General features: G+C 47.7%; 43 protein-coding genes, 1 tRNA gene and 1 pseudogene. 26 read left to right on the forward strand and 19 right to left on the reverse strand.

The features are described 5' to 3' along the window. Window positions 1-137: 137 nt before the first annotated feature. From FDW98_RS00040 to fadE, 3 genes are all read right to left on the reverse strand, one after another. Complete coding sequence (locus tag FDW98_RS00040; protein ID WP_096758202.1) at window positions 138-548, reverse strand: Spy/CpxP family protein refolding chaperone; 411 nt, start codon at window positions 546-548, stop codon at window positions 138-140. 155 nt (window positions 549-703) lie between these two features. Then, a complete protein-coding gene (locus FDW98_RS00045) occupies window positions 704-1,471 on the reverse strand; it encodes an amidohydrolase (protein ID WP_096758201.1) in 768 nt (255 codons plus the stop codon). A 109-nt stretch (window positions 1,472-1,580) separates the two neighbouring features. Next, a complete protein-coding gene (gene fadE / locus FDW98_RS00050) occupies window positions 1,581-4,025 on the reverse strand; it encodes an acyl-CoA dehydrogenase FadE (RefSeq protein WP_096758200.1) in 2,445 nt (814 codons plus the stop codon). Window positions 4,026-4,264: 239 nt separating this feature from the next. On the opposite strand from fadE, the gene lpcA reads away from it, so the two are divergent. Both lpcA and FDW98_RS00060 read left to right on the forward strand, forming a co-directional pair. Further along, window positions 4,265-4,843 (forward strand): D-sedoheptulose 7-phosphate isomerase, encoded by a 579-nt coding sequence (gene lpcA / locus FDW98_RS00055; protein WP_096758199.1) that lies wholly within the window; start codon window positions 4,265-4,267, stop codon window positions 4,841-4,843. 163 nt (window positions 4,844-5,006) lie between these two features. Beyond that, window positions 5,007-5,774: a class II glutamine amidotransferase gene (locus FDW98_RS00060; RefSeq protein WP_096758198.1), complete on the forward strand. Its 768-nt coding sequence runs from the start codon at window positions 5,007-5,009 to the stop codon at window positions 5,772-5,774. Here the strand turns inward: FDW98_RS00060 and dpaA are convergent. Next, a complete protein-coding gene (dpaA, locus tag FDW98_RS00065; RefSeq protein WP_096758197.1) occupies window positions 5,745-6,485 on the reverse strand; it encodes a peptidoglycan meso-diaminopimelic acid protein amidase in 741 nt (246 codons plus the stop codon). The two genes, FDW98_RS00060 and dpaA, sit on opposite strands and share 30 nt — an antisense overlap. 348 nt (window positions 6,486-6,833) lie before the next feature. Here dpaA and FDW98_RS00070 point away from each other — a divergent pair, with 348 nt between their 5' ends. Beyond that, the gene (locus tag FDW98_RS00070; protein WP_096758196.1) at window positions 6,834-7,595 is read left to right on the forward strand and encodes a C40 family peptidase; all 762 of its coding nucleotides are present in this window, start codon (window positions 6,834-6,836) and stop codon (window positions 7,593-7,595) included. 37 nt (window positions 7,596-7,632) lie between these two features. Here the strand turns inward: FDW98_RS00070 and FDW98_RS00075 are convergent. After that, window positions 7,633-9,351 (reverse strand): annotated as a pseudogene (locus tag FDW98_RS00075) (flagellar biosynthesis protein FlhA); the annotation flags it as partial. On the opposite strand from FDW98_RS00075, the gene FDW98_RS23550 reads away from it, so the two are divergent. Both FDW98_RS23550 and dinB read left to right on the forward strand, forming a co-directional pair. Next, a complete protein-coding gene (locus tag FDW98_RS23550) occupies window positions 9,317-9,919 on the forward strand; it encodes a putative lateral flagellar export/assembly protein LafU (RefSeq protein WP_096759468.1) in 603 nt (200 codons plus the stop codon). The pseudogene FDW98_RS00075 and the gene FDW98_RS23550 sit on opposite strands and share 35 nt — an antisense overlap. A 159-nt stretch (window positions 9,920-10,078) precedes the next feature. Beyond that, window positions 10,079-11,134, forward strand: coding sequence for a DNA polymerase IV (gene dinB / locus FDW98_RS00085; RefSeq protein ID WP_096758194.1), 1,056 nt, complete (start codon window positions 10,079-10,081; stop codon window positions 11,132-11,134). Between the two features lie 103 nt (window positions 11,135-11,237). Here the strand turns inward: dinB and pepD are convergent, their stop codons facing one another. Then, entirely contained in the window at window positions 11,238-12,695 is a 1,458-nt protein-coding gene (gene pepD / locus FDW98_RS00090; protein WP_096758193.1) for a cytosol nonspecific dipeptidase, read from the reverse strand. 262 nt (window positions 12,696-12,957) lie between these two features. Here pepD and gpt point away from each other — a divergent pair, with 262 nt between their 5' ends. From gpt to crl, 3 genes are all read left to right on the forward strand, one after another. After that, a complete protein-coding gene (gpt, locus tag FDW98_RS00095) occupies window positions 12,958-13,416 on the forward strand; it encodes a xanthine phosphoribosyltransferase (RefSeq protein WP_096758192.1) in 459 nt (152 codons plus the stop codon). Window positions 13,417-13,515: 99 nt separating this feature from the next. Then, the gene (gene frsA / locus FDW98_RS00100) at window positions 13,516-14,760 is read left to right on the forward strand and encodes an esterase FrsA (protein WP_096758191.1); all 1,245 of its coding nucleotides are present in this window, start codon (window positions 13,516-13,518) and stop codon (window positions 14,758-14,760) included. 57 nt (window positions 14,761-14,817) lie between these two features. Next, complete coding sequence (gene crl / locus FDW98_RS00105) at window positions 14,818-15,219, forward strand: sigma factor-binding protein Crl (RefSeq protein WP_096758190.1); 402 nt, start codon at window positions 14,818-14,820, stop codon at window positions 15,217-15,219. Window positions 15,220-15,275: 56 nt separating this feature from the next. On the opposite strand, the gene phoE is transcribed toward crl, so the two are convergent. Continuing rightward, window positions 15,276-16,331 carry a phosphoporin PhoE gene (gene phoE / locus FDW98_RS00110; RefSeq protein WP_096758189.1) on the reverse strand — a complete coding sequence of 352 codons (1,056 nt, stop codon included), beginning with the start codon at window positions 16,329-16,331 and terminating at the stop codon, window positions 15,276-15,278. Window positions 16,332-16,619: 288 nt separating this feature from the next. Between phoE and proB the strand changes: the two genes are divergently transcribed. The 9 genes from proB (at window position 16,620) to FDW98_RS00155 (ending at window position 23,727) form a co-directional block, all read left to right on the forward strand. Continuing rightward, complete coding sequence (gene proB / locus FDW98_RS00115; RefSeq protein WP_096758188.1) at window positions 16,620-17,723, forward strand: glutamate 5-kinase; 1,104 nt, start codon at window positions 16,620-16,622, stop codon at window positions 17,721-17,723. Between the two features lie 11 nt (window positions 17,724-17,734). After that, window positions 17,735-18,988 carry a glutamate-5-semialdehyde dehydrogenase gene (gene proA / locus FDW98_RS00120; RefSeq protein ID WP_096758187.1) on the forward strand — a complete coding sequence of 418 codons (1,254 nt, stop codon included), beginning with the start codon at window positions 17,735-17,737 and terminating at the stop codon, window positions 18,986-18,988. A gap of 114 nt (window positions 18,989-19,102) precedes the next feature. Continuing rightward, a tRNA-Thr gene (locus FDW98_RS00125) sits at window positions 19,103-19,178 on the forward strand. A gap of 175 nt (window positions 19,179-19,353) precedes the next feature. Continuing rightward, on the forward strand, window positions 19,354-20,568 hold the full coding sequence (locus tag FDW98_RS00130; RefSeq protein ID WP_137398707.1) for an integrase arm-type DNA-binding domain-containing protein: 1,215 nt from the start codon (window positions 19,354-19,356) through the stop codon (window positions 20,566-20,568). 326 nt (window positions 20,569-20,894) lie between these two features. Then, window positions 20,895-21,095 (forward strand): AlpA family transcriptional regulator, encoded by a 201-nt coding sequence (locus FDW98_RS00135; protein WP_049594956.1) that lies wholly within the window; start codon window positions 20,895-20,897, stop codon window positions 21,093-21,095. 149 nt (window positions 21,096-21,244) lie between these two features. After that, on the forward strand, window positions 21,245-21,529 hold the full coding sequence (locus FDW98_RS00140; RefSeq protein WP_019105355.1) for a hypothetical protein: 285 nt from the start codon (window positions 21,245-21,247) through the stop codon (window positions 21,527-21,529). A gap of 72 nt (window positions 21,530-21,601) precedes the next feature. Continuing rightward, window positions 21,602-21,904 carry a hypothetical protein gene (locus tag FDW98_RS00145; protein WP_137398708.1) on the forward strand — a complete coding sequence of 101 codons (303 nt, stop codon included), beginning with the start codon at window positions 21,602-21,604 and terminating at the stop codon, window positions 21,902-21,904. 68 nt (window positions 21,905-21,972) lie between these two features. Beyond that, a complete protein-coding gene (locus tag FDW98_RS00150) occupies window positions 21,973-22,212 on the forward strand; it encodes a DNA-binding protein (protein ID WP_137398709.1) in 240 nt (79 codons plus the stop codon). Window positions 22,213-22,956: 744 nt separating this feature from the next. After that, complete coding sequence (locus tag FDW98_RS00155) at window positions 22,957-23,727, forward strand: hypothetical protein (RefSeq protein WP_137398710.1); 771 nt, start codon at window positions 22,957-22,959, stop codon at window positions 23,725-23,727. A gap of 148 nt (window positions 23,728-23,875) precedes the next feature. Here the strand turns inward: FDW98_RS00155 and FDW98_RS00160 are convergent, their stop codons facing one another. Then, complete coding sequence (locus tag FDW98_RS00160; RefSeq protein ID WP_137398711.1) at window positions 23,876-24,253, reverse strand: hypothetical protein; 378 nt, start codon at window positions 24,251-24,253, stop codon at window positions 23,876-23,878. 635 nt (window positions 24,254-24,888) lie between these two features. Between FDW98_RS00160 and FDW98_RS00170 the strand changes: the two genes are divergently transcribed. Continuing rightward, window positions 24,889-25,443: a membrane lipoprotein lipid attachment site-containing protein gene (locus tag FDW98_RS00170; RefSeq protein ID WP_137398712.1), complete on the forward strand. Its 555-nt coding sequence runs from the start codon at window positions 24,889-24,891 to the stop codon at window positions 25,441-25,443. A 17-nt stretch (window positions 25,444-25,460) separates the two neighbouring features. Further along, complete coding sequence (locus tag FDW98_RS00175; protein WP_137398713.1) at window positions 25,461-26,117, forward strand: hypothetical protein; 657 nt, start codon at window positions 25,461-25,463, stop codon at window positions 26,115-26,117. A 93-nt stretch (window positions 26,118-26,210) separates the two neighbouring features. Here FDW98_RS00175 and FDW98_RS00180 read toward each other — a convergent pair whose 3' ends face one another. Then, the gene (locus FDW98_RS00180; protein WP_137398714.1) at window positions 26,211-26,972 is read right to left on the reverse strand and encodes an abortive infection system antitoxin AbiGi family protein; all 762 of its coding nucleotides are present in this window, start codon (window positions 26,970-26,972) and stop codon (window positions 26,211-26,213) included. Window positions 26,973-27,116: 144 nt separating this feature from the next. Continuing rightward, window positions 27,117-28,538 carry a MobQ family relaxase gene (gene mobQ, locus FDW98_RS00185; protein WP_137398715.1) on the reverse strand — a complete coding sequence of 474 codons (1,422 nt, stop codon included), beginning with the start codon at window positions 28,536-28,538 and terminating at the stop codon, window positions 27,117-27,119. Between the two features lie 759 nt (window positions 28,539-29,297). Here mobQ and FDW98_RS00190 point away from each other — a divergent pair. From FDW98_RS00190 to FDW98_RS00200, 3 genes are all read left to right on the forward strand, one after another. Then, window positions 29,298-30,515 (forward strand): hypothetical protein, encoded by a 1,218-nt coding sequence (locus FDW98_RS00190; protein WP_137398716.1) that lies wholly within the window; start codon window positions 29,298-29,300, stop codon window positions 30,513-30,515. Between the two features lie 271 nt (window positions 30,516-30,786). Next, on the forward strand, window positions 30,787-31,041 hold the full coding sequence (locus tag FDW98_RS00195) for a hypothetical protein (protein WP_137398717.1): 255 nt from the start codon (window positions 30,787-30,789) through the stop codon (window positions 31,039-31,041). After that, window positions 31,041-31,325, forward strand: coding sequence for a conjugal transfer protein TraD (locus FDW98_RS00200; protein ID WP_137398721.1), 285 nt, complete (start codon window positions 31,041-31,043; stop codon window positions 31,323-31,325). The genes FDW98_RS00195 and FDW98_RS00200 overlap by 1 nt, the downstream gene beginning before the upstream one ends. 360 nt (window positions 31,326-31,685) lie before the next feature. Here the strand turns inward: FDW98_RS00200 and FDW98_RS00205 are convergent, their stop codons facing one another. Both FDW98_RS00205 and FDW98_RS00210 read right to left on the reverse strand, forming a co-directional pair. After that, window positions 31,686-33,443: a hypothetical protein gene (locus FDW98_RS00205; RefSeq protein ID WP_137398718.1), complete on the reverse strand. Its 1,758-nt coding sequence runs from the start codon at window positions 33,441-33,443 to the stop codon at window positions 31,686-31,688. Beyond that, window positions 33,436-34,524, reverse strand: coding sequence for a hypothetical protein (locus FDW98_RS00210; RefSeq protein WP_137398719.1), 1,089 nt, complete (start codon window positions 34,522-34,524; stop codon window positions 33,436-33,438). Before FDW98_RS00210 ends, FDW98_RS00205 begins: the two co-directional genes overlap by 8 nt. Window positions 34,525-34,780: 256 nt before the next feature. Here FDW98_RS00210 and yafN point away from each other — a divergent pair, with 256 nt between their 5' ends. Then, on the forward strand, window positions 34,781-35,074 hold the full coding sequence (yafN, locus tag FDW98_RS00215; protein ID WP_137398720.1) for a type I toxin-antitoxin system antitoxin YafN: 294 nt from the start codon (window positions 34,781-34,783) through the stop codon (window positions 35,072-35,074). Between the two features lie 328 nt (window positions 35,075-35,402). Here the strand turns inward: yafN and FDW98_RS00220 are convergent, their stop codons facing one another. Both FDW98_RS00220 and FDW98_RS00225 read right to left on the reverse strand, forming a co-directional pair. Beyond that, window positions 35,403-35,939, reverse strand: a complete 537-nt coding sequence (locus tag FDW98_RS00220) for a M48 family metallopeptidase (RefSeq protein WP_096758175.1) — start codon at window positions 35,937-35,939, stop codon at window positions 35,403-35,405. 241 nt (window positions 35,940-36,180) lie between these two features. After that, the gene (locus tag FDW98_RS00225) at window positions 36,181-37,293 is read right to left on the reverse strand and encodes an agmatine/peptidylarginine deiminase (RefSeq protein ID WP_096758174.1); all 1,113 of its coding nucleotides are present in this window, start codon (window positions 37,291-37,293) and stop codon (window positions 36,181-36,183) included. 399 nt (window positions 37,294-37,692) lie between these two features. Between FDW98_RS00225 and FDW98_RS00230 the strand changes: the two genes are divergently transcribed. The 3 genes from FDW98_RS00230 (at window position 37,693) to foxA (ending at window position 41,679) form a co-directional block, all read left to right on the forward strand. Continuing rightward, window positions 37,693-38,256, forward strand: a complete 564-nt coding sequence (locus FDW98_RS00230; protein WP_170975185.1) for a DJ-1/PfpI family protein — start codon at window positions 37,693-37,695, stop codon at window positions 38,254-38,256. 209 nt (window positions 38,257-38,465) lie between these two features. Next, the gene (locus FDW98_RS00235) at window positions 38,466-39,449 is read left to right on the forward strand and encodes a helix-turn-helix transcriptional regulator (protein WP_096758172.1); all 984 of its coding nucleotides are present in this window, start codon (window positions 38,466-38,468) and stop codon (window positions 39,447-39,449) included. Window positions 39,450-39,570: 121 nt separating this feature from the next. Then, on the forward strand, window positions 39,571-41,679 hold the full coding sequence (gene foxA / locus FDW98_RS00240; RefSeq protein WP_096758171.1) for a ferrioxamine B receptor FoxA: 2,109 nt from the start codon (window positions 39,571-39,573) through the stop codon (window positions 41,677-41,679). A gap of 127 nt (window positions 41,680-41,806) precedes the next feature. Here the strand turns inward: foxA and FDW98_RS00245 are convergent, their stop codons facing one another. From FDW98_RS00245 to FDW98_RS00265, 5 genes are all read right to left on the reverse strand, one after another. After that, a complete protein-coding gene (locus tag FDW98_RS00245) occupies window positions 41,807-42,316 on the reverse strand; it encodes a hypothetical protein (RefSeq protein WP_096759466.1) in 510 nt (169 codons plus the stop codon). A 211-nt stretch (window positions 42,317-42,527) separates the two neighbouring features. Further along, window positions 42,528-43,892: an HlyD family type I secretion periplasmic adaptor subunit gene (locus tag FDW98_RS00250; protein WP_096758170.1), complete on the reverse strand. Its 1,365-nt coding sequence runs from the start codon at window positions 43,890-43,892 to the stop codon at window positions 42,528-42,530. After that, the gene (locus FDW98_RS00255) at window positions 43,879-46,065 is read right to left on the reverse strand and encodes a type I secretion system permease/ATPase (RefSeq protein WP_096758169.1); all 2,187 of its coding nucleotides are present in this window, start codon (window positions 46,063-46,065) and stop codon (window positions 43,879-43,881) included. The genes FDW98_RS00250 and FDW98_RS00255 overlap by 14 nt, the downstream gene beginning before the upstream one ends. Window positions 46,066-46,165: 100 nt before the next feature. Then, window positions 46,166-47,518, reverse strand: a complete 1,353-nt coding sequence (locus tag FDW98_RS00260) for a TolC family outer membrane protein (RefSeq protein WP_096758168.1) — start codon at window positions 47,516-47,518, stop codon at window positions 46,166-46,168. 145 nt (window positions 47,519-47,663) lie between these two features. Then, the coding region (locus tag FDW98_RS00265; RefSeq protein ID WP_212726256.1) for a hypothetical protein at window positions 47,664-49,376 on the reverse strand (1,713 nt) is incomplete at its 5' end.

Genomic DNA, 49,376 nt, shown 5'->3' on the forward strand with positions numbered 1-49,376 from the left:
GCAGGGGGTCGCGGGTTCGAGTCCCGTCCATTCCGCCACTATTCAGAAAGCCTGAATCAGCAATGATTCAGGCTTTCGTCGTTTTAGCACGCCAAAAAAATAACCCGCTCGCTACCAAGGGTAACGAGCTGTCAGCATTACTCGCCCAGCGTCTGTGCAATATCTTTTTGCACCAGCTTACGCTGCTCTGGTGTGAGGACTTTGCTCAGGTCAAAGTAGTATTTCACGCGGTAGTAACGTGCCTGCTGTTCGATGTTGCTGAACGCGGCAAGCTGTTTCTTAACAGCGGCATCATCCCATTTTCCGGACTTGATCACGTCAATCAGCACGCCGTCTTTAACGTCGTTCACCGAAATCTGGCTGACATTGGTTTCCAGTTGTTGGTGCAGCTTTTTAATCTGCGCCACCTGGTCATTGCTCAGTTTTAGGTGCTGTACCACTGGATCCTGGGCCGGAGCCGGAACGTTGGATACGTTTGCTGCAAGTGTGCTAAAGGAGGCGCCCGCCAGGGTAGCAGCCAGCAACGTCATGCGTACGAATTTCTTCATTTTGATATCCTGATAAGGGAATTTACGTGTGAGTATCCTTGTCAGAATACGTTGCCTGAAGCATGTCGCCACGCGAATTTGTTTTGCGGTGCGTTACGGAGTGAAACAATCCCGCCACGGGGAAACCATTCCGTAACGGGCGAGAAGAGATATCTCTATAGCGTAAACGGGTCGGCATCCTGCCAGGCTGGAAACTTCTCGCGATACTCCCGCAATGCTGTAAGCGACAGCTCAGCATCAATCCGCGTGGCCTGGTGCGCCTCGGCGGTGGCAATAATTTCCCCTTGCGGGTTAATTACCCGGCTGTCCCCGCGATAATGATGGCCATTGCCATCGCTACCAACCCGGTTACATCCTGCTACATAAGCCTGGTTCTCAATTGCCCGGGCGACCAGCAGTGCCTGCCAGTGCAGTGAGCGTGGTGCAGGCCAGTTTGCGACATATAATGCCAGGTCATAATCCTCGCGATTGCGTGACCATACCGGAAACCGCAGGTCATAACAGACCAGCGGTAAAATACGCCAGCCGCGCCATTGAACAATGACGCGTTCTTCTCCAGCCTGATAATACTGGTGCTCGTTCGCCATGCGGAACAGGTGGCGTTTATCATAAAAATGAACGCATCCTTCGGGGTCTACCAGTAAAAAACGATTTACCGGGCCACGTTCTGACTGTAACGCAGCGCTGCCGGCGATTAGCGCATTTGTCTGCTGCGCTTTGGCGTGCATCCAGCGAACAACCTCTTCCTGCGTAAGCGACGAGCTGGCCGCTTCCATCGCAAAGCCGCTGGTAAACATCTCGGGCAATACAATGACGTCTCGTCCGGTGATGGTTTCAAGCTGTCGGTCGAAATGGCGCAGGTTAGCCGGGCCATCCATCCAGATCAGTGGTTGTTGCAGTAGGGTAATTTTCAAACCAGGCACGATCGAGGCTCCTCGTTGAACAGCATTTTGACACTGTAGCATGAGCATTACCGAAAATGTGGCAATAAAAAGCCCCGCGTTAAGCGGGGCTGGAAGTCGTGCGCGATCGCTATGCCGCTTCGACTTTACGCACTTTCTCTGGCAACTTTACCGGCTGGGTCGCCAGCTCCTCAGGGGCAAAATCATCCACGTTGATGCTGCGCAGACGGCTCTCTTCCGCTTTCACCAGAATCGCGGCTTCGTCTTTATCAATCAACCCTTTTGCCAGCGCGTTACGCGCCAGTTCATCCAGGCGGGTAAACGGCAGGTTTTTACCCAGCTCTTTGCAGATACGCTGGTGGATAGGGTCGGCGGCAATCACGTCCAGCAACGCTTCTTCCAACAAGCCGACCGGATTGTATTGGCTTGGCGTCAGGTACTGACCGCGACCGATGCGTGAACGGGTTGCGCTCGGTACCTGCAAAATCTTCGCAACTTTATGATCCAGTTTGTCAGAAGGCGCATGGTAGTGGCGACCAGTCGGGAAGATAACCACATTCAGCAGCCCGGCAACGAAACGATTCGGGAAGTTTTGCAGCAGATCGTCCATCGCCTGTTCCGCTTTATACAACGCATCCTGTACGCCCCAGTGAACCAGCGGCAGGTCGGCTTCATGGCGGCCTTCGTCGTCATAACGCTTCAGCACGGCGGAAGCCAGATACAGCTGACTTAACACATCGCCCAGACGCGCGGAGATACGCTCGCGACGCTTCAGACTACCGCCCAGCACGGCCATGGAGACATCTGAGAGTAATGCCAGGTTGGCGCTCAGACGGTTCAGGTGCTGGTAGTAACGTTTGGTGGCATCACCGGTTGGCGTGCTGCTGGTAAGCCCGCGCGTCAGACCGAGCCAGAAACTGCGTACCTTATTGCTGCCGACGTGACCAATGTGCTTAAACAGCAGCTTATCGAACGCATTCACATCGTTGTTCTGCGCCGCCGCCATCTCTTCCAGCACGTACGGATGGCAACGAATTGCCCCCTGGCCGAAGATCATCATGCTACGGGTCAGAATATTGGCACCTTCAACGGTGATGGCGATCGGGGCGCCCTGGTAAGCACGCGCCAGGAAGTTGCTTTCGCCCAGCATAATGCCTTTACCGCCAGTGATATCCATCGCATCGATGATTGACTGCTGCCCGCGGTGGGTACAGTGATATTTCACGATGGCGGAAAGTACCGCTGGTTTTTCGCCGAGCATAATACCGTAGGTAATCAGCGACGCCGCGGCGTCCATCACGTAGGCGTTACCGGCAATACGCGCCAGCGGTTCTTCAATACCTTCCATCTTGCCGATAGAGATTTTGAACTGGCGACGAATATGCGCATAGGCACCTGTTGCCATGGCAACCGATTTCACGCCACCTGTCGAGTTAGATGGCAGCGTAATGCCGCGCCCCACAGACAGACATTCCACCAGCATACGCCAGCCCTGACCGGCCATCTTCGGGCCACCGATAATGTAATCAATCGGTACAAAAACATCTTTACCCAGCGTCGGACCGTTCTGGAACGGGACGTTCAGCGGGAAGTGGCGACGACCAATTTCTACACCCGGTGTTGAGGTGGGGATCAGCGCGCAGGTAATGCCCAGATCTTCTTCACCGCCCAGCAGTTTTTCCGGGTCGGAGAGTTTAAACGCCAGGCCTAGCACGGTGGCGATAGGGGCCAGCGTGATATAGCGTTTGTTCCAGGTCAGGCGCATACCCAGCACCTGCTGACCCTGCCATTCACCCATGCAAACTACGCCGGTATCCGGAATCGCCCCTGCGTCGGAACCCGCTTCCGGGCTGGTCAGCGCAAAGCAAGGGATTTCCTGACCACGCGCCAGACGCGGCAAATAATGGTTTTTCTGTTCTTCGGTGCCGTAATGTTGCAGCAGTTCGCCCGGGCCTAATGAGTTAGGTACGCCAACGGTGATCGCCAGGATCCCGGAGACGCCGGAGAGTTTTTGCAGTACGCGAGCCTGTGCATAAGCAGAGAATTCCAGACCGCCGTACTCTTTCTTGATGATCATCGCGAAGAAGCGGTGCTCTTTCAGATACGCCCACAGTTCTGGCGGCAGATCCGCTAATTCATGGGTGATCTGGAAGTCGTTTGCCATGCGGCACGCTTCTTCGACCGGACCGTCAATAAAGGCCTGCTCTTCTGCCGTCAGGCGTGGCTGCGGATAGCTGTGCAATTTCTTCCAGTCCGGTTTGCCCTGGAACAGATCGCCTTCCCACCAGGTGGTACCGGCATCAATCGCTTCTTTCTCAGTGCGCGACATCGGCGGCATAACCTTGCGGAAGCCGCGGAACACTGGCGCAGAGATCATGGATTTACGCATCGGCGTAACGTTAAACGGCACCAGAATAATGGCCAGAGGAACCAGCAGCCAGACCGACCACAGGCCAGCTACGCCGAGCGCAGCCGTCCATGCGAGCAAAATTACGCTGCTGAGAAACAAGCTCACGCGGTGATAAAATAATACGCCGAGCAGAACAATCGTTGCGAGAATACTCAAAATCATCATATCGAAAAGCTCCCTTGCTTGTAGGAGGTCTGACCACTTGTGATGATATGGTTGTAGTGGATGTAAATTCTTTTATCAATGTGTTTACAAAATAATTACAACAAAGCTCACATTGTTGTTGTTTTCACCGGCACAAAAAATCAAAAGCCACAGCCATTCCTGTGGCTTATGCTTCTCGCCTGTAGTGCTATCCGGTACACTGCATCTTGTCATTTACATTCATACTGAAGGATATCCTCATGTACCAGGATCTTATTCGTAACGAACTGAGCGAAGCGGCGGAAACGCTGGCTAATTTTTTAAAAGATGACGCCAATATTCACGCTATTCAGCGCGCGGCGGTCCTGCTGGCAGACAGTTTTAAAGCGGGTGGCAAGGTACTTTCCTGCGGTAACGGCGGCTCCCATTGCGACGCAATGCACTTTGCTGAAGAGCTGACCGGGCGCTACCGTGAAAACCGTCCGGGCTATCCGGCGATCGCTATCTCTGATGTCAGCCATATCTCCTGCGTCAGCAATGATTTCGGTTACGATTATATTTTCTCTCGCTATGTTGAAGCGGTAGGGCGTGAAGGGGATGTCCTGTTAGGCATTTCGACCTCCGGTAACTCGGCAAACGTGATTAAAGCCATTGCCGCTGCGCGTGAGAAAGGAATGAAAGTCATCACCCTGACCGGGAAAGATGGCGGTAAAATGGCCGGCAGCGCCGACATTGAAATTCGCGTCCCGCACTTTGGCTATGCTGACCGTATTCAGGAAATTCACATTAAAGTGATTCATATTCTGATTCAGCTGATTGAAAAAGAGATGGTTAAATAAGCCGATAATTTTTGCCGGTCTTATCGGGCCAGGAACTTGTAGGCCCGATAAGCGAAGCGCCATCGGGCATTGTGCCGGATGGCGACGCAAGCGTCTTATCCGGCCTACGAGCAGTGCTTTGCTAGTCTTATCAGGCAATTAACCGTTTTAAGGTAGGTGATATATGTGCGAACTGCTCGGGATGAGCGCCAACGTGCCAACCGATATTTGCTTTAGCTTCACCGGGCTGGTTCAGCGCGGGGGAGGTACCGGGCCGCACAAAGACGGCTGGGGGATTACGTTTTATGAAGGTAAGGGTTGCCGTACATTTAAAGATCCGCAACCCAGCTTTAACTCGCCTATCGCCAAACTGGTACAAGACTATCCCATCAAATCCTGTTCCGTGATTGCTCATATTCGTCAGGCGAATCGGGGAGAAGTGGCGCTGGAAAATACCCATCCGTTCACGCGTGAACTGTGGGGGCGCAACTGGACCTATGCCCATAACGGGCAGCTAAGCGGTTATAAATCGCTGGAAACCGGTAATTTCCGTCCGGTCGGAGAAACCGACAGCGAAAAAGCATTCTGCTGGCTGCTACATAAGCTGGTTGAACGTTATCCGCGTACGCCGGGCAACATGACAGCGGTGTTTAAATATATTGCCGTCCTGGCCGGGGAACTGCGTGAGAAGGGCATCTTCAACATGTTGTTGTCTGACGGGCGCTACGTGATGGCGTTCTGTTCGACCAATCTGTTCTGGATCACCCGCCGCGCACCCTTCGGCGTGGCGACGTTATTGGATCAGGATGTAGAAATCGACTTTAGCTCCGAGACCACACCCAATGATGTGGTCACCGTGATCGCGACGCAGCCGCTGACGGGCAATGAAACCTGGCAAAAGATTATGCCAGGTGAATGGGCGCTATTTTGTCTCGGGGAGCGTGTAGTTTGACGCCAGCTGTGGCTGTATCACTTCATGACTCAACGGTTTGCTAACGACGTAACGACCATCGACCACGGAAACAGTCGGTGGCTTACGCGTCTGTTCAAAATAGTCGTATCCCGGTTTTAGCTGTGACCAGAACTCTTTGTAATACGAGTTCTGGTGGCGCTTCATGTTGGTATCGGTCATGCGGAACGGATAAATGCTGACCTGCACGCTGGACTGGCCAAATACTAACGCCCCAGTGACAAACTGGAAAATCTCATCAATGCCGTTGTCGGTCATGGCATAGCAGCCGACAGAAACGCAGGCGCCGTGGATCATCAGGTATTTACCTTCGTACCCGTGCGCGCGGTCATAGGCGTTGGGAAAGCCAATATTAATCGCTTTATAGAAGCGGCTATCCGGTTTGAGCTGACCGCGTTGTACGCTGTAAAACCCTTCCGGGCTTTTAAAATCGCCCTGACGTTGCTTGGGTCCTAACCCGCCGGAATAGTTACAGATCTTGTAGCTGTCGAGCAATTGATACTGTTCGCCCATCTTGACGTACAGATCCAGCGTGCGTTCTTCTTTAAAGATCTGAATATAGACAGGAGATCCCATCAATTGCTGCTTATATTCTTTGCTGACAGGTGCAGTTGGACTGCTACTGCTCAGCAAACCGGCAAATGAAACGCACGGTAATAAAAGCATCGCAAGAAAAAATGCGATTTTACGCATACTGCTTATTCCTTGATAAAACGGTTACACACGCCAGGACGGCAAATAGAGTCGCCAAATCGGATAAATCTGGATTTGGAGCGCTCACATTAGCACCAAGAAAGTTTTTCGCAAGTCTCTCGTGCTGCGTTTACACTTTAGTTTCTCTTTATACGCAAAATTGGACTTAAAGGCAGTCAGACAGCGGCGTAATTTGTCGCTGCTATCCGTCCATTGCATAAGATTAATACTGACTTTCTAATCTATTGAATTTAAAAAATTAATCTATTAATAATCAAATATTAAAAAAGATATCCCGCCAATAGCAGTACACTGCGCCGAACGTGTTTGACCAGGTATTCTTTTTTCATGTCTTTTGCCACTGCACCCCGACGCCTTTTGCCGGGCCTGCTGTCTTTGTGTGTCGTGTTGTCATTACCGTGTATCGCCAAAGTTCAGCCTGTCTTATCAAATACCCCCTTAAACTATGCGGCGCAGTTGCGTATGCGTAATCGTGCCCGGTTACTAAAGCAGTATCATGTGCAGGTAAAAAAGCAGGCCAGCTACGTGGTAGAAGGTAATGCGGAAAGTAAAAAGGCACTGCGCCAGCAGAATCGCGTGCAGATTAAACAGCACCCGGAGTGGTTCCCAGGTCCGCTTAAAGCCAGCGATCATCGCTGGCAGGAACTCGCCGAAAATCCTCATTTTCTCAGTAGCGATCACCTGCACAACATCACCGAAGTGGCGATTCATCGCCTTGAGCAACAGTTAGGTAAACCGTATCTGTGGGGGGGAACCCGTCCGGATGAAGGCTTTGACTGCAGCGGGCTCGTTTTCTATGCCTACAATAAAATTCTGGCGGCGAAACTGCCCCGTACTGCCAATGAAATGTATCACTATCGGCGGGCGACAATTGTCTCTAATCGCGATTTACGTCGTGGTGATTTACTGTTTTTCCATATTCACAGCCGGGATATTGCCGATCATATGGGCGTCTATTTGGGGCAGGGGCAATTTATTGAGTCGCCACGTACCGGCGAAACGATCCGGGTCAGCACCTTGTCCGAACCTTTCTGGCAGGATCATTATCTCGGTGCCCGACGAATTCTGACGGAAAATACAATTCTGTAATAGTCAGGCGGTACTTTCAGCACCGCCTCATCACGCGTTAGCTCAACGCGCCCATAATTTTTAATTCCAGCTCATCCGGCACTTCATTATAAGACAGCACCTGTAGCCCCGGCGCGAACAGACGAGCATAGCGAGCGAGCAGCGGACGTAACTGTGGAGCGACCAACAATATCGGTTCTTTCCCCGCGGCTTTCATTTGTTCTTTTATCTGCGGCACATTGCTCTGGAACTGATTAAGCATATTCGGATCGACCGGTACGCTGTCGAGCATCACTTTGCCACTTTGCTGTGCCTGATTAACCACGTTTGCCAGTAAATTCTCCAGTTCACTATTGAGCGTGTAGACCGCCAGCTCATCTTTGCGTACAAACGGGTGAGTAATACTGCGACGCAGCGCAAGACGGACATCTGCCGTCAGCAGAATGGGATCTTTGGTGGTCGCGCTGCTGGCAACCAGCACGGTGGCAATGGTAACGATATCGCGTAATGAAACGCCTTCGATAAGCAGCGTCCGGTAAACCTTCAATAACTGGCTGTAATTCAGCGCCGCACTGAGATCTTCCGCCAGACGCGGTGCCATGGACGACAGGCGGTTATGTAACTGCGTAATATCATCGTAATTAAACAGATCGGGAATATAGCGACGAATAATCTTATTCACGTGCGTGGCAATGACGCTGGCGTTGTCAATCACCTGATACCCCATATTTAACGCCTTGGCTTTTTGCGCCGGCACAATCCAGGTAACGGGCATCCCGTAGGCCGGGTCGTTCCCTAATACGCCATCTATTTCGCCGTAAGTTTCGCTGGAGGGTAGCGCCATCAGCTTATCTGAGGGGATATCCGCCTCATCCGCTTTAATCCCATTGATGAAAATGGCGTACTGCGTGGGTTTCAGTCTGAAGTTTTCGCGGATACGAATTTCAGGCAGCAACACGCCGTTGCCGTCAGAAATCACCTGCCGCACGCCACGAATACGCTGGGTCAGCGGATTACCTTTCGATTTATCGACCAGCGCCACCCGCTTATAGCCCAGACTCAGGCTAATGGGCTCAATTAACGGAATGGTTTCCCAACTGACCTGCTGCTCGGTGGTTTCGGTGATGGTTTTGGTCAGCGTTTCGAGATTTTTCTCTTCAGTCTCGGCGACTTTCGGACGCTTGCTCATGCGCCAGGCGGTGAACCCTAACAGCGCCGTAAATGCCAGGAAAGGGAAATGTGGCATGCCCGGCACAACGGCCAGCATGAACATAATGCTGGTGGCGGTATAGAGCACCGAAGGGCTGGCCAGCAGCTGGCTACGTACGTCGGTAGCAATATCGCCGCTGTCGCTGACGCGCGTGACGATAATCGCCGCCGCCGTCGACAGCAGCAAAGACGGGATTTGCGCGACCAGGCCGTCACCGATGGTCATCAGCATGTATTGCTGGAACGCGGCCTCAGCGCTTAAATCGTATTTAAAGATCCCAATACAGACGCCGCCGATCAGGTTGATGGCCAGGATCATCATCCCGGCGATGGCGTCCCCACGCACGAACTTTGAAGCACCATCCATCGCACCGTAGAAATCTGCCTCACCTGCCACGTCTTTGCGTCGTGTTTGCGCCTGCGCCTGGTTGATCAACCCGGCATTCAGATCGGCATCAATCGCCATCTGTTTACCGGGCATCGCGTCCAGCGTAAAGCGGGAGGACACCTCGGAGATACGTTCAGCACCTTTATTGACCACGATAAAGTTGATTGTCAACAACGTCAGTAAATCCGATCGTGAAAATATCGTTGCGGCGCTGCACGGCCAGTCCATCTTCAACGGGGGAGGGCTTACGCCATTAAACAAAATAGGCAAAAAGCCGATTACGCCGAGCGTGAGCAATAAAAATGTTGCCCGCAATACGCTGGATAAAAAATCGACGCCACAGGAAACGGCGCAGCTGACGGAAGAGACAGCCAAAAAGGTCATGGATGTGAATGAAAAGACCGCGCTGCTGAAGAAGAGATCCGCCACTGAGCTCGGGGAGCTGGTGACTGATATCAACACCATCGCTCACAATGCGCATATGGAAACTAACCTGGAGATGGAGATCGTCCCCCAGGGGTTACGCGTGCTGGAAGAAGCGGGGATGCCTCAGGATAAAGTCATGCAGGTCAGCGCCATGGCAGACCAGATGCTGCTGGATGCGAATAATCCAGAGAGCGCGGGCAATCGCCGCATCGAGATCATGGTGTTGACGCAAAGTGCCTCCGACACGCTGTATCAATACTTTGGTCAGCACGGCGAGAAGGTTGTGCAGCCGTTGGTGGATAAGCTGGATAAACAAAAGTAGGTGACTTCTTTACGTCACCCCCCCGTTGTTGTGCCTCATTAATTCTGTTCTCTCGCCCCGCGCAACGTGGGGATTGGGAGGCGTGTTCAATGTCTACCTGTTCGGACTTCTCACACTATAAAGAATACTGTATATTTAAACAGTTTTGTGGGAGGGGTGATGCGTAAAATCATACATGTCGATATGGACTGCTTTTTCGCGGCGGTGGAAATGCGTGATAACCCCGCGCTGCGTGATATCCCGATCGCTATCGGTGGCAGCCGTGAACGCCGGGGGGTGATCAGCACCGCCAATTACCCGGCGCGGAAATTTGGCGTACGCAGCGCGATGCCCACGGGGATGGCGTTAAAACTGTGCCCGCATCTCACCTTATTACCCGGTCGTTATGAGGCGTATAAAGAAGCGTCTCGCCAGATTCAGGCGATCTTCGCACGCTACACCTCGCTTATCGAACCCCTTTCGCTGGATGAAGCCTATCTGGACGTCACTGACAGCACGCACTGTCACGGATCGGCCACACTGATTGCCCAGCAAATTCGCCAGACGATTTTTGACGAGCTACAGCTCACCGCCTCCGTGGGGATTGCACCGGTCAAGTTTCTGGCCAAGATCGCCTCCGATCTCAATAAGCCCAACGGGCAATATGTGATCACACCGGATGATGTGCCGGAATTTATCAGAACGCTCCCGCTGGGGAAAATCCCCGGCGTCGGCAAAGTTTCCGCCGCCAGGCTGGAATCCATGGGATTACGTACCTGTGAAGATGTACAACAGTGCGACCTGGCGATATTGCTTAAGCGTTTTGGTAAATTTGGTCGCGTGCTGTGGGAGCGCAGCCAGGGCATTGACGAGCGGGATGTGAATAACGACAGAATGCGCAAATCCGTCGGTGTTGAACGCACGCTGGCAGAGGATATTCATGAGTGGTCAGAATGTGAGGCGATTATCGAGCGGCTTTATCCGGAGCTGGAGCGGCGTCTGGCAAAGGTAAAACCGGATTTATGTATTGCTCGCCAGGGCATTAAATTAAAGTTTAATGACTTTCAGCAGACCACTCAGGAGCACGTCTGGCCGCGCTTAAGTAAAGATGATTTGATTACCACGGCGCGCAAAACCTGGGATGAGCGTCGGGGAGGACGTGGGGTCAGGCTGGTAGGATTACACGTCACGCTGCTGGATCCACAGCTGGAAAGGCAACTACTGCTGGGAATTTGACTCTGATGTATTGCCGGATGGCGGCGTAAACGCCTTATCCGGCCTACAAATCAGCGTGCAGGCCGGATAAGCAGCAGCGCCATCCGGCATTTATTGCAGGGACTTACTTCGCCGGAATAGACTTCAGCAGTTCAGTCAGCAGCGTCCAGTAATGGCCAACGCTTTCGATATGAACCTGCTCATCCGGGGAGTGCGGACCCGTGATGGTTGGCCCGATGGAAACCATGTCCATTTCCGGATACGGCTTCTTAAACAGACCACATTCCAGACCCGCGTGGATAATCTGGATGTTTGGCGTCTTGTTGAACAGACGCTGATAGGTTTCGCGCACCAGATGCATGACCGGCGAGTTCGCGTCCGGCTGCCAGCCAGGATACGCGCCTTTGGCTTCGGTCTTCGCGCCAGCCAGCTTGCCCAGAGAATCCAGCATGCTCACCACATAGTCTTTACCGCTGTCGATCAGCGAGCGAACCAGGCAGTGAATCTGCACGTTGTCGTCAGTCATGGTGACAACACCGACGTTCAGGGAGGTTTCCACCACGCCTTTTGCCACGTCTGAATTACGGATCACGCCGTTTGGTGTCGCGTTCAGCAGACGAACAAAGGTATCGCGGGACTGAGCGGTCAGTGCGGCTTTGTCGTTAGAGACGGTATCCAGCAGCAGTGCCAGATTTTTCTCTTTTGCTGCCAGCTCGTTTTTCAGGATTTCCTGATAAGTGCTGACCAGCGCTTTTAACGCATCGACGTTGTCTGCGGCAACAGCAAGGGTAGCAAAGGCTTCACGTGGGATCGCGTTACGCAGCGTACCACCGTTGAAATCAACCAGACGCAGATCCAGTTCTTCAGCGTGGCCAGCCAGGAAGCGTACCAGCAGCTTGTTGGCATTACCGAGGCCAACATGGATTTCGCCGCCGGAGTGACCGCCTTTCAGGCCTTTCAGCGTCAGCTTAAAGGTCTGGAAACCTGCAGGAATGGCTTCACGGGACAGCGGCAGATTGGCGGTGAAGTCGATCCCCCCCGCGCAACCCATGTAGATCTCACCTTCTTCTTCGGAGTCGGTGTTGATCAGAATATCTGCCTGCAGCCAGTTAGCCTGCAGACCAAACGCACCGTCCATGCCCGCTTCTTCGGTCATGGTCAGCAGAACTTCCAGCGGGCCGTGAACCACGCTGTCATCGGCCAGAACGGCCAGCGCAGAGGCCATACCGATACCGTTATCCGCACCCAGCGTGGTGCCACGGGCTTTCACCCATTCGCCATCAATATAAGGCTGGATCGGATCTTTGGTGAAGTCGTGAACGGTATCGTTGTTTTTTTGCGGCACCATATCCAGGTGCGCCTGCAGAACAACCGGCTTGCGGTTTTCCATTCCTGCGGTAGCGGGTTTGCGAATCAGGATATTACCTACCTGATCGCGCTCGACGTGGAAACCTTTCTCTTGGGCCCAACTCAGAATATGTTCAGCGAGTTGCTCTTCATGGTAGGACGGATGAGGAATAGAACAGATTTTGGCAAAAATATCCCACAGCGGCTGCGGGGATAATTGAGACAGTTCAGACACGTTGAGTCTCCTTGGCGATGCCCTGCAAAATTGACTTACAGGCCACGGGGTTAGCAGAATTAAAAACACCACAAGTCAGGCTTGCGCGATGCAATTGAGAATACCACTTTCTCTGCTCACGGCTAGCAAAAAGCATGCAAAAAGAGGCCTGGATTTCGCTTAACACTGGTTTTTAGCACGTCAGATCTCTATAATCTCGCGCAACCTATTTCCCCCTCGAACACTTTTTAAGCCGTAGATAAACAGGCTGGGACAACTTCACATGAGCGAAAAATACGTCGTCACCTGGGACATGTTGCAGATCCATGCACGTAAACTGGCAAGCCGCTTGATGCCTTCTGAACAATGGAAAGGCATTATTGCCGTTAGCCGTGGTGGTCTGGTGCCAGGCGCGCTGCTGGCGCGTGAATTGGGTATTCGTCATGTCGATACCGTATGCATCTCCAGCTACGATCACGACAATCAGCGCGAACTGAAAGTGCTGAAGCGTGCTGAAGGTGACGGTGAAGGTTTCATCGTAATCGATGACCTGGTTGACACCGGGGGTACCGCGGTTGCGATTCGCGAAATGTACCCTAAAGCGCATTTCGTCACCATCTTCGCTAAACCGGCAGGCCGTCCGCTGGTGAATGATTATGTTGTTGATATCCCTCAGGATACCTGGATCGAGCAGCCGTGGGATATGGGCGTCGTGTTCATCCCGCCGATTTCAGGCCGCTAATCTAAATCGTTTTCAACGCCTGGCTATGCCGGGCGTTGTTCTTTTTGTGCCGTGTCAGGTTACACTATGCCTTAGTGAGTACTCATGGAGGCCGTAATTATGTCACAGGCTAACCTCAGCGAAGTCCTGTTTAAACCCCGCTTCAAACACCCTGAAACGTCAACGCTGGTTCGTCGATTTAATCACGGCGCGCAGCCGTCTGTGCAATCTGCCCTGGATGGCACAACCATCCCGCACTGGTACCGCATGGTGAATCGCCTGATGTGGATCTGGCGCGGCGTCGATCCGCGCGAAATCCTTGAGGTGCAGGCGCGTATCGTCATGAGCGAAGCAGAGCGCACGGATAAAGAGCTCTATGACACGGTCATTGGCTATCGTGGCGGGAACTGGATCTACGAGTGGGCGAAGCAGGCAATGGACTGGCAGCAGAAGGCCATGGCAGAACAGGACCCGCAAATTAGCGGACGCCACTGGCTGCACGCCTCTACGCTGTACAACATTGCGGCGTATCCGCATCTGAAAGGCGACGAGCTGGCTGAACAGGCGCAGGCTCTGGCGAATCGCGCGTATGAAGAGGCGGCTCAGCGCTTGCCCGGTAAGCTGCGCGAACTGGAATTCACGGTTCCCGGCGGTGCGCCGATCACCGGTTTTTTGCATATGCCAAAAGGTGATGGCCCGTTCCCGACGGTGCTGATGTGCGGGGGGCTGGATTCCATGCAAACGGATTACTACACCCTGTATGAACGCTATTTTGCCCCGCGTGGTATTGCCATGCTGACGCTGGACATGCCCTCGGTCGGGTTTTCGTCGAAATGGAAACTGACCCAGGATTCCAGCCTGCTGCATCAGCACGTATTAAAAGCACTGCCCAACATTCCCTGGGTCGATCACACCCGCGTCGCGGCATTTGGTTTTCGCTTTGGCGCCAACGTGGCGGTACGGTTGGCGTATCTCGAATCTTCGCGCCTGAAAGCGGTGGCGTGTCTGGGGCCGGTAGTGCATGCGCTGCTCAGCGACCCGCAGCGGCAGGCAAGCGTCCCGGAAATGTATCTTGATGTACTGGCCAGCCGTCTGGGTATGCACGACGCCTCCGATGACGCGCTGCGTGTCGAACTCAATCGCTATTCATTAAAGGTACAAGGCCTGTTGGGCCGACGTTGTCCAACGCCGATGCTGTCGGGCTTCTGGAAAAACGATCCGTTTAGTCCGGAAGAGGAGTCTCGCTTAATCACATCGTCATCTTCTGACGGTAAGCTGATGGAGATTCCGTTCAACCCGGTGTATCGCAATTTTGATAAAGCGCTGCAAGAAATAACCGGATGGATCAATCATAGATTGTGTTAATAGATTGCTAAATTTTATTGATTTGGTAAAACAGTTGCTTCACCTAAGGAGATCGCAATGACGTTACCGAGTGGACACCCGAAAAGCAGATTGATCAAGAAATTCACCGCGCTTGGCCCCTACATCCGGGAAGGGCAGTGCGAAGATAATCGATTTTTTTTCGATTGTCTGGCTGTTTGCGTCAACGTGAAACCCGCGCCGGAGAAGCGTGAATTCTGGGGCTGGTGGATGGAGTTAGAAGCACAGGAAAAACGCTTCACGTACAGCTACCAGTTTGGTTTGTTTGATCAAGACGGCAACTGGACTGCCGTGCCCATCAAAGAGACTGAAGTGGTAGATCGACTGGAGTACACCTTACGTGAGTTCCATGAAAAATTGCGTGGGTTGCTAACGTCGCTGAATCTGGCGCTGGAACCTGCGGACGACTTTAAAGATCAGCCGGTTAAATTAACGGCATAGTGAACAGCAAAATGCCGGATGGCGGCGCAACCCCATCCGGCATTTTTTATGTTAGATCAGAACTGGTAGGTCATCCCCACTGCGACGATATCATCATTGTTGATGGCCAGCTTATTATCGCTATCCAACTGGTTGATTTTATAATCAACAAATGCCGACATATTCTTGTTGAAATAATAGGTCGCGCCAACGTCGATATAATTCACCAGATCTTCATTGCCGATACCTTCAATATCTTTGCCTTTCGACAGCACATATCCCAGGGACGGACGCAGACCAAAATCAAACTGGTACTGAACCACTGCTTCGACGTTCTGTGTTTTATTGGCGAAACCACCGGATATAGGCGTCATTTTGCGCGTTTCAGAGTACATCGTGGCAATATAAATATCGTTAGCATCGTATTTTAAACCGGTTGCCCAGGCTTCGGCTTTGTCGCCCGCGCCACGGTTTTGCAGATTCTGCTGATTGGTACGATCGGAATTGGTATAGGCGCCGCTGATGGCGAAATCGCTGCCGCCAAAGTCATAGGTCACCGACGTACCAAAACCGTCGCCATTCTGTTTTTTCACATCACGGTCTTCGTTTTTACCCTGGTATTGCAAGGTGAGATCCAGGCCATCAACGACGCCGAAGAAGTCGGTGTTACGGTACGTCGCCAGACCGCTGGCGCGTTTGGTCATGAAATTATCGGTCTGCGCGGAAGAGTCCCCGCCGAACTCCGGGAACATATCGGTCCACGCTTCAACGTCGTACAGCGCACCCAGGTTACGACCGTAGTCGAAGGAACCGAGGTTTTTCAATTTCAGACCCGCGAAGGCCAGACGTGTTTTTTGCTGGTTAGGATCGCTTTCGGCTTTATTGCCTGCGAACTCTGCTTCCCAACGACCATAACCGGTCAGCTGATCGTTAATTTGGGTTTCGCCTTTAAAACCAAAACGGATATAGCTTTGGTCGCCGTCTTTGCTGTCATTATCGGTCATGTAGTGCATGGCTTTAACTTTGCCGTACACATCCAGTTTATTTCCGTTCTTATTATACACTTCCGCTGCCTGTACGGATGCCGATGCCATAATACCCATCACCACTAATGCCAGAGTGCTCTTTTTCATTTTCATTCCTGATTTAAAGTACGCGCGAATATTTACTGGGTGTGTTCCCCGTTCAACGACAGGAGGGTTTTTAACGTCTGGCAATGAACGTTTTATGACAAAGTAAGAATATTTTTAAAAAAGAATGTTTATTTGTTTCTGTCATAAAAACGTCAAAACTTGCCGCTACGCTTGCTGATCCTGCGCAATAAAATTTCATGCTTTGTGCGCTGGCTGTTGGCAACCGGGGCCAGTCCTGCTAAAACGTTCGTTTGATATCATTTCCCCAATCTTGAATGGCAGAGAATCATGAGTGACAGCCAGACGCTGGTGGTAAAACTTGGCACCAGTGTGCTAACGGGCGGATCGCGCCGCCTGAACCGTGCCCACATCGTAGAACTGGTCCGCCAGTGCGCGCAGCTCCATGCCGCAGGGCATCGCATTGTTATTGTTACCTCGGGCGCGATTGCCGCCGGGCGTGAGCATCTTGGTTACCCTGAACTTCCGGCAACGATCGCCTCTAAACAGCTGCTGGCGGCAGTAGGGCAGAGCCGACTGATTCAACTCTGGGAACAGCTGTTCTCCATTTATGGTATTCATGTCGGGCAGATGCTGCTGACGCGTGCGGATATGGAAGACAGAGAACGTTTCCTTAACGCTCGCGACACGTTACGTGCGCTGCTGGATAACAACATCGTTCCTGTCATCAATGAGAACGACGCGGTGGCAACCGCCGAAATCAAAGTCGGTGATAACGACAACCTGTCGGCGCTGGCGGCGATTCTGGCCGGGGCCGATAAGCTGCTGCTGCTCACCGATCAGCAGGGCCTGTTCACCGCTGACCCGCGTACTAATCCGCAGGCTGAGCTGATTAAAGACGTCTACGGGATTGATGACGCGCTGCGGTCTATCGCCGGAGACAGCGTCTCTGGTCTCGGCACCGGCGGTATGGGCACCAAGCTGCAGGCGGCAGACGTGGCCTGCCGCGCCGGTATCGACACCATTATTGCCGCAGGCAGCAAGCCTGGCGTGATTGGTGATGTAATGGAAGGCGTGTCCGTGGGGACGCGTTTTCATGCTCAGGCTTCTCCGCTGGAGAACCGCAAACGCTGGATCTTCGGCGCACCGCCCGCCGGGGAAATCACCGTCGATGAAGGGGCGACCTCCGCCATTCTGGAACGCGGCAGTTCGTTATTGCCCAAAGGCATTAAAAGCGTGACAGGCAACTTCTCTCGTGGTGAAGTGATTCGTATCTGCAATCTTGAAGGGCGCGATATTGCCCACGGCGTCACTCGCTATAACAGCGACGCGCTGCGCCGTATTGCCGGACACCACTCTCAACAGATTGACGCGATCCTCGGCTATGAATATGGCCCGGTTGCCGTCCATCGCGATGACATGATCACCCGTTAAGGAGCAGGCATATGCTGGAACAAATGGGCATTGCTGCCAAAGCAGCGTCGTATAAGCTGGCGCTACTCTCCAGCCGCGAAAAAAACCGCGTGCTGGAAAAGATTGCCGATGAACTGGAAGCACAAACCGAAAGCATCCTCAGCGCTAACGCACAAGACGTTGAGCAGGCGCGGGAAAACGGCCTGAGTGAAGCAATGCTTGACCGTCTGGCGCTGACCCCGGCACGTTTGAAAGCCATCGCCGACGACGTACGTCAGGTGTGCAACCTCGCCGACCCGGTCGGGCAGGTGATTGACGGCGGTCTGCTGGATAGCGGCCTGCGTCTGGAGCGTCGTCGCGTCCCGCTGGGCGTGATTGGCGTGATTTATGAAGCGCGTCCTAACGTCACCGTTGATGTCGCCTCCCTGTGCCTGAAAACCGGCAATGCGGCGATCCTGCGCGGGGGCAAAGAGACGTACCGGACAAATGCGGCAACCGTGGCAGTGATTCAGCAGGCGCTGGAGGCCTGTGGTTTACCGGCGGCCGCCGTGCAGTCGATTGATAATCCGGACCGCGCACTGGTCAGCGAAATGCTGCGCATGGATAAGTACATCGATATGCTGATCCCACGCGGCGGCGCTGGCCTGCACAAACTGTGTCGCGAACAGTCGACTATTCCGGTGATCACTGGCGGTATTGGCGTTTGTCATATCTATGTGGATGAAAGCGCAGATATCATCGCCGCACTCCGGATTATCGTTAACGCCAAAACCCAACGCCCGAGCACCTGTAATACCGTCGAGACGCTGCTGGTGCACCAGAATATCGCCGGACGCTTCCTGCCCGTGCTGAGCCAGCAGATGGCGCAAAGCGGCGTCACGCTGCATGCTGATGAGGCAGCGTTGACTCAATTGCAGGCCGGTCCGGCCAACGTGGTGGCGGTAAAAGCGCAAGAGTACGACGATGAGTTTCTGTCGCTGGATCTGAACGTAAAAATCGTCAGCGACCTGGATGAGGCCATCGGCCATATTCGCGAACATGGCACCCAGCATTCCGACGCGATCCTGACGCGAGATATGCATAACGCTAACCGCTTCGTTAACGAGGTGGATTCGTCTGCGGTGTATGTTAACGCCTCCACCCGTTTTACTGACGGCGGCCAGTTTGGACTGGGTGCGGAAGTGGCAGTCAGTACGCAGAAATTACACGCACGCGGACCGATGGGGCTGGAAGCACTGACCACGTACAAGTGGATCGGCTTCGGTGACGACACGATTCGTGCGTAATTGAAACCGGGTGATGCAAAAATAGGCGTTTGATTCGCAAGGCCATTGACGCGTCGCCCGGTTAGTTTTAACCTTCTACCCCGTGTTCACAATCGTGGGCATGTCTTTATCAGTGCCGATATAGCTCAGTTGGTAGAGCAGCGCATTCGTAATGCGAAGGTCGTAGGTTCGACTCCTATTATCGGCACCATCCTACCTATTTTAACGTCTCCCCAAGTCTACTCAAACACCCTTTAAACCCTTATAATACGCGGTTTAACGGCCCTTATTGTCTCAGCTCGTCTACTCACGTTCACAGAAATCTACGGTGAGTTGGGGGTATCAATGGGGGTATTCGCTGTTCGGTCTAGAGGAGATACCCCCAGATGAAGCTCAATGCCAGACAGGTAGAGACTGCCAAGCCCAAAGAGAAACCCTACAAGATGGCTGATGGTGGTGGCCTCTACTTATTGGTTAAAACCAACGGGTCACGCTACTGGCGTTTAAAGTATCGTATCGATGGAAAGGAAAAGTTATTGGCACTGGGGGTATATCCCGATGTGTCCTTGGCTGATGCCAGAGCAAAACGTGATGAAGCTAGAAAGGGTATCGCTGAGGGTATCGATCCTTTAGAGGTGAAAAAAGAACAAAAAGTTGAGCGTGAAGCGCAGGTCAAAAACACCTTTCAAGAAATTGCGCTCGAATGGCACAACATGAAAGTGAAGAAATGGTCTGCGGGGTATGCCTCTGACATTCTTGAAGCCTTCAACAAAGACGTCTTCCCGTTCATTGGTCAACGTCCTGTTGCAGACATCAAGCCGTTGGAACTACTGAACGTGCTGAAAAAGATGGAAGACCGAGGAGCAACCGAAAAAGCCAAGAAAGTGCGTCAACGCTGCGGCGAAGTGTTTCGCTATGCCATCGTAACAGGCAGAGCCGAGTATAATCCCGCGCCTGATCTCACCAGTGCCATGCAGGGGCATGAATCTACACATTACCCGTTCCTGACCACTGAAGAGCTTCCTGCTTTCTTTAAAGCCCTTGCTGGCTACTCTGGTAGTGAACTGATGGTGCTGGCAGCAAGATTGCTGATCATTACTGGCCTGAGAACAGGTGAATTGCGCGGTGCGTTATGGTCAGAAATCGATACCAAGAAAGCGCTATGGGAAATTTCTGCTGAACGCATGAAAATGCGCCGCCCTCATATCATCCCGCTATCTACCCAAGCGTTAGCCATTATCGAACAGATCAGAGCAATGACGGGGCAATTTCCTTTACTGTTTCCGGGACGCAATGACCCAAGTAAGACCATGAGCGAAGCCAGTATCAATCAGGTATTTAAGCGAATTGGCTATACAGGCCGGGTTACAGGTCACGGCTTCCGTCATACCATGAGCACCGTTCTTCATGAACAGGGCTATAACACCGCATGGATTGAAACCCAACTGGCGCATGTGGATAAGAATGCTATCCGTGGCACCTACAACCATGCGCAATACCTCGATGGCAGACGTGAGATGCTGCAATGGTATGCTGACTACATGGCAAGCCTTGAGAAAGGCGGCAATGTGGTGCAGGGAGCGTTTAATCGGCGTGGGTAAGGATAACTGCTGATGAAAGAAGGGCTATGTCTTAACGGGCATAGCCCTTTTTCTTGGCTAAAGCAGATAAGAATTAAGTCAGAATTTAAACTGATATTTATTAACTAATTGATTAATATGCAAATTATGAAATACTTTAAAACAGCAAAATAAATAGCACTTTTTGCTAAATCACTCTACACCCCGCCCAGTGACAGCTCTCCCACCATTTTATACTGATTTGTCTAAAAAACGCTCAATTCAGGTTCAATTCTGATTTTCCGAGGGTTGAACGTCATAAGCGATCTGCAGATACTACATTCATCAAAACAACAACGGAGAAATATATGACAACAAGAAGACTTATTCGCCTGCCGGAAGTGATGAATAAAACAGGATATAGTAAAGCATGGATTTATCGACTTATTAGCAGGGGCGTGTTCCCAGAACCGATAAAGATCGGAATAAGAGCCAGAGCTTTTGTTGAAAGTGAAATCGATGAATGGATTGAAAATATTATTCAGTTTTCACGTAAACATGCTGATTAATGGAAAATACACTATTAATACGATGAGGAGGTTCTATGTAAAACGTTAAACGCTGTGTTTTTTACAATACTATAAAATAAAAACTAAAATATTTTATGCATTAATAATGCAGGGTATTTTACACTTTAAACAAAGAAAAGGGAAAATATATGAATAAGAAAAATAATGGTTTTGATAGGATCGCTACTGAGATGTTTCTACTATCAGCGATGAAAGAGTATTACCGTATTTATTGGGATATAGTCAAAAAAGGACCCAAAGAGGCATTTAATTTACTTACTGATAATCATCATATGGAAACAGTCTATGACCAAGTAATAGAACGAGCTAAAAAGGGTGTAGCAAAAAATAAGCGCTATCTTATCGATTTCGAAGGGGTGAGAATGGAGGTAATGACATTGCATACCAAAGCCTTAGTGTTAGCCTATATGTAAATCTATTTGGCCCCTTCTTGGGGCTGAAAATAAACTAAATATTAAATAATCATATAAAAGTGAGAGTTAATCATGTCTAAAGATAATAAAGTTAAAAACAAATCTACAAAACTGTTCCTTGATCTTGCTAAAAGATCGTTTGAGGCAAGTTGGATCAGTTTACAAAATGATCACGATGGGGATATAAGAGAGTATATTAGTGATCATGATTTTATGAGTGCAACTATCATGTGCGTGATAATGCATATTAAAAATAACTTTGAGAGTTTAACACAGAAAGAAGGAAATAATGGAAATATTGACGAAGTTGATCTTAAGGTTATTGCTAATCTGTTGGTAAGGCATTCGTATTTATTTGTTCATAAATCTTTGTAGTTTCCTTTGAAGATATATTTGCCCCGTAAGGGGCAGATAAAAACACTTATGACAATAGGAGAAAACTGATGATTGATGAGTTCCACGTTATGTTTATGTATAAAAAAATCCAAGCTGAAGCCGCCACTACAGATATGAAAACACTGAATCAACTATTGAAGAAGTTTCGAAAAGTGGTAGAGGAGCGGCGTGATGAGTATTATCAGGAGATTGGTGAGAAAAAGGCGCGTAAGCTAAAGATGGAAAGACTCCTCAAGCTGATGGCGCGAGATGGTATTTCACCACAAGAACTATGTGACTGGCAGTAGCCAGTCTACAATAAATAACTCATTAAGTTCTATCGAAAATTAGTAAAATCGATGTTTGCGAAAGTTTGATGGGTATTAGTCTCTACGTTTTACATGTTGTTATTAGCGGCTATCGCCACGATCATTAATGAAAAAATCCATCATTAACAGGGACAAGCCCTGTCCAGCGAAGTGATTGTTGGCGACAATCACCAAGTGCTGCTTTGATAAATGGCTTTTGATCAAATAGGAAAAATATTTGAATGTCAGCATTAGGGCGTAGCCGTGCGTCAGCACATGAGCGTTAGCTCATAGATGGTGGGGATTTTCAAAAAAAAGATTTTAGTTAAATAGAAAGGAATAATTAGCAATAAATTATTAGAAACCCCGTATGGCGATCATAAATATCGCCCGGTTTCTTTTAATCCTCTTAAGTATTATCTCTTACTTCTTGCAAAATTTAGTTAAGACAAAAACGGCCTGTAGCCCTTGGGGAATAAGGCTTGTGTTAGAAAACCACGACTGACTCTACGGTCAGTATTACTGACGCTATGGTCAGCATTGTTGACTGCACGGTAAGCTTTCCTGACTCTGTAGTCAGTTCTTATATCATTTTTAAGCTAAAAATGACAGTGATTTAAATCATCGTCACTGGAAAACTTGCGATTTATAAAATATTTTCGCAAAAAAACATGCAAAAAACTTGATATCTATTTCATGCATGGTATTTACTTTATTATAAATAAAATAATAAAAGGTGATAATATGAATAAAGAAATGGAAGTTGACTTGGATTTGGGCTTAAACCCATTTTGCTTTGAGACAGAACTAAAGATTGAGACAAGAAGGAAAAATCTAACTGTTTCAAGGGGAACTGAACTTATCGAAAGAAAAGATGCCAGTCGAAGCTACTTTGCTAATATTGTGCATACACAAGAGGTTGATAAAGAAGAGTTCATAAAACTCTATACATCACAAATAAAAGCCTACTTTGATCTCACGAAAACAGCATACAAAGTATTTTTTATCTTTTTACGTATTTATCAGGATGCGATAGGTAAAGATCATTTTTACCTGAGCTGTAAAAAGGCAATGTCTCTTGCGGAAAAGATAGATCATTTTGTCTTATCTGAATCTATCTTTTACCGGGGGATAAAGGAACTCATCGAGAAACGTATTATTGCTAAAACTAATGAAAAAAACTGGTATTTCATAAACCCTGCAATTGTTTTCAACGGTGATAGGGCTCGCTTTGTTTCAGAGATTAGGAAAAAGAAAGAGGAAATTGATAGTGTACAGGTTGAAAGCGTTATTGATAGCGGAGGAGACTATACTGAAAATGAAGATAAGCGCAGGTCTATTGAGTCAGTCATTGAAACTGTAAACAACAAAGAAGATCTTGATGTGTTAATCGCCAGATTACAAGCTAAAAAGTCGCAGGGATTCGCAAAGCGCGGAAGTATAAAAGTTAGCACCTCAGTTGAAAACATAAGTCTTGTGCCACCAGATGAACCATTAGATTGGGATGATATTTAGGAAGACGATTGATTTACAAGAAGGGCGAACAACTAATAAATCAATACGACACATGAAAAAATAATATAGTAATGATAACAGTTGGTTTTTTTCAAATAGTGCCGTCAATCGGATGACGGCCTATTAATTATTTATCTGCTATGCAAAATTAATCCATCAACCCACGTGATACCTTACTCGCCGTCTGGCTGAAATTATATCGGTCAACAACATTCCCCTTGAACCAGATCTCAAGGGAATTCATATGCGCTGTGTTGCTGTTCTTCAGCAGGGCCAGACCGGGGATGTAGTTCGAGATCTGGCTCTCGCCTGACATGCTGGAGTAGGACCACATTTCCTGTCCATCATTGGTGGCTCGTGTTTGTGGTTCCCCGAATGCGTTAATAACATCTTGCTGGGTAGTTTTCCCTTTAACTATTTTGGTTTTTACGGTTTGTTGCGATTCGTCTTTAAGGGATTTGTTGCCATAGGTGGTGCAAGCGGTAAGAGGCAGGATCACCAACGCAGCGATAAACAGTTTTCTCATGTTAACTCCATATAAACAGTAAACGTAAAAATAGGCGTAAAGAGGCCGGGACCAGCGTTGTGTTGCTGCTGTCCATTGAAATAGATCATGTTAATTAGTGGTGAAGAAAGCCGCTTATCATAAGCCTGTGAGTCTTTTTATCTAATCAGCTAGCGGCATCCCTTATGGTTGTTTTCCCTGATGTTGCATTAATAAAGGCCAAGAAAGGGCCATAGGGCAGTGCTGGCTGTTGGTCATAGGGTTGACGTTCTATCCCTACAAACCAGCGAATAATCGGTCCAGTGAGCCTTCTGCTCACTTTATCCAGTTACGATTCATCTAGCAAGAAAATGATCGGTATTGCAGATCGATAAATTATTATTGATAGTTTATATCGATTGATAATGCTATATCGATCGATGTTTTAATTGATTTAATCGATCGATAAATATCTAATGATAGCTAATGACTATCATTGTTTTGATTTTGATCGTTACAAACGATATGACGGCTCTCAAAAATAATTTAATCCTATCAACTGGTTAATCAGGTGGTTTTGTTGCGTTATGCCAGTAAGAACAAGCCTTAACGACTACAGGTGCGCAGCAGGCAACCTCTACATAACAGCATTTTTGATTATCAGGATGGAGAGGAAGATGAAGAAGATTTTACTCGTTGCTGGTGCCGCTCTTGTTCTGGCGGGATGTGGTGAGAAAGGCGACTTTGAGAAGGCTATAAACGCGAAAATTTCAAAGTCGAAGGTGTGCTACTCACTGCAGGACAACAACATTGTATTTAATAAAGGTTTTCCTATCCGGGTTAACAGTGGCTATCGTTCTGCTGGATACAGTGCCAGTGATGAAATCTTAAAAGGTCTGGCTGATCAGGAACTGCTTGATATTTCTCAACAAGCTAATGGTTTCAGTAGTGTCGTTGTTCTGGAAGTAACAGATAAAGGCCAACAAGTTGAGTTTTGGGACAAAAAAGACGGTGCCTGTGTTGGTCATCGTGTTGTTGCTGAGATCACCAGCTGGACTGAACCGAGTGGTGGCGCTGGCGCTAAAATCACGCAAGTGACCTATACGTGGAAGCTCAATGGCGTTCCGGGCTGGGTGGATAAGAAAGCCTTTTCTGGCGTCAAGGGGATGGCTGAACCAGAAGAAGCCAAAATTGTTCTGGTGAAAACCAATAACGGCTGGGTCGCTCGGTAATTACAGGAAAAGACGCTATGAACACTATCTATTGGGTGATTTTCATGGGGCTGCTGATGAACATACCATCATTGGCACCGGTGCTGTTTATCGGTAATAGACAAAAACAGGTGAAGGTATCGATGGCTGTCAGGCTTTACCTGCTTAACACTTTCTTGGTGCTGTCGCTGGTGACGCTTTCGCAAAACATTACGCAAAAATACGGGCTGTTTCCTGTATGGCTGGTGTTAGTTGCTATCGCGCTGTTTGTGGTCATGCTGGTGCCAACCGTGAGGTTCATACGTAAGCATTTAACCGTCGGGAAAAGTCGGGCTGTTATCCTGTCATCATTCTTGATTGTCTACGCCATCAGATTTCACGGCGTGTTTTCAGTTGGGAATGGTAGTGAATATACGCTTAACGGATTCAATGTGGTGTGGACATTTTTCTTCTTGTTTGCCTGCCTGCTGGCTTATCTCGGTTGTGCTGGAAGTAAAACATACTCCGGTTCTCCGGCGTCGTCATCTACACCACAATCCGATTATTTTAAACCTACTAAAGAATATGAAACACAATCTCAAATTGATTACGATATTGCTGTGAAGGGGCGGAGTGTGCTGTCTGATCCTAATCTGAGTATTGTTGAACAACAGCGCTATAGAGATAGTATTGAAAAAAGATATACCGATAATTGATCATTCAATTCTGGCGTTTTTTCGGTTTTTATGTATTCATTGCGGTGTGCTTTCATTGTCCCGTTAAAAACACACCGCAAGTGATTCAATCGTTCATAAATCCTCGCTTATGTGGTTAGAAAAAAATATTTTACTTATGAACTCATCATTTATTAAATATTCTCTTTTTCTTAACCTTTTGATAAAATGATTTAATTGATTTTTATCTTTCAAAATAATGTATCGTATGTCATCGATTCCAAATTCGAGATGAATATGTTCTACTTTATCATTATATTCTTGCTTAGATATTGAATCTCTTATGTTTTTCAGAAGAGCTATTGGGATAATTCCTTTTTCATTTATTGAAGGGACGTAGCGCCATTCCATTTCATCTGCGAAACAATACTCAACGGTCTTTTTGTTATTTCTTCTTAATGGACCGGTATGGTTTTTCATATAACGTAATATATTTACAAGCGAGATGTAGTTCTTCATTTTAGTGAAGGTTTCAACAGTTTGTTCATTTTTATCAATTCCTTTTATTATGATTCTTAATTGTTCATCCAATAATTCGAAAGTATCTGAGTTTTTACTCATATATAGGACTGGATTTAGATTGTTTTTCGCTGCCCACTCCTGCGTTAGACCGATACCATAGCAACCATATTTTTTAGTATGTTCTGATAGCAGAGAGAGTCTTATATTGCAGAATGACACCATTGGTATTCCAAAGTATCGAATTAATCCCTTTCTGCCGTATATGCGTTCTCTCGCATAAGATGGTTTGAAGAAGCCATCAATAAGTATTGACTCTAGTGCATGTATTTTTTTTGTAAAGTGGAGGAATGTTTTTGGATATAGACTTTTTCCCATTGTAATGCTTTCCTTATTGTTAATTATTGTCGATGTATAAACATTGTGATATGGATTGTTAATTCGTATATTTTATAAAAATATACGTGTGTTTATGATAAAAAGTCAATGTAATCCAATGTCATGTTCGAAAAATAATTTGAATCAGCCTCTATCAAATCGAGATGGTTTTAGCTTTGGTAAGGCATTTTTATTGTCCGTACGAAGAGTTGGTGTGTGGTTAAAATCTGCATCAGGTACTTCGTTTTTGGTTGCGCGACTTGGAAAACGCCTGATCTCATCTGGTGTTGGACTATAAGTGTCACTGTTGAATCTGGTACGCCTTTCGTGCTCATCTCGTGAAACATAGATGCCTTGAACCTCATCAAAGACATAGTTTTCGGCAATACGTTTATCGTGGTCAGCATCAACGGAAACAAGAGCGGGTTTCTTCTTGGCCCAGACGAATTTCTCCCTTATATATTCAACCACCAGTAGGGTGAAACGCTTAAACAAACCACTCTGACGAAGTTTAACCTGCTTTCTGTTACTTTTTTTAACAGGAGCGCGTTTGATCGCTCTGGCAGTTGAAGAGGGGGGTTTCAATTTAGTGCGTGTATGAGGCGCAGGGGCAACCAGAACAGGATGTTGTTCTTCGGATGATGCCGACTGCGAACCTGTTTCAGAGCACTCCGTTCGAGGTTGTATTTCAGGCAACACGATTTCAACAGGCTCAGGCATTTCTGATACGGTGAAGCTTCTAAGGTCAACAACGATCTGCAGATCTAAATCTTTGAAGGTGTTGTATGTGGCCTGAGCTTCTTGTTTCATCTCATCACGAACAGCCTGTTCAGCAGCACGTTTATCTTGAACGCTTTTGCTGTTCCACTTGGCACGATGAACACGTTGCATTGGCGGACGGCTGGTTAACGTTGCTTTGGCAAGCCATAACGCTTTTTCTTCAGCATCCAATGTAATAGCGGCGTTTTCGAGTGCTTCGGCGTGTTGAGCATCAATAGAGCGATGATCAATACGTTCATTACTGCCAGCAGCAGTAAGATAGCGATTGGCAATCACTGACCATGATTCACGCCAAAGGATTACGTTTTTCTTGTCGTTCCAGCTTCTTTCTTTTTTGCCAAAGCCATCAGCGGTGATTGGCTTTAATGTCAACAGCACATGCGCATGGGGATTTTCACCATTGAGATCATGAAAAACAATATCAGCAATCATTCCCTTATCAACGAAATTTTTCTGGCAGTATTCAGCTACTAATTTTATCTTGTCTTCATTGCTCAGTTCACAGGGAATAGCTATATCAAAATAACGGGCTGCTTGACCGTCTTTCTGACGCTCAACTCTTTCAACTTCATTCCACAGGGTGGTTGAGCTTTTGATAATATAAGAAGGAGCAGAATCAGGGGATAATATCTGATGATGGAATAAATCTGTCCTGTGGCTGAAATCATATGTATTTCCAGTTCGATCATCTTTTATTCTGCAACGCGCATGGTAGGCAGCCTTCCTACAGGAAGACATGCCTTCAGAACGTTTCACAATTTTAAACTCCAGATGAAAAATCGCCATTTAACAAATACCCTCAAATATCGCTATGCTGCTGTTAGTTTTTCGCAAGAAAAACTCTATGTATTGACCTTGGTTTTTCTTTTAGCCTGCGGCAGGCAACCGTCGGTAGACCCCACACGCTCACGAAGTGAGTGTATAAGTGGGCATTGTTTTTTCTAACAATGTAAAACCCTCTACTTAATTAATACGAAATATATCAATGCCTGTAAAATAAAATGCCGAATTAAGCGGCGCAATCTTGATGAAAGGGCGATGTATTCCGAGAGATTACCCGGATGGGTTTTAAATGGCGTCCGAAGGTTAAGGGACGTATTAATTTAGTGGTTTTCCCTATTGCACAATTTACAGGTTAGATAAGTGATCAAAGTAAAAAAATAAAAGTGTAATGGAAAAAATCAATAAATAAAAATAAGTAACGCGGAGAGATCGGGGTTTTAAGTATAGGGTGAATTTGTATACTCTGTTTGTAAACTTCGTTTTCAACCTAATTTTATTTATTTTTTGATGAAGGAATATGAAGGATTCAGTGAGTGTTTTTAAATTCCTGAAATGGTGATAAGGAAAAATATAATGGATGCTAAATTGTCTGCGATTTATGCTCTTATACAAAAACAGAGGTTCAGCTTATTGTTGAGGGAAAAACGAAGGATTTAATACATTTTTTAGAATATCGTTTTTCATAGTGCTTTTTGATTGGTTGTGTTATAGAATTAGTGGATATTTAGCTAACCTCTACCCAAATAATGTCTAGGATATTCTATGACAGCTATCGCACTTTTAAATAGTGAAAACGATCCACATGTAGTAGCTGATACATTACTAAGTGCCGCTGGGTCAGATCCAAACGAAGATAAAAGTATTTGGCTTCCGGCCTTGGGCAGTATCCATAGTGAATGGGAAAATAATGACGGGAAATGGCATATTCCCAGATTAGGCAGAAAAACCTTCGCCGTTCCTGTTTCTTCAGGTTTTTTGGCGTTTGCTGGGCAATGTTCAAGTGCTTTCAATTTTTGGGATGAGCTATCTACTCATTTCTACAGCCGACAAGCATATGATCCAAACTATAGTATCACCAAGGATATCGTTGAAAGCATCCTGAGTAGTAATAAAAATGCTTACCGTTTTTCTTTGCTCGGTATGGTGAGAAATAATCATGGAAAATTCCTTCCATTAATTCACAGGCCAGATGCAGTTATTGAAACAAAGAGTTATGGTGTATGTTATATAGCTGGTTCAGGATCGGATTTACTCAAAAAGATCATTCTTGAGCGGGATAAGACTATTGATAATCATAATAGATCAACCAAAATTTCGCATACGGAAGATCTTGCTGAATACATTTCTGCGGAGATGTTATACCGTGAGTCTGATTTAAAAAATGGATTGAAAAAAGGAACTCCCCTAGATTGTTATTGTGGCGGTTTTTATGAATGGTATGGAATCAAGGATAAAGGAATCAATGCCTTACAGCCTAGAATTGATATGTCTGTCAGTTTAACTGATGATGGCATAGTTATAACTAGGTTATATTTTTCAGAGCAATATATGTTCCCTCCATCGAGTAATTCCTCTGTTTATTCATTTAAATATCCTATCTCTGTTGTTAACCTTATTTCTGATTTTGAATATATAGACTATACTACACTTATGAATGAAAAGATTTCATTGTCTTTTAGTGAAGTGTATGGGACTTATATTGATTCTACATTTTCTGGTTATGAAGGAAATCCAGAATTTATCCCACGTCTATCAGGTCAAATTCGAGGGGAGTTAGCTGAGGGAATGTTTAGTTCTCTTGTTAACGTCAAGAGGGTTAGGTTGTTTGTCAATTGCGGGGAGAATACGTTTTGCAAAGGGTTTGTTAATCCTGCAATCGCTGATTGTTATGTTAGCATTCAATACACTGATGGTAAATTCACAGTCAACATTGATGATGAAATAAAAAACTATATATTGGGTAAAGTGTTTTCTTTATAAGCAGTTAAGTGTAAGTGTAATTGTATATGAGTGGGTAATAACAAAAATTTGTAAGTATGGGTGATTTAAATTAAATGTGAAAAAGAATAATAACATGAAAATTAGTGATTTTGATGAGATGGTATTAATTATAAAGACCATCAATCTCGTGATTTAGGAAATCAATTTAGGTCTTATAAGTTTGTGTTTTATTAAATTAAAATATCTTATTGTATTGATAATTATTCAAAATGTGGTAAAGGATAACCTATAACAAACATAAGGAGGTTTAATGTATAAATATAATGATGAAGCCATCGATTGGGAAGCCAAGCGACTTCTTGATGATGGTATCTATACCGATACAGAACAAGCCTATTTAGAAGCGGAAAAAATTGTAATTAATATTAGGGAACGAGCAAAGCAGGGCCAGATAAAGAAACAATTTAAATTGAAGATTAAATCAATCAAAAAACAAATTGCTAATGGTTATGATTATGCTGATATCCCTTATGCCAATAAGAAAAAACATTGGGGAGATAAATGATGACAACAAAAACGATCAAACAGCAAATTGCTTCAGCACAGGAACGCCTATACTTCTTGGAAGCTAAAAAGAAACAACAAACGAAAAAAGATAATACCCGTCAGAAAATTATTTTCGGTGCAGAGGTTGCCAAAGTCTTAGGATGTGATATTGGTTATGTAGATAAGGAACTGGTCTTTGGGATTATGCTTGATATCCCGAATCTTCATCAAAGTGATGTTGATGTCTACAGAGCACAAGGCCAAGCCTATATCGAAAGTGTTTTAAATAAATCCAAGTCCTAATCATGTTTTTCACGTCCGAACGGTGAACTGACCTAAAACTTGCTTTCAGGTCAGTGAGCTGTTGAGCAAGCCCAGACGGCGCAGTAGCCAATTTGTTATTTATCCCTTGGTTAAGCTTGATGTATGGGGAGGTCAAAAGCTTCGTGGTGATCTTGTTTAAAATAGTGAGGGTGTAATTTTATCCTGCTAGAATGGGATATGGAAAAATACCTTTGATACATCAGAGGCTTATTACTCTCCCGATGGAGGTAATACAGCATGGTTAGGGCAAAATCTTGGTCAGCATAATTTTGTGCATTGTGTTTTTTTAGGTTGATAACCGATAGTCTGTTGTGAACCTATCGGTTATCAGTAAACTTACTATACAGTTTGTAGTAAGAGAAAAGCATCATCAAGTAATTTTTTCTCTACGTCATTTAAATCTCTTTTAAATAGAAATGATCTTACTAACTTAGCATTTCCAATACAAATTTGCTTAGCCATGCCATGAAAATATTTTTTATTTATTTCATCAACATTAAAAAGAACATCACCTTCTAATGGATTTTTTTCTTTTTTAAATTCAGCAATGGTTAATAATATTTGTTCTTGGTTAATTGCTTCGTTAGAGATGAATTTAAATATTAAATCTCTACTTTCACTGTCAATATCTTCTTTTAAAATAGCATCCAGCAAAAAAGGGAATTTATGATTGTTAGCCCTTTTGTGAATCAGTTCATAAAAGGAAAAGTGATATGCCATAACTATTTTATGTAATTCTACTCCTTGATATGGGAATGATATGATAGAATACAGATCTTTATATTTTTCATTCTCAGGGATTTTTACATCTAAGTAATTGGCTTTCTTTTCGAATATTTTAAGAAACTCTTTTTCAACATTGTAACGCGAGGTGTTTATTTCTTGATCACTGCCTAACTCATCAATGCTACCCTGTAGTATTGATATTTTATTACTGTAATCTGTTATGTTTTTTTCTATTTCTTCTATCAGAATGATATTAGCGTGATGATTCATCCAAGTGTCAAAGTTAACTTCTTCATTTCTGATTTGTTTTAATGTTTCATATTCATGGTTGATTATCTTATTGTTTCTGGTTATTGTTTTCTCAACTGAATTCAAACTCGAGGTGGTTTTTTTTATTTCGACAGAAACCCGGTCTTTTTCTTTTAACGCATCATTAACATCTTGTGTATAGATATATAAATCTCTAATGTCTCCGGGTAATGTCTGCTCGCACACCGGGCACCTATCTACTCTTGGTTTTTGAAGCTTCAGGTTCCTTATTGTCTGCAAAAGAACTTTTTGACGCCCACGGAGCATACTTAATTTGTTGCATAACTTACCATGTTCAGCTTCATCTGCCGCCAATGTTGTTGCCAAAATATCGTAAGTTTTCAAGTAATCGAGAGTTTCGCCTTTAAATCTTTTTTCCATTTTTTCAGATAACTTGATTGATTTATCATTTGACTTATATTTCTTTAATTGATTAAGTTCATATTCAAGTTGATTTTTCTCTTTTTGCAATGTGTACTTCTGTAATCTGTCTACGCCATTTTTTATCCCTACATAATAATCTAGGTAATCAAATTTAAAATCTTTATAGAATCGGTAATCGCCAACTGATTCTCTCAGATAAACCCACCCTACTGATTGAGATATGTAGTATGGTAAAAATGCTGCTTCGATTGGTGCATTGGTGAAGTCGTTTTGCTTTTGTAGCATCAATTTAAAATTGAATAAGTTATTAAACACTTCCTTGTACCGTGCATATTCAAAAGAAGTATTCCCATTTATGCCATCAAAACGTAGAGGTGGATTATCAGCTATACGTATGATTAGTGTGTCATCAGAACGAGCAAACACAACTTTTGATATTATACCATTATCTTCAAGCTCACATTCTAGGCGAAATATAACATTTTGACTTAGTATTTCGTTAAGGTTTTCTTTTGAATCATTTACGCCCATTGTATAGAGAATTGATTGTATTAATGTGCTTTTTCCTGAAGTGTTTCTCCCATGTATAATATTTACTCTTTCGCCGAAGCAGGAACTAAAGAACCCGCCATTATCAATGGAATATGCTAGTATATTTTTAAGAGTTAATTTACGCATAGGTACCTCTTGTTTCTACATAAGCAGCTATAACAGCAAATGCTACCATGTGATTTTCTAATCTTGGATTATGTTCTCGAATAAAGGTTTGATATAACTCAGTAATACATTCTGATTCACTACTGTGCTTTTCATCTATATGTGTGCTTTCAGATACGAAATTATATATTTTCTTATATTCTATTTGTTGTATGTCTTTAAAAAAATCAAAGCAGTTATTCAATAGTTCTTTTGCTTGCCTTCTGATAGGAAGTTTTATCTGTAAATTAATTGATAATTTTTCAGAATGAGTTCGCCAGAAGTCAAATGTTTTTTTACTTTCAGTGAACATGGTGAATGTGTTTTTTATTTTTTGTTTCGTAAGTCGTTTGGATTTATCTATAAGTAATGCCTGTCCGGCGTTGTTATATACCAATTCTACATCTTGTAGTAATGCTAGCAATGTGGTAATTACTGCTTCATGATCGCTAACATTTTGTCCTAGATTTTCTACTGATAACCCAGTCAGAGTTGTTTTCCATCCCTTGTAGGCTTGAGGTAGATCAATGAATCTAAATTTCAAATTGGCTAATTGATTAAAATCAGCCATTTCCCCGTCCTTCAATTTAGATTGAATGTTTTCTTTTATATCATTATTCAGGTCTATATAATTACGGGAGGAGTTAGTTATTTGAATCTTTTCTGATTCTTGTTTTTTATTGTCTTCTTTTTTACCTTTAAGTAAGATGTTTCTGTTGGTCAGAAAAGAAAGGGTATGTGCATAAGTTTCAATTTTTGGGTGTGTATCATTGAGAAGTCCCCTCCCAACTAGCGATATTTTCCCAATGATGTCGCATAAATCTTGATCTGTTTTCCAGTCATCTCTAGATTTTTTTGCTTGGTAAGTGTCGATCTGCTTGATACTGCCATTTTCATCAATGAAAGCAAAAAGAAAATCTTCATGATGCTCAATACATATGAAGTAATCTATTGTTGGGGAATTGAGTTCTTCGTAGCCTTCAAAAAGAAGATATACTATACAGCATCGTTGGAATGTATATCCTGAACCACCTTCAACACCTGAGTTGATGCTTTCTGACATTTCAGTATTCCCTATTTGTCATTTTCCTCGCGTGAATTTTAATGGATACGCAGGGTTTAGATGACAGGTCTAAGTCTGAAGTAAGCTTGGTTATCTTAAGAGTATTGCATCATAACAAAAAAATCATCTAACGCATTGCAATTTATGGAGATTTGATAATTTTTATGATGGATAGCGGTGTGATTTTTGCGAATGTACAATTTAATGTCTATTATAGAGTATATTATATTTTATAATGAGCGTATTTAGGTGATCTATGGAACGCATCCTCGCAGAAAAATCTATCAACATCACAGAGTTAAGAAAGAACCCGGCGAAATATTTCATTGATGAACCGGTTGCTGTTCTCTCCAACAACCGTCCCGTTGGCTACATGGTCAGTGCCAAGGTGTTTGAAGAGCTGATCGATCTGTTGGAAGAAAAGCAGGGCAGAGTTCATACTGCTGCGCGATTCAGGCCAACGGCTGAACGTTTAAGTGATATTGCTGATAGTGGGCAGGAACTGCTGCAAAATGCTTCTGACAAGGATCTGACCAAGTTCACGGAATGAGCATCGGGATTTTCAAGTCAACATTTATCCCGAAGATGATGATGGCCGAAGCGTTCAGGATGAAGCATTAAGTTGGCTAAAAAACACCCGCCTAAACAGGACACAAAATCCATTGGGGGTATCTTTGGGGGTATCACCAAAGATGAAACAGATGATTTATATTATTAATCATATGAATAGGGCATAGGTGTTGTTCCTATTATCGCACCATTTCAAACTCTTCTCAAGTCTATTGAAATCAACTTAAAGCCTGAACTTTGCAGCTTCTGACATGTTGCAAAATCTTGAGCGTTAACCGGCCTCAGTCGAGATTATATTCCTCTCTGGCCTATGACTCAGGGTGTCCGTCGATCGCGGCTTTCAGGTCGCGATATTCTTCGCATTGAGTGCCGCAGAGGGTTTTAATGGTGGCCAGTTCCGCTTTTGCCAGATCGGGGCGACCCTTAACTATCCATGCCTCACCGAGGTATTCACGTACTTTGGCATAATGCGGATCAAGGGTAATCGAGCGTTGATAATAGCCAATACCTTCATCGGTACGACCCAGTTTGCGAGTGGCATAACCCCGATAGTTCCAGGCCTCACGCGTATTGGGTTGCTGTAAGGTATCGAGTAAATTGATAGCGTCCTGATAGTGACCGGTTTTCGCCAGGTGATACGCATACTGTGTTTTATCCTGATCGTCGATCATACTGCTTTTTTCTGGCAAACAGGTTTTGGTTTTATTGTCGTAAACCTGGCCCTTCGGGCAGGTTGGCGTCGTGGTATCGTCATTTCCCATAGCGTTTACCGAAGCTGTATAGAGCAGCCCGCTTGAGACCAGACAAATCAGCGGCAGATATTTCGTGGCGAATTGCATTTTCATGATCCCGTCCTGTGCGTGTGTGAAGGGAGATTCCGGCATGCCGCAACAGTACAGGGCATGCTTTTATTGATTATTGATGTCAAAAAATGAGCTGCCGTTTATTTTTGTAGTACTTCGCGAACGTTGCCCATCACCTGGTTCCAAAACGAAAAAACGCACAGGGGGATCGCCCTGTGCGTCGGGTTTACAGCGCAAGAACTTAAACCCCAAGGCGATCGCGTAAGCTGCAATACGCTGCGCTTTAATGAGGTTGCTGCTGCGTGGCGCAGTGAATACCACCGCCGCCTGCTGCGATACCGTCGATATTCAGTTGAATAATTTCACGCTCAGCAAACAGCTCCTGCAAAATAGCGCGGGTATTGCGGTCGGTTCGTTTATCACCAAACTTTGGCGCAATAACGGCGCCATTACAGACGTAAAAATTGATATAGCCGGCGGCAAAGTCGTCGTTTGCATAGGTTTGGCGGATTGTGGTGGGGCCTTCCAGCGCTACGACGTTCAGGCGACGTCCTTTGGCGTCCGTCGCGGCACGTAATATCGCCTGATGACGGCGGGTTACGGCGTAATCGAACGATGACGCATCCAGCTCGAGACCCGCGACGACCGTACCCGGATGCGTAAACCGGGCATAAAAGTCTGTATGCCCATCGGTAATATCTTTCCCGGCGATACCCGGTAACCAGATGATTTTTTCCAGCCCCAGCAGGCGCTTTAGTTCGGCCTCACACTCTGTTTTATTTATGCCGGGGTTACGGTTTGGGTTAATAACGCAGCTTTCGGTAATAATCGCCGTGCCTTCGCCGTCCACTTCGATACCGCCACCTTCAAGCGTTAGTGACGAAAGAATAAATTCAGCCTTAGCGTCATTGGTGACGAACTCAGCGATTTTTGCGTCGCGCTCATGTTCCTGTTTATCGCCCCAACCGTTGAAATTAAACCCGACACCGCCGAGTGTGCCGGCAGTGTTTTTCACAAACACCGGCCCCGTATCGCGGATCCACAGATCGTCAATTGACTGCACCAACACATTGACCGATGGCCCACACAGCTTTGCCGCGAGGTCGCTGTCTTCTTCGCGAACCAGCATATTTACCGGTTCAAATGCGGCGATGGTTTTGGCGATCAGGGCCAGGTTTCCCTGGACTACCGGCAGCAGGTGAGGCTCCCAGATCTCTGCACTGGCGCCAAATGCCATCCAGGTTGCCGCATGGGGCGCACCTTCATCTGGCATTAGCCAGCGGTGGGTTTCTGCAGCGCTGGCCAATTTACTGAAGCCGATACCCGTTATACTGGCGAGTAACATACTCGTTGACGTCACCAGACTCTGTCTGACGAACGAACGTCTTGTGATCATGGGAAAACCTTTTTTGTCTATTCGCCGATTTACGCTGAACAGAATAATAATAGATGATAAATAATAGACAGCATTTATTTATTAAATAATAAATAATTATATGTCGTGAAAGTTCAGTCGAAATATAACACAGGGATTCTTACATGCAATTCATTCACTCTTAATTAATGGGCGTAACAGGCTGGTATTAAAATTTCTCAATTATATATTTATAGATAATTTATATTTATTAGTAGCGCTTTCCCTTGTGCTTAAGATGATTGCGACCTTTTGACGTGCCCCTGTGCAGACTGTGATCCGGCCGATTATTCTACGGTATTTATTAATGACGTATAGCGCGTGAACTATAGTAAAAAGGGCCGTTATTTCTGCACTTAATCGCTATGGGCGGGGACATTGATGAAAAAAATACTGATGCTGGTCGGAGATTATGTCGAAGATTATGAAACGATGGTACCTTTTCAGGCGCTGAAAATGTTAGGTCACCGCGTGGACGCCGTCTGCCCGGATAAACGTGAAGGGGACTATGTTCAGACCGCCATTCATGATTTTGACGGGGCGCAGACCTACAGCGAAAAACCCGGACATCGTTTTACCCTGAATGCGAATTTTGCTGACGCGCGGGCGGCCGATTATGACGCGCTGCTGATCCCCGGTGGACGCGCCCCGGAGTATCTCCGGCTGAACCCGGATGTCATTCAACTGGTTCAGGACTTCAATTCGGCGGGCAAACCGATCGCCGCTGTCTGTCATGGTCCACAGCTGTTAGCCGCGGCCGACGTGTTAGAAAACCGCACCTGTAGCGCCTATCCAGCCTGCGCGCCTGAAATTCGCCTGAGTGGCGGGCACTACGCGGATATCGGCATTGACCAGGCCCACGTTGACGGCAATCTGGTCACCGCACCGGCATGGCCAGCACATCCTGAATGGCTGGCCAAATTTGTTGATGTATTAATGAAGTAACTGACCGGTAAATCTGCACGTCGGTATAACCGCTTCGGCTATACCGACGGTAGGGCGGTCAACCTTAGCGGTATCAGCGGTATCTCTCAGCCTTATCTTTAAGATTATTATTGATAATAATTCTCATTATTATTGTTGCATTCTGTAGGTAATGGTAATGTTGCCACCAACCCGAAATAGCGAACCCCATTCCCTGTGCAGAAAACTGTATGAACAACACCACCGGCCAAAATACAGCCGCACGGCTGGCACGAACCTTCTCCGTCAGTGAGTTTATGGATTTTGGTGAGCGTTACGGCATTGATTACCGCTTTCCGCAGCTTTCGCAACAGCTGGATTTCCCCCATGCCAGCCCCGTGCTACAGGGCAAAGTCGAAGAGATGACGCTGCCCTGCGGGATGTGTGTTACCCACTCCGATGTGCAGGTGCTGCAACCCTACGAAACTACCTCCCGCCACAGCACTCCCCTGTATATGTTGGTAGTGCTGGAAGGTTGTGTGACATTGACTCTCAATGGGCAGCAGCATGTGGTGCGTTCCGGCATGGCGTTTAGTTCGCGCCTCAGCGAACATCAGACCATGAGCGCCCGTCACCCTGCGGACTGCAAGCTGCGAACGTTATCGTTGGGACTGTATCCGGACGGCGCGTGGCGCACGGGGTTGCTGGAGTCGTTAATGTTTGAATGGGAAAGATGCCAGACGCCAACGCTTATCTGGCAAGTGCCGGGCTTTTTGCTCAGTGGATTACAGTACGCCCAGCAGAGCACGCTCAGTAATGTATCCCGCCAGCTGATGCTGGAAGGGCTTATTTTGCAACTGTTCGGCCACGGTCTCAGCGTCTGTCAGGTGGAGAGCAGCAGACGCCAGGCTGCCAGCGGCGAACAGCAACGCCTCGAGATTGTGCGTCGTTTGCTGGAACAGACGCCGGAAAATGACTACACCCTCAGCGAACTGGCCCAGCGTGCGGCGATGAGCCCCAGTAGCCTGCGCAGCAAGTTTCGTGCGGCGTATGGTTGCTCCGTATTTGACTACCTGCGCGACTGCCGTCTGGAACGGGCGCGGGGGTATTTATTAGAAGGGTACAGCGTACAGCAGGCGGCATGGATGTCGGGCTACCAGCACGCCACCAACTTTTCGACCGCCTTTCGTCGCCGCTACGGTTTCTCGCCTGGCGATATCCTCAAACCTTGCTAATCCATTTCTCCGTTTTATGCGCGCGTCTGAATCGCATTTTGGCGCTGCGCATACGTAACCTGGCATCCGGCATAGCTATCTCTGGCATAAAAAGCGCAATAATTCTCATTTACAATTAGAAATGCCTTGGGAGATGTTCATGTTCGCGAAGACTCGGTTGGCGCTGCTGGTGGGATGGGTGACCGGCAGCGTGGCTTTTCCTCTGCTGGCGCAGGAAACAACAAAAAACGATACGGTGGTGGTCACCTCGCAAATGCAGAGCGGCGCCACCAAGCTTGCCACGCCGGATATTGAAACCCCGCAGTCGGTGTCCATCATTACTCGTGAACAGTTTGAAGAGCAGGGCGCTACCAGTGTGCGCCAGGCCGTCAGCTACACGCCAGGGGTGTACAGCAACCAGATTGGTGCCTCTAACCGCTTTGACTACATCGTGCTGCGTGGCTTCTCTGACGGTAGCCTCGATAACGTCTATCTCGATGGCCTGAAGATGATGGGCGATACCAACTCGCACAGCTCACTGGTGGTCGATCCGTGGTTCCTCGACAATATTGAAGTGGTGCGCGGTCCGGCTTCGGTGCTGTATGGCCGTTCTTCACCGGGTGGCATTGTGGCGCTGACCTCACGTAAACCGTCGTTTGATGCGGGTGGTGAAGTGAAGCTTTTTGCCGGCAATAACAATCAGCGTGGCGCCGCCTTTGACGTCACCGGCGCACTGGACGATAACGATCGCGTGGCGGCGCGTCTGAGCGGGATGACGCGCTATGCGGACTCGCAGTTTGGTCCGTTGAAGGAAGAACGCTACGCGCTGATGCCCAGCCTGACCTGGCGTATCACCGACCAGACGCGTCTCGACCTGATGGCCTACCTGCACCGCGATCCGGAAGGTGGCAGCCACTCGGGTCTGCCATATGATGGCACCGTGGTGCCGCACGACGGGCGAAAGATTTCCAATACCTTCTTTGAAGGTGAGGATGACTACGACAAATACGATCGTCGCGAGAACATGGTGGGCTACAACATTGAGCACATGTTCGACAACGGTTGGTCGGTACGACAAAAGCTGCGCTATCTGCATACCGATGTTGAACTTAATCAGGTGTATGCGGCGGGCTGGCTGAATGACACTGAACTCAACCGCGGCTATTCCGGCTCCGATGAGAATATGTCGGCCATTACGCTGGATAACCAACTCGACGGCAGTGTGGATACCTGGCAGGTGAACCACCGCCTGCTGGTGGGCATTGACTATCAGAGTCGCAGCAACAACACCACCGGCTATTACGGCGCGTTCCCGCCGATTGACGCCTTCAATCCGGTGTACGGCGCGAAGCCGGATTACATCAACATGTACGCGCGTGAAAAACACAAGCTGCGCCAGACGGGCTACTATTTGCAGGATCAGATGTCATGGGATCGCTGGCGCATTACGCTCGGTGGCCGTTACGATCAGGTCAGCGTGTTGAACATTGATAAGATAAACGATACCCGCAGCGAGCTGGATAAAAACAACTTCAGCACTCGTGCCGCGCTGCTCTATCTGTTCGATAACGGTTTTGCGCCGTACGTCAGTTACTCCACCGCGTTCACACCGACCAGCTTTGCCGACGAAAACGGCAACCTGTTGGAGCCAATGAAAGGCAAGCAGTGGGAAGCCGGGTTGAAGTATGAACCGGAGGGGCTGAACAGCCAGTTTAGCGCATCGGTATTCCGTATCAATCAGACCAATATCGCCACCAAAGAAGAACCGACCGACCCGTACCGCTCAATTGGCGAAATTGAATCGGAAGGGGTCGAGCTGGAGGCGATCGGCCAACTGACGGAGAGCTTCCGCCTGCAGGCGGCATACACCTATACCGACATTCGCTACAAGAAGAGCAGTCCGGAGGAACAGGGTAAGCGTGCGGTGTACGCCCCGCGTAATCAGGCCAGCACCTGGTTGAGCTACGATGTGAAAAGAGGTCCGCTGGACGGCCTGACGCTGGGATCTGGCGTGCGCTACGTCAACGGGATCACCAGCGATCGCCTGAATACCCATACTCTGCCGTCGTACACATTGGTGGATATGGCGGTAGGCTACGACTTAACGAATATTGGGATTAAGGGTTTGAGTGCGCAACTGAACGTCAACAACCTGACCGATAAACGCTACGTGGCGGCCTGTAACTCGCTCTCGTATTGCTACTTCGGTGCGGAGCGCAGTATCGTTGGCAGCGTGTCGTGGAAATTCTGATGTTATCCATCGTTTTTTAGCCGGATAGCGGCGCTGGCGCCTTATCCGGCCTACGGGGTGCACACTCATGTAGGCCTGATAAGCGAAGCGCCATCAGGCATTGATGGCCCGTTGATGACCAGACCGGTTATTGCGTAAAGCCATTCTGGATACAAATCTGGGCGCTGGTTCTCAGGGTAAAGGCGAGCTTGTCCGGGTACTGGCGGTAGTAGTTATGCTCCTCTTCCAGCCCTTTCGCTTGTGCCAGACGGACTGTTTCCAGCGAGCAGGTACGATAAATCAAATCCCTGTTCATATTAGTCTGCTTCTCACGCTGCTTATCGGCGGGTAACGCCTGCCAGCTTTCTGACAACGAGTAATCGTAGACCACCCGATTTCCCTTCGCCTGTACGTTCTCAATGGTAATGAAGTTGTCTATTTTCAGCCGCGGCTGTCCGCGCATTTTTTTCTTGTCTTCCGTGGCGGCATATTGCGCCAGTGCATTAATGTCCATACTGGCTATTTTTTGCTTATAGACCTCAACATAAGCCGTCGGCTGCTGATAATGCTGAGCGTAGGCGTTTCTTAACTCCCCATCGCTCATTGAACAGCCAGCCAGAAAAAGAGGTAATAACAGTGTTAGTTTCATTTTAGTCATGATTTTATTCTTGCGCATTGTTGAGGTCCTTTATTGCCGAAAATGAAATAAAAATAGAATAATTCCTGAGGGTATTTAAGGTTGTATAAACGGGACGCCGATGGCACAAGTTCAATTGTCTTAAAATGGCGTAACAGGGGATAAACCCTGCCAAAATTGGCAGGGTAAATTAACGGCAGGGATTAAAATTGCTGTTTATCGGAAACTGCCACTAGCGTTCGTGGAAGGCTTCCGCTTTGGCTCGCAGAATTGGTTTTAGCAAATAAGCCAGAATCGTTTTTCTACCGGTAATAATATCTACCGAGGCCACCATCCCGGGGATGATGATCAGTGGTTTTTCATCACTGCCTAGATGGTTTTTTTCGGTACGCAAGCGCACTATGTAATAACTTTTCCCCTCTTTATCGGTCACCGTATCCGGGCTTATCTGTTCCAGTTTTGCCTTTAAACCACCGTAGATGGTGTAATCATAAGCGGTGAACTTCACCATCGCTTCCTGGCCTGGATGCAGAAAAGCGATGTCCTGCGGTCGGATTTTCGTTTCGATAAGTAAGGTGTCATCTAACGGGACAATTTCAACCAGATCGCTACCCGGTTGAATAACGCCACCGATGGTATTGACCATCATCTGTTGCACGATACCGCGCACCGGAGAGGTAACCAGTGTGCGGTTAACCCGGTCTTCAATGGCTTTCCCGGACGCTTCGATTTTGCTGAGCTCTGTGCGCGCTTCGTTGAGCTGGGTGAGCGCTTCGCTACGGTATCGATCGCGGGTTTCACTCATCTTGTTTTCAATTTCTTTGATGGCGGCTTGCGCCCGGGGGATTGCCAGCGTAACGGATTCTAACTGGCCCCGGGTATCAACCTCCGAACGGCGCAAGCGCAGTATTTCGACTTTCGAAATGGCCCCTTTCGCGACCAGAGGTTCAGACATGCTAATTTCCTGCTGCAGTAGTCCGAGACTGCGGCGCGTCTGGTTGGCTTTGGCCTGGTAGTCTAAAAGCTCTTGTTTCTTTTGTACCAGTTGTTCATTCAGCCCGCCCAGCTCGCTCTGGATACGCTGCTTCATACTGGTAAACAGGTCCATCTCACCGCTGGCGATATCGGGGGATTTCTGCATGATTTCTGCCGAGAGAGTCAGGCTGTCTTTATCGGCAAGTTGGGCGGTGAGTCGCAGGATACGGGCCTCAAGTGCCAGTTGGTCGGCTTCGGACTCGCCAGCATTGGAGCGGAAACGGGTATCGTCCAGACGCAGCAGCGGCGCACCGGCCTTCACCATTTCCCCTTCATGAACAAAGACTTCAGAAACAATGCCGCCTTCCAGGTTTTGTACTTTTTGCAGACGTGATGAGGGGATCGCCCGACCCTCTCCGCGCGTAACCTCATCAATGTTTGCCAGCGAGGCCCAGATAATCATCATGATAAAGAACGCGAGGATTGCCCACAAAGTGATGCGCACGACGCGAGGAGAGTCGTCGATTAGCGCCTTGTTGACTTCATTCGCGGCGAACGTAGATTTATTTTTATCACCCACAAGCCATTTCATCAGGCGGCTGAGTTGATTATCGGTTCGCATGAATCTGCCCCTTTTTCAGTGCATTCAACACGCTTTCTTTCGGGCCATCAGCAATAATTTTGCCGTTGTCGAGGACGATCAGGCGGTCAACCAATGACAGCAGTGAAGCCCGGTGAGTCACCAGCAATAGCGTCTTATTGCTGACCACTGGCGCGAGCGCTTTTTTAATCAGGTCTTCGCTGGTGTTATCCATGGAGCTGGTCGGCTCATCCATTAATAAAATAGGGGGATCGAGCAATAGTGCCCGTGCCAGAGCGACGGCTTGTCGCTGGCCACCGGATAAATTCATACCTCGTTCACCCACTTGCATGTTGTAGCCGGACGGATGGCGGCGAGCGAAGTCATGCACGCCCGCGATTGTCGCGGCGCGGATCATTGTCTCTTCATCCACGTAGCCCGCGCCTGTCACGAGGTTGTCGCGTAGCGTCCCGCTGAACAGGTGAATATCCTGAGGCGCGTAACCAATATTGTGGCGAATATCGTTGACGTCGAGCTGGCGGGCATCAATACCATCGACCAGAACCATCCCGCTATCGGGTTGATAGAAGCCAACCAGCAGCTTTGCCAGCGAGCTTTTACCGGAGCCGCTGCGACCAATGATGCCCACCTTTTCACCCGGCGCAATTTTTATGGAGACACCGTTGAGTGAAACATACTCGTTTTGCGGGTAGCGGAACGTCACATCATGAAATTCAAGAGCGCCGGACAGCGTTTCGCGCCGCAACGGGACTTCGTGGTGCTGCGTTTCCTGTTCGAGATCCATCATGTTGTCGATGGTGGCTTTGGTCATTTTGGCTCGCTGATAGCGAGTAATGAGGCTACAGAGCTGGCCGATGGGCATCATTGCGCGGCGCTGTAACAGGTAGCAGGCAATAAGACCGCCCATGCTGAGATTACCGGCGATAATCCAGTACACCCCGGCGACAATGATAATCACACCGCTGAACTGCTGTAGCCAGTTGGTAAAATTGACAGCAACATAAGACAGTGATTTTACCCTTAACTCCAGCTTGCTCAGGCTGCCAATCACCTGTTCCCACTGGTACTGTCTTTCGCTCTGGGCATTATTCACTTTGATGGCGTCAAGGCCCGTCAGGGTTTCCACCAGCATTGCTTGACGTTCATGAGACAGGCGATAGGTTTTTTGTACCTGCGTCATTAGCGGGCGTTGGATCATCCAGTTGATCAGTAGTGCGATGGGATAAACCACCAACGGAATAAAGACCAGTGGCCCGCCGATAATGCCGATCACCAGCAAAATCAACAAAGTAAAGGGAAGATCGATAAATGTAGTTAAGGTGAGTGAGGAAAGAAAATCGCGTACCGATTGATATTCCTGAAAATTCTGAGCAAAACCGCCCGCCCGGCTCGGGCGTAGCTTCATCTTCATTCCCATCAGCCGTTCATACAGTGCTGCAGAAATAATTAAGTCCGTCTTCTTACCCGCCAGGTCGAGGCAAATACCGCGCAAAATTTTCAGAATAAAATCAAAGACGAATGCGATGGTGATACCTATCGCCAGCATCCATAGCGTTGCCGTTGCCTGGTTGGGGACGACGCGATCATAGACGTTCATCACAAACAAAGGGGTAGCCAGCGCAATCAGGTTGATAAGAAAGCTGGCGACGACGGAGTCCAGGTAGAGAAATTTCGATAATTTCAGCGTGTCCTGGAACCACGATTTTGTCCGCGGAATGGTGGAACTGGGCTGGGTGTTATATTCATGTTCAGGTTGAATAAAAAACGTCTTCCCGCTGTAGTCAGCCGCCAGTTGGTCTCTGGATACCGTGACTTCGCCACCTTTGGTTTCCGCACACAATAGACGGGCGCGTTGTTGCTCATCCCAGCCTAATAACACAGCGGCTTGCGCATTTTTCAGCAAAATGATGGCGGGCAGGGAAATATTTGCAATGGCGTCTAACGGACGCGGGATCGCCCGGGCTTTAAGCCCTGCGCGTTGCGCTGCGCGAGGGAAGGTACTCAACGTGAGACGGTTTTCCTCTAACGGGAGACCTGAGGTCAGTGCGTTGCGGCTGGTGATGATGTTATGGAGCTTACAAACGACCATTAAACAATCAAGAAGGGGATCGTCATGATTTTGTTGAGGATCGTGCCTGATGTCATCATTACCCGAAGCGGTTGTGTTATCCACTGAATCAGTTTGAGGTGCCATTTTCTGACCTTACATGCGAGCGAAAAAATCGCCGGGGTGATTACAACAATGGGGTATTTTTTTCATCGATGACAAAAATACCCCATAAACCCGATACGCGTTACTTTAATTCAGGGAGTTCCGCTTTAGTGGTTTGCATTTCGTCAACCGGCAGAGTCGCTGAAGGCGCCTGAATGTTGAGTTGTTTTAGCAGTTCACCCGTTCGGGCATTTATGCGGTAAGTGGTAAACATTTCAACAAATTGCAGCTGTACGTAGCGACGCTGTGCGCTAAACACTTCATTTTCACTATCGAGCATATCCAGTAAGGTACGGTCGCCCAGGCTGAACTGTTCCTGATAAGCGGTACGGACCACCATACTGCGATCGGCATAATCTTTCGCAATCGGCACCTGCTGCTGCGCATTCAACAGCGCATTCCAGGCCAGGCGCAGCTCCTCGCTTAGCTGACGCTGTGTGTTTCTTTTGATGTCCTGCGCTTCCTGTATTTTGTACGCATAGGAGGTGAGCTGGGCTTTATCGCTGCCGCCGTTGAACAGGTTGTAGCGCATACGCAACATGGCCTGCCACTCCTGATTGTGCCCGCGGGTGCCGTCGATATTGTTATCCATAGTACGTCCAACATCCACATCGACGCTCGGGTAGAAGCGTGAGTTTGCTGCTTCATATTGCTGATGCGTCGCCTCAACATCGGCATTAGCCTGTTTCAGCAGTGGGCTGTTTGCCAGCATGACTTTGCTGGCTTCTTCCAGTGATGGCGGAATTTTGGTGGGCTGCGGCAGGGTGAGGTCGACAGCTTCCTGACCTGTAACGCTGAAGTAGTTGGTGCGGGAGTCTTCCAGATTTGTTTGTTCAGTGAGCAGGTTATTGCGCGCCTGGGCAAGGCGAGCTTCCGCTTGTGCGAAATCCGCTTCACGGCCAACGCCCTGTTCGGTGCGCAAGCGAATCTGATCGAAAATACGTTCGTGGTTCTTCAGGTTTTCTTCGGCCAGCTTGACCATTTTTTCCTGCATCAGTACATCAAGGTAACTTTGAATCGTGGTTAACGCCGTTGTTTCTGTTGTATTCAGTAGGGAGAATGCCCTTGAGTTAACCGTGGCTTTCTGGCGCGCGACTTCACTGGTGGTCGCAAAACCATTAAAGAGGTTTTGCTTCAGATTGATACTGGATTCACTGCGGTGTAAGTCACGCAGGTGATCGCCTGAGGCGCGCGTGGTGGCATTATCCGTTTGTTCCCAGCCGGTTCCGGCGGAGAGATCCAGTGTGGGTAAATACCCACCTTTTGCCGCCTTAAGATCCTGGTCTGCAGAATAACGGCTGTTCACGGATGCGCTGATTTGCGGGTGCGAGTTCAAGGTGTTTTTGATGGCCTGCTCAAGCGTTGTCGCGCTGGTGTGCCCCAGCATGAGGAGTGGAAGTGATAACCCAAAAGCAATCTGTGCGCGGTACTTCATATTTATTATCCTTATTGCATTAATTTATCAGGCTTTTTGTCCTTGCCGGATAAAATGTCGAGGAAATGTCTTCAGAGAAAAAGCATGTCCCGGACATAAGCGTGTGAACCCCCCCGCGGTATCATTGCCGTGGGGGCGGATGTTATCAGGAATCGGTATCTGGTTTGGCAATCAGGTCGTCGACGAGAGAGTGGTCTCCCCCGGTAAAGGCATCCCCTGCATCGTGAGGGGAATCGCCAGCAACAATGTGATCGGCACCGTTATGGTTTTCAGCACTGACGTCAGCCACCGGAAGCAGTTTGCCCAGGTCGTGGTCGTTACCTTCGTCGTGAAGAATATCGCTAAAGTTGAGTGGTGCTTCGTGACTTAGCGTTGTCGCACTCGTGGTATTGTCATCGGATGTTTCATCGTGACTTGCCGCTGCGGTTTCCGCTTTTATGGTCGTCGCGGACGCATCATCGGGCGATAGCGCATCATCCCCAAGCAGATTAGTTAACGACACCTCTGACGGTAAGGCCGTGTTGGCGTTGAGCGTGTCGGTATGTTCGGGTGACGTCGCGTCGCTGAGGGGCTCGGCTGGCGTCAGGTAGAGATCTTCGCTATCGATTAATAACGCATGCGTTTGGTCATGACTGTCGCTCTCTTCGCTGGCGGCATCACTCTGTGTGGATTGATCAACGTGATGAGGCGCAGTGTTATCTTCACTCTGCGTCCGCGCTGTATGATCGGTACTATTGTCGTCGAGCTCGTGATGTTCATCGACTGACAGCGACTGAACATCAGCATCATGGGTGACAGTGTGCGTTGAGGTATCTTCCCCGGACAGCGTAATACTGTGGTGAGTATCACCTGCGGCGATCTCTCCGCTGTTGTGCGTCTCATTGTTGACCTCAGACGAGATATCTACCTTGATATCTCCCGGAGCGATCTGACTATCGGTGTTTAGCGTAATTTTCGCATTCAGATCGGCAGTATCATCTACGTCAATGGTGACATGACCATTGGCGTCAACGGCATAGGTTTTACCGTTGAAGTCTATGCTGCCTTTTGGCAAGCTGGAGAGCGTGATAGAGGTAATCTGATCGTGTTCACCGCCGCCAGTAACGGAGGCATCCAGAGAGAGTTCGTAGTGCCATGAGGTATGGCTTCCCGGTGCGTTAGGATCCCAGCCGCTACCGCCCTTCGATGAGGTTACGTCAGAGATGGAGTTCGCGCCCTGCACGACCGTATGGCCGTTTATCGTCACCGAGACATTATCGACATAGTTTATATTGCCGTTAACGTTAGCCGGACCTTTGTTTGCACTCCATCCCTTACCATCATCCTGCACGTATATCGTATCGCGGGCATCTCCGTTAGGGCCATTAGCGGAAGTGGTGTTCCCTCTTACGGAGTTCATGGTCCGGAAGTTACCATCCTGCCAGTAACCGCTACCCTCATGCAGCAGGAACACGTCGCTCTTGCTTTCGGAACCGGATGGGTTGCCGTTGGAGTAAACCTTTATTTGATCGGCAGGGATCTGATTGGAAACGCGTCCGGCTTCAATATCTCCCTGCGTGATCCACAGCACAACGTTTTTACCGACAGAGATAATCTTACCGTTTTCATCAACGTCATAGCCGTTGTCGCTTCCGCTCCCCCCGTTGATTTCGGTGACTTTCGAGGTACCCGATACCTTAAAGTCAACCTCCAGATAAATGGGCTTATCGGCGTCGACATCGGAATCCGCATCGCTGTCGCTGTCGCTGTCGGAGTCGGAATCACTGTCGGAGTCGGAATCGCTGTCGGAATCAGAGTCACTGTCCGAGTCGGAATCGCTGTCAGAATCCGAGTCGCTGTCGGAGTCTGAATCACTGTC

Source organism: Citrobacter sp. wls711 (assembly GCF_005281055.1).
GTDB classification, from domain to species: domain Bacteria; phylum Pseudomonadota; class Gammaproteobacteria; order Enterobacterales; family Enterobacteriaceae; genus Citrobacter; species Citrobacter gillenii.

Excerpts from the sequence above, each read along its gene's own strand:
- dinB (WP_096758194.1), top strand. The coding sequence starts at position 10,079 with ATGCGTAAAATCATACATGTCGATATGGACTGCTTTTTCGCGGCGGTG.
- lpcA (WP_096758199.1), top strand. The coding sequence starts at position 4,265 with ATGTACCAGGATCTTATTCGTAACGAACTGAGCGAAGCGGCGGAAACG.
- FDW98_RS00225 (WP_096758174.1), bottom strand. The coding sequence starts at position 37,293 with ATGATCACAAGACGTTCGTTCGTCAGACAGAGTCTGGTGACGTCAACG.
- FDW98_RS00190 (WP_137398716.1), top strand. The coding sequence starts at position 29,298 with ATGACAGCTATCGCACTTTTAAATAGTGAAAACGATCCACATGTAGTA.
- crl (WP_096758190.1), top strand. The coding sequence starts at position 14,818 with ATGACGTTACCGAGTGGACACCCGAAAAGCAGATTGATCAAGAAATTC.
- yafN (WP_137398720.1), top strand. The coding sequence starts at position 34,781 with ATGGAACGCATCCTCGCAGAAAAATCTATCAACATCACAGAGTTAAGA.
- FDW98_RS00195 (WP_137398717.1), top strand. The coding sequence starts at position 30,787 with ATGTATAAATATAATGATGAAGCCATCGATTGGGAAGCCAAGCGACTT.
- FDW98_RS00070 (WP_096758196.1), top strand. The coding sequence starts at position 6,834 with ATGTCTTTTGCCACTGCACCCCGACGCCTTTTGCCGGGCCTGCTGTCT.
- FDW98_RS00175 (WP_137398713.1), top strand. The coding sequence starts at position 25,461 with ATGAACACTATCTATTGGGTGATTTTCATGGGGCTGCTGATGAACATA.
- FDW98_RS00210 (WP_137398719.1), bottom strand. The coding sequence starts at position 34,524 with ATGTCAGAAAGCATCAACTCAGGTGTTGAAGGTGGTTCAGGATATACA.
- FDW98_RS00235 (WP_096758172.1), top strand. The coding sequence starts at position 38,466 with ATGAACAACACCACCGGCCAAAATACAGCCGCACGGCTGGCACGAACC.
- frsA (WP_096758191.1), top strand. The coding sequence starts at position 13,516 with ATGTCACAGGCTAACCTCAGCGAAGTCCTGTTTAAACCCCGCTTCAAA.
- FDW98_RS00160 (WP_137398711.1), bottom strand. The coding sequence starts at position 24,253 with ATGAGAAAACTGTTTATCGCTGCGTTGGTGATCCTGCCTCTTACCGCT.
- proA (WP_096758187.1), top strand. The coding sequence starts at position 17,735 with ATGCTGGAACAAATGGGCATTGCTGCCAAAGCAGCGTCGTATAAGCTG.
- foxA (WP_096758171.1), top strand. The coding sequence starts at position 39,571 with ATGCCTTGGGAGATGTTCATGTTCGCGAAGACTCGGTTGGCGCTGCTG.
- FDW98_RS00200 (WP_137398721.1), top strand. The coding sequence starts at position 31,041 with ATGACAACAAAAACGATCAAACAGCAAATTGCTTCAGCACAGGAACGC.
- FDW98_RS00040 (WP_096758202.1), bottom strand. The coding sequence starts at position 548 with ATGAAGAAATTCGTACGCATGACGTTGCTGGCTGCTACCCTGGCGGGC.
- gpt (WP_096758192.1), top strand. The coding sequence starts at position 12,958 with ATGAGCGAAAAATACGTCGTCACCTGGGACATGTTGCAGATCCATGCA.
- phoE (WP_096758189.1), bottom strand. The coding sequence starts at position 16,331 with ATGAAAAAGAGCACTCTGGCATTAGTGGTGATGGGTATTATGGCATCG.
- FDW98_RS00180 (WP_137398714.1), bottom strand. The coding sequence starts at position 26,972 with ATGGGAAAAAGTCTATATCCAAAAACATTCCTCCACTTTACAAAAAAA.
- FDW98_RS00250 (WP_096758170.1), bottom strand. The coding sequence starts at position 43,892 with ATGCGAACCGATAATCAACTCAGCCGCCTGATGAAATGGCTTGTGGGT.
- dpaA (WP_096758197.1), bottom strand. The coding sequence starts at position 6,485 with ATGCGTAAAATCGCATTTTTTCTTGCGATGCTTTTATTACCGTGCGTT.
- FDW98_RS00155 (WP_137398710.1), top strand. The coding sequence starts at position 22,957 with ATGAATAAAGAAATGGAAGTTGACTTGGATTTGGGCTTAAACCCATTT.
- FDW98_RS00130 (WP_137398707.1), top strand. The coding sequence starts at position 19,354 with ATGAAGCTCAATGCCAGACAGGTAGAGACTGCCAAGCCCAAAGAGAAA.
- FDW98_RS00205 (WP_137398718.1), bottom strand. The coding sequence starts at position 33,443 with ATGCGTAAATTAACTCTTAAAAATATACTAGCATATTCCATTGATAAT.
- FDW98_RS00255 (WP_096758169.1), bottom strand. The coding sequence starts at position 46,065 with ATGGCACCTCAAACTGATTCAGTGGATAACACAACCGCTTCGGGTAAT.
- fadE (WP_096758200.1), bottom strand. The coding sequence starts at position 4,025 with ATGATGATTTTGAGTATTCTCGCAACGATTGTTCTGCTCGGCGTATTA.
- proB (WP_096758188.1), top strand. The coding sequence starts at position 16,620 with ATGAGTGACAGCCAGACGCTGGTGGTAAAACTTGGCACCAGTGTGCTA.
- FDW98_RS00170 (WP_137398712.1), top strand. The coding sequence starts at position 24,889 with ATGAAGAAGATTTTACTCGTTGCTGGTGCCGCTCTTGTTCTGGCGGGA.
- FDW98_RS00140 (WP_019105355.1), top strand. The coding sequence starts at position 21,245 with ATGAATAAGAAAAATAATGGTTTTGATAGGATCGCTACTGAGATGTTT.
- FDW98_RS00150 (WP_137398709.1), top strand. The coding sequence starts at position 21,973 with ATGATTGATGAGTTCCACGTTATGTTTATGTATAAAAAAATCCAAGCT.
- mobQ (WP_137398715.1), bottom strand. The coding sequence starts at position 28,538 with ATGGCGATTTTTCATCTGGAGTTTAAAATTGTGAAACGTTCTGAAGGC.
- FDW98_RS00220 (WP_096758175.1), bottom strand. The coding sequence starts at position 35,939 with ATGAAAATGCAATTCGCCACGAAATATCTGCCGCTGATTTGTCTGGTC.
- FDW98_RS00245 (WP_096759466.1), bottom strand. The coding sequence starts at position 42,316 with ATGACTAAAATGAAACTAACACTGTTATTACCTCTTTTTCTGGCTGGC.
- FDW98_RS00135 (WP_049594956.1), top strand. The coding sequence starts at position 20,895 with ATGACAACAAGAAGACTTATTCGCCTGCCGGAAGTGATGAATAAAACA.
- FDW98_RS00230 (WP_170975185.1), top strand. The coding sequence starts at position 37,693 with ATGAAAAAAATACTGATGCTGGTCGGAGATTATGTCGAAGATTATGAA.
- FDW98_RS00060 (WP_096758198.1), top strand. The coding sequence starts at position 5,007 with ATGTGCGAACTGCTCGGGATGAGCGCCAACGTGCCAACCGATATTTGC.
- FDW98_RS00260 (WP_096758168.1), bottom strand. The coding sequence starts at position 47,518 with ATGAAGTACCGCGCACAGATTGCTTTTGGGTTATCACTTCCACTCCTC.
- FDW98_RS00145 (WP_137398708.1), top strand. The coding sequence starts at position 21,602 with ATGTCTAAAGATAATAAAGTTAAAAACAAATCTACAAAACTGTTCCTT.